This window comes from Megasphaera paucivorans, assembly GCF_900103535.1.
Lineage (GTDB): Bacteria > Bacillota > Negativicutes > Veillonellales > Megasphaeraceae > Megasphaera_A > Megasphaera_A paucivorans.
Genome location: NZ_FNHQ01000018.1, coordinates 1 through 54,583 on the forward strand (window position 1 = coordinate 1; position 54,583 = coordinate 54,583).

General features: G+C 39.6%; 55 protein-coding genes, 6 tRNA genes, 1 other RNA gene and 1 other annotated feature. Of the genes, 48 read left to right on the forward strand and 14 right to left on the reverse strand.

The window, feature by feature from the left end; all coding sequences use genetic code 11:
* The 6 genes from BLR11_RS08850 to BLR11_RS08875 form a co-directional block, all read left to right on the forward strand.
* A partial coding sequence (locus tag BLR11_RS08850) for an IS30 family transposase (protein WP_143006421.1) occupies positions 1–308 on the forward strand: 308 nt, incomplete at its 5' end.
* Positions 309–655: 347 nt separating this feature from the next.
* A complete protein-coding gene (locus BLR11_RS08855) occupies positions 656–1,525 on the forward strand; it encodes a sugar phosphate isomerase/epimerase family protein (RefSeq protein ID WP_091650893.1) in 870 nt (289 codons plus the stop codon).
* Entirely contained in the window at positions 1,446–2,465 is a 1,020-nt protein-coding gene (locus tag BLR11_RS08860) for an ABC transporter substrate-binding protein (protein WP_091650898.1), read from the forward strand. Before BLR11_RS08855 ends, BLR11_RS08860 begins: the two co-directional genes overlap by 80 nt.
* Entirely contained in the window at positions 2,462–4,147 is a 1,686-nt protein-coding gene (locus BLR11_RS08865; RefSeq protein ID WP_091650901.1) for an ABC transporter permease, read from the forward strand. Before BLR11_RS08860 ends, BLR11_RS08865 begins: the two co-directional genes overlap by 4 nt.
* On the forward strand, positions 4,123–5,175 hold the full coding sequence (locus BLR11_RS08870) for an ABC transporter ATP-binding protein (RefSeq protein ID WP_218118758.1): 1,053 nt from the start codon (positions 4,123–4,125) through the stop codon (positions 5,173–5,175). The genes BLR11_RS08865 and BLR11_RS08870 overlap by 25 nt, the downstream gene beginning before the upstream one ends.
* Complete coding sequence (locus tag BLR11_RS08875) at positions 5,166–5,882, forward strand: phosphatase (protein ID WP_091650903.1); 717 nt, start codon at positions 5,166–5,168, stop codon at positions 5,880–5,882. The genes BLR11_RS08870 and BLR11_RS08875 overlap by 10 nt, the downstream gene beginning before the upstream one ends.
* 106 nt (positions 5,883–5,988) lie before the next feature.
* Here the strand turns inward: BLR11_RS08875 and BLR11_RS08880 are convergent, their stop codons facing one another.
* Complete coding sequence (locus BLR11_RS08880; protein WP_091650906.1) at positions 5,989–6,837, reverse strand: AraC family transcriptional regulator; 849 nt, start codon at positions 6,835–6,837, stop codon at positions 5,989–5,991.
* A gap of 130 nt (positions 6,838–6,967) precedes the next feature.
* On the opposite strand from BLR11_RS08880, the gene dapF reads away from it, so the two are divergent.
* On the forward strand, positions 6,968–7,807 hold the full coding sequence (gene dapF / locus BLR11_RS08885; RefSeq protein ID WP_091650908.1) for a diaminopimelate epimerase: 840 nt from the start codon (positions 6,968–6,970) through the stop codon (positions 7,805–7,807).
* A 4-nt stretch (positions 7,808–7,811) separates the two neighbouring features.
* Here the strand turns inward: dapF and BLR11_RS08890 are convergent, their stop codons facing one another.
* Positions 7,812–8,735: a carcinine hydrolase/isopenicillin-N N-acyltransferase family protein gene (locus tag BLR11_RS08890; protein WP_091650911.1), complete on the reverse strand. Its 924-nt coding sequence runs from the start codon at positions 8,733–8,735 to the stop codon at positions 7,812–7,814.
* Between the two features lie 256 nt (positions 8,736–8,991).
* Here BLR11_RS08890 and BLR11_RS08895 point away from each other — a divergent pair, with 256 nt between their 5' ends.
* The 7 genes from BLR11_RS08895 (at position 8,992) to BLR11_RS08925 (ending at position 13,232) form a co-directional block, all read left to right on the forward strand.
* Positions 8,992–9,228 carry a beta/alpha barrel domain-containing protein gene (locus tag BLR11_RS08895; protein ID WP_218118759.1) on the forward strand — a complete coding sequence of 79 codons (237 nt, stop codon included), beginning with the start codon at positions 8,992–8,994 and terminating at the stop codon, positions 9,226–9,228.
* Positions 9,192–9,449, forward strand: a complete 258-nt coding sequence (locus tag BLR11_RS08900; RefSeq protein ID WP_091650915.1) for an FAD-dependent oxidoreductase — start codon at positions 9,192–9,194, stop codon at positions 9,447–9,449. Before BLR11_RS08895 ends, BLR11_RS08900 begins: the two co-directional genes overlap by 37 nt.
* A gap of 52 nt (positions 9,450–9,501) precedes the next feature.
* Positions 9,502–10,401 (forward strand): ROK family protein, encoded by a 900-nt coding sequence (locus tag BLR11_RS08905; RefSeq protein WP_091650920.1) that lies wholly within the window; start codon positions 9,502–9,504, stop codon positions 10,399–10,401.
* Positions 10,398–11,567, forward strand: coding sequence for a DNA/RNA nuclease SfsA (sfsA, locus tag BLR11_RS08910; protein ID WP_091650923.1), 1,170 nt, complete (start codon positions 10,398–10,400; stop codon positions 11,565–11,567). Before BLR11_RS08905 ends, sfsA begins: the two co-directional genes overlap by 4 nt.
* A gap of 67 nt (positions 11,568–11,634) precedes the next feature.
* The gene (locus BLR11_RS08915; RefSeq protein ID WP_091650928.1) at positions 11,635–12,222 is read left to right on the forward strand and encodes a hydrolase; all 588 of its coding nucleotides are present in this window, start codon (positions 11,635–11,637) and stop codon (positions 12,220–12,222) included.
* 47 nt (positions 12,223–12,269) lie between these two features.
* Positions 12,270–12,692 (forward strand): OmpH/Skp family outer membrane protein, encoded by a 423-nt coding sequence (locus tag BLR11_RS08920; protein WP_091650930.1) that lies wholly within the window; start codon positions 12,270–12,272, stop codon positions 12,690–12,692.
* Between the two features lie 36 nt (positions 12,693–12,728).
* Positions 12,729–13,232, forward strand: coding sequence for a cupin domain-containing protein (locus tag BLR11_RS08925; protein ID WP_091650935.1), 504 nt, complete (start codon positions 12,729–12,731; stop codon positions 13,230–13,232).
* Positions 13,233–13,359: 127 nt separating this feature from the next.
* Here the strand turns inward: BLR11_RS08925 and BLR11_RS08930 are convergent, their stop codons facing one another.
* Together BLR11_RS08930 and BLR11_RS08935 are read right to left on the reverse strand one after the other, a co-directional pair.
* Positions 13,360–14,235 (reverse strand): NAD(P)-dependent oxidoreductase, encoded by an 876-nt coding sequence (locus BLR11_RS08930; RefSeq protein WP_091650937.1) that lies wholly within the window; start codon positions 14,233–14,235, stop codon positions 13,360–13,362.
* Between the two features lie 40 nt (positions 14,236–14,275).
* Positions 14,276–14,848: a phosphoribosyltransferase family protein gene (locus BLR11_RS08935; RefSeq protein WP_176762934.1), complete on the reverse strand. Its 573-nt coding sequence runs from the start codon at positions 14,846–14,848 to the stop codon at positions 14,276–14,278.
* A gap of 153 nt (positions 14,849–15,001) precedes the next feature.
* On the opposite strand from BLR11_RS08935, the gene BLR11_RS08940 reads away from it, so the two are divergent.
* The 16 genes from BLR11_RS08940 to pyk all read left to right on the forward strand — a co-directional run bounded on the left by BLR11_RS08940 (position 15,002) and on the right by pyk (position 30,258).
* Positions 15,002–15,451: a GtrA family protein gene (locus tag BLR11_RS08940; protein ID WP_091650942.1), complete on the forward strand. Its 450-nt coding sequence runs from the start codon at positions 15,002–15,004 to the stop codon at positions 15,449–15,451.
* Between the two features lie 17 nt (positions 15,452–15,468).
* Entirely contained in the window at positions 15,469–17,010 is a 1,542-nt protein-coding gene (locus tag BLR11_RS08945) for a M20/M25/M40 family metallo-hydrolase (protein ID WP_245675125.1), read from the forward strand.
* A gap of 149 nt (positions 17,011–17,159) precedes the next feature.
* Positions 17,160–18,512, forward strand: a complete 1,353-nt coding sequence (locus BLR11_RS14480) for a DUF3100 domain-containing protein (RefSeq protein ID WP_091650944.1) — start codon at positions 17,160–17,162, stop codon at positions 18,510–18,512.
* 18 nt (positions 18,513–18,530) lie between these two features.
* Positions 18,531–19,838 carry an amidohydrolase gene (locus tag BLR11_RS08955; protein WP_091650947.1) on the forward strand — a complete coding sequence of 436 codons (1,308 nt, stop codon included), beginning with the start codon at positions 18,531–18,533 and terminating at the stop codon, positions 19,836–19,838.
* Between the two features lie 74 nt (positions 19,839–19,912).
* Positions 19,913–20,131: signal recognition particle sRNA large type (gene ffs / locus BLR11_RS08960), an RNA gene on the forward strand.
* A gap of 41 nt (positions 20,132–20,172) precedes the next feature.
* Positions 20,173–22,029: a DNA polymerase III subunit gamma/tau gene (gene dnaX / locus BLR11_RS08965; protein ID WP_091650950.1), complete on the forward strand. Its 1,857-nt coding sequence runs from the start codon at positions 20,173–20,175 to the stop codon at positions 22,027–22,029.
* 19 nt (positions 22,030–22,048) lie between these two features.
* The gene (locus BLR11_RS08970) at positions 22,049–22,366 is read left to right on the forward strand and encodes a YbaB/EbfC family nucleoid-associated protein (RefSeq protein ID WP_091650952.1); all 318 of its coding nucleotides are present in this window, start codon (positions 22,049–22,051) and stop codon (positions 22,364–22,366) included.
* Positions 22,366–22,956, forward strand: a complete 591-nt coding sequence (recR, locus tag BLR11_RS08975) for a recombination mediator RecR (protein WP_091650955.1) — start codon at positions 22,366–22,368, stop codon at positions 22,954–22,956. The genes BLR11_RS08970 and recR overlap by 1 nt, the downstream gene beginning before the upstream one ends.
* Before the next feature lie 8 nt (positions 22,957–22,964).
* Positions 22,965–23,210: a pro-sigmaK processing inhibitor BofA family protein gene (locus BLR11_RS08980; RefSeq protein WP_091650958.1), complete on the forward strand. Its 246-nt coding sequence runs from the start codon at positions 22,965–22,967 to the stop codon at positions 23,208–23,210.
* 17 nt (positions 23,211–23,227) lie between these two features.
* Positions 23,228–24,361, forward strand: a complete 1,134-nt coding sequence (locus BLR11_RS08985; RefSeq protein WP_091650961.1) for an efflux RND transporter periplasmic adaptor subunit — start codon at positions 23,228–23,230, stop codon at positions 24,359–24,361.
* Positions 24,362–24,412: 51 nt separating this feature from the next.
* Positions 24,413–25,168: an IclR family transcriptional regulator gene (locus BLR11_RS08990; protein ID WP_091651039.1), complete on the forward strand. Its 756-nt coding sequence runs from the start codon at positions 24,413–24,415 to the stop codon at positions 25,166–25,168.
* Positions 25,165–25,773: a DNA-3-methyladenine glycosylase gene (locus tag BLR11_RS08995; protein ID WP_091650964.1), complete on the forward strand. Its 609-nt coding sequence runs from the start codon at positions 25,165–25,167 to the stop codon at positions 25,771–25,773. Before BLR11_RS08990 ends, BLR11_RS08995 begins: the two co-directional genes overlap by 4 nt.
* A gap of 43 nt (positions 25,774–25,816) precedes the next feature.
* Positions 25,817–26,692: a DUF2156 domain-containing protein gene (locus BLR11_RS09000; RefSeq protein WP_091650966.1), complete on the forward strand. Its 876-nt coding sequence runs from the start codon at positions 25,817–25,819 to the stop codon at positions 26,690–26,692.
* A 15-nt stretch (positions 26,693–26,707) separates the two neighbouring features.
* The gene (locus BLR11_RS09005) at positions 26,708–27,874 is read left to right on the forward strand and encodes a GNAT family N-acetyltransferase (protein ID WP_091650968.1); all 1,167 of its coding nucleotides are present in this window, start codon (positions 26,708–26,710) and stop codon (positions 27,872–27,874) included.
* 221 nt (positions 27,875–28,095) lie between these two features.
* Positions 28,096–28,488 carry a methylglyoxal synthase gene (gene mgsA / locus BLR11_RS09010; protein WP_091650971.1) on the forward strand — a complete coding sequence of 131 codons (393 nt, stop codon included), beginning with the start codon at positions 28,096–28,098 and terminating at the stop codon, positions 28,486–28,488.
* Positions 28,489–28,506: 18 nt separating this feature from the next.
* Positions 28,507–30,258 (forward strand): pyruvate kinase, encoded by a 1,752-nt coding sequence (gene pyk / locus BLR11_RS09015; protein ID WP_091650973.1) that lies wholly within the window; start codon positions 28,507–28,509, stop codon positions 30,256–30,258.
* Between the two features lie 121 nt (positions 30,259–30,379).
* Here the strand turns inward: pyk and hcp are convergent, their stop codons facing one another.
* From hcp to BLR11_RS09030, 3 genes are read right to left on the reverse strand one after another with little or no spacing between them, the layout of a single operon-like run.
* Positions 30,380–31,945, reverse strand: coding sequence for a hydroxylamine reductase (gene hcp, locus BLR11_RS09020; RefSeq protein ID WP_091650975.1), 1,566 nt, complete (start codon positions 31,943–31,945; stop codon positions 30,380–30,382).
* 26 nt (positions 31,946–31,971) lie between these two features.
* Positions 31,972–32,313 (reverse strand): cupin domain-containing protein, encoded by a 342-nt coding sequence (locus BLR11_RS09025; protein WP_091650979.1) that lies wholly within the window; start codon positions 32,311–32,313, stop codon positions 31,972–31,974.
* Between the two features lie 15 nt (positions 32,314–32,328).
* Positions 32,329–32,514: a ferredoxin gene (locus BLR11_RS09030; RefSeq protein ID WP_091650982.1), complete on the reverse strand. Its 186-nt coding sequence runs from the start codon at positions 32,512–32,514 to the stop codon at positions 32,329–32,331.
* A gap of 260 nt (positions 32,515–32,774) precedes the next feature.
* On the opposite strand from BLR11_RS09030, the gene BLR11_RS09035 reads away from it, so the two are divergent.
* The 4 genes from BLR11_RS09035 (at position 32,775) to BLR11_RS09050 (ending at position 36,366) form a co-directional block, all read left to right on the forward strand.
* Positions 32,775–33,260 carry a peptidylprolyl isomerase gene (locus BLR11_RS09035; protein ID WP_091650985.1) on the forward strand — a complete coding sequence of 162 codons (486 nt, stop codon included), beginning with the start codon at positions 32,775–32,777 and terminating at the stop codon, positions 33,258–33,260.
* Between the two features lie 18 nt (positions 33,261–33,278).
* Positions 33,279–33,554, forward strand: coding sequence for a GIY-YIG nuclease family protein (locus tag BLR11_RS09040; RefSeq protein WP_091650988.1), 276 nt, complete (start codon positions 33,279–33,281; stop codon positions 33,552–33,554).
* 12 nt (positions 33,555–33,566) lie between these two features.
* A complete protein-coding gene (locus tag BLR11_RS09045; protein ID WP_091650989.1) occupies positions 33,567–34,823 on the forward strand; it encodes a M48 family metallopeptidase in 1,257 nt (418 codons plus the stop codon).
* A 142-nt stretch (positions 34,824–34,965) separates the two neighbouring features.
* A complete protein-coding gene (locus BLR11_RS09050; protein WP_245675126.1) occupies positions 34,966–36,366 on the forward strand; it encodes an SGNH/GDSL hydrolase family protein in 1,401 nt (466 codons plus the stop codon).
* 13 nt (positions 36,367–36,379) lie between these two features.
* Here the strand turns inward: BLR11_RS09050 and cysK are convergent, their stop codons facing one another.
* Both cysK and cysE read right to left on the reverse strand, forming a co-directional pair.
* Complete coding sequence (gene cysK, locus BLR11_RS09055) at positions 36,380–37,324, reverse strand: cysteine synthase A (protein ID WP_091650993.1); 945 nt, start codon at positions 37,322–37,324, stop codon at positions 36,380–36,382.
* 207 nt (positions 37,325–37,531) lie between these two features.
* Entirely contained in the window at positions 37,532–38,224 is a 693-nt protein-coding gene (gene cysE / locus BLR11_RS09060) for a serine O-acetyltransferase (protein ID WP_091650994.1), read from the reverse strand.
* Positions 38,225–38,267: 43 nt separating this feature from the next.
* Positions 38,268–38,489: a binding site (T-box leader), on the reverse strand.
* 551 nt (positions 38,490–39,040) lie between these two features.
* On the opposite strand from cysE, the gene BLR11_RS09065 reads away from it, so the two are divergent.
* From BLR11_RS09065 to BLR11_RS09075, 3 genes are read left to right on the forward strand one after another with little or no spacing between them, the layout of a single operon-like run.
* Positions 39,041–39,745 carry an MBL fold metallo-hydrolase gene (locus BLR11_RS09065; protein ID WP_091650997.1) on the forward strand — a complete coding sequence of 235 codons (705 nt, stop codon included), beginning with the start codon at positions 39,041–39,043 and terminating at the stop codon, positions 39,743–39,745.
* A 57-nt stretch (positions 39,746–39,802) separates the two neighbouring features.
* A complete protein-coding gene (locus tag BLR11_RS09070; RefSeq protein WP_091651002.1) occupies positions 39,803–41,074 on the forward strand; it encodes a DUF445 domain-containing protein in 1,272 nt (423 codons plus the stop codon).
* 1 nt (position 41,075) lies between these two features.
* Complete coding sequence (locus BLR11_RS09075; protein ID WP_091651005.1) at positions 41,076–42,356, forward strand: DUF445 family protein; 1,281 nt, start codon at positions 41,076–41,078, stop codon at positions 42,354–42,356.
* A 112-nt stretch (positions 42,357–42,468) separates the two neighbouring features.
* Here BLR11_RS09075 and BLR11_RS14750 read toward each other — a convergent pair whose 3' ends face one another.
* The 4 genes from BLR11_RS14750 to BLR11_RS09095 all read right to left on the reverse strand — a co-directional run bounded on the left by BLR11_RS14750 (position 42,469) and on the right by BLR11_RS09095 (position 46,725).
* Positions 42,469–42,615, reverse strand: a complete 147-nt coding sequence (locus tag BLR11_RS14750) for an IS3 family transposase (RefSeq protein WP_091651045.1) — start codon at positions 42,613–42,615, stop codon at positions 42,469–42,471.
* Positions 42,590–42,973 (reverse strand): DDE-type integrase/transposase/recombinase, encoded by a 384-nt coding sequence (locus tag BLR11_RS09085; protein WP_176762935.1) that lies wholly within the window; start codon positions 42,971–42,973, stop codon positions 42,590–42,592. The genes BLR11_RS14750 and BLR11_RS09085 overlap by 26 nt, the downstream gene beginning before the upstream one ends.
* 827 nt (positions 42,974–43,800) lie before the next feature.
* Entirely contained in the window at positions 43,801–44,709 is a 909-nt protein-coding gene (locus BLR11_RS09090; protein WP_091651012.1) for a radical SAM protein, read from the reverse strand.
* 126 nt (positions 44,710–44,835) lie between these two features.
* A complete protein-coding gene (locus tag BLR11_RS09095; protein WP_091651015.1) occupies positions 44,836–46,725 on the reverse strand; it encodes a carbon starvation CstA family protein in 1,890 nt (629 codons plus the stop codon).
* A 434-nt stretch (positions 46,726–47,159) separates the two neighbouring features.
* Here BLR11_RS09095 and BLR11_RS09100 point away from each other — a divergent pair, with 434 nt between their 5' ends.
* The 9 genes from BLR11_RS09100 (at position 47,160) to pta (ending at position 50,967) form a co-directional block, all read left to right on the forward strand.
* Positions 47,160–48,161 carry a nicotinate-nucleotide--dimethylbenzimidazole phosphoribosyltransferase gene (locus BLR11_RS09100; RefSeq protein ID WP_091651018.1) on the forward strand — a complete coding sequence of 334 codons (1,002 nt, stop codon included), beginning with the start codon at positions 47,160–47,162 and terminating at the stop codon, positions 48,159–48,161.
* A gap of 37 nt (positions 48,162–48,198) precedes the next feature.
* A complete protein-coding gene (gene larC / locus BLR11_RS09105; RefSeq protein ID WP_091651020.1) occupies positions 48,199–49,020 on the forward strand; it encodes a nickel pincer cofactor biosynthesis protein LarC in 822 nt (273 codons plus the stop codon).
* 150 nt (positions 49,021–49,170) lie between these two features.
* Positions 49,171–49,245, forward strand: a tRNA-Gly gene (locus BLR11_RS09110).
* Positions 49,246–49,282: 37 nt separating this feature from the next.
* A tRNA-Asn gene (locus tag BLR11_RS09115) sits at positions 49,283–49,358 on the forward strand.
* A gap of 3 nt (positions 49,359–49,361) precedes the next feature.
* Positions 49,362–49,435, forward strand: a tRNA-Gln gene (locus BLR11_RS09120).
* Positions 49,436–49,444: 9 nt separating this feature from the next.
* Positions 49,445–49,520, forward strand: a tRNA-Lys gene (locus tag BLR11_RS09125).
* 20 nt (positions 49,521–49,540) lie between these two features.
* Positions 49,541–49,615: transfer RNA gene (locus BLR11_RS09130), tRNA-Glu, on the forward strand.
* Between the two features lie 6 nt (positions 49,616–49,621).
* Positions 49,622–49,697, forward strand: a tRNA-Val gene (locus BLR11_RS09135).
* A gap of 229 nt (positions 49,698–49,926) precedes the next feature.
* A complete protein-coding gene (gene pta, locus BLR11_RS09140; RefSeq protein WP_091651023.1) occupies positions 49,927–50,967 on the forward strand; it encodes a phosphate acetyltransferase in 1,041 nt (346 codons plus the stop codon).
* Between the two features lie 81 nt (positions 50,968–51,048).
* On the opposite strand, the gene BLR11_RS09145 is transcribed toward pta, so the two are convergent.
* A complete protein-coding gene (locus BLR11_RS09145; protein ID WP_091651026.1) occupies positions 51,049–51,489 on the reverse strand; it encodes a hypothetical protein in 441 nt (146 codons plus the stop codon).
* Positions 51,490–51,656: 167 nt separating this feature from the next.
* Here BLR11_RS09145 and BLR11_RS09150 point away from each other — a divergent pair, with 167 nt between their 5' ends.
* A complete protein-coding gene (locus tag BLR11_RS09150; protein ID WP_091651028.1) occupies positions 51,657–53,045 on the forward strand; it encodes an NAD(P)/FAD-dependent oxidoreductase in 1,389 nt (462 codons plus the stop codon).
* 114 nt (positions 53,046–53,159) lie between these two features.
* Positions 53,160–54,452 (forward strand): adenylosuccinate lyase, encoded by a 1,293-nt coding sequence (gene purB / locus BLR11_RS09155; protein ID WP_091651031.1) that lies wholly within the window; start codon positions 53,160–53,162, stop codon positions 54,450–54,452.
* The last annotated feature ends 131 nt before the right edge of the window (positions 54,453–54,583 follow it).

The window sequence follows — 54,583 nt, forward strand, 5'->3', positions numbered from 1 at the left end:
TACCCTTGAACGCTTTTAAAACAGCAACGACAGATAGAGGAAAAGAGTTCTCCTGTTATAAATCAGTAAAAGAAAAACTAGGAATTGACATGTATTTTGCAGACCCCTATTGTTCCTGGCAGCGGGGCAGCAATGAAAATTCCAATGGATTACTCAGAGAATTTTACCCTAAGAAGACCGATCTTTCTCTCGTAGACGAAAAGGAACTCATACACAATGTATTTCTGATTAATTCAAGACCACGAAAATGTTTAGGTTGGAAATCTGCTATTGAAGTCTTTTTACACGAACTGTCGCACTTGACTTGACAATTCGCCATATTAAAAAAAGTATTCATAGTTATACAAATACGGCAGCCTATGATTTATAATACAAGACGGATTCGAGTTGAACTTAATCATGCGGCAACTGCAAATATATTAAGTGGAAAGATAACAGAAAACAAGCATCTATTAAAAGGAGTTCAAATAATAGATAAAATTAATTAGGGAAAAATATGTAATACAATTGCATATGAAAATCCTCTTATTTTAAGATACCTTAAAATAAGAGGATTTTCATATATTATAGGTATTTTACATACTTATATCATTTTTTTTACAAAGGTTGGTTAGTATGTATATAAGTTGAATTATTTTCAAGAAAGGAGGAACGTATGGATACATCTTTATTATTTGTATCATCCACATTGTTTTGGACACTTTCTTCTGAACAATGGTTTCGTCTGGCAAAAACTTATGGGTTGGGGGGAATTGAGATATGGGCGCAGCAACTGGAAAGCAACAAAATTTCCGCAGAAGAAGTTCGTCGTGCTGCCAGATATTATGGATTACATACAACAATACATAATTACAGTTGGGATATTAATTTGCTTTCTTTAAATCGTTCACAGCGATCGGTTGCGGTTCATTTAACTAAAAAAGCGATAGAATTAGCATCCTATCTTAACTCTTTACAAGTAACGATCCATCCGGGGAAAGAGCTTTTTTGTATGCCCGGGGCTGATTATGATTTGTTATTAGCCGAATCTGCGAACAGTTTGGGCAGGTTTGCGCAAGGTCAGGGAACTACAGCATCTTTTGAAATTATGGAAAAAATACCAAAAGAACGTGTTACGTCCGTTGAGGCAATTTATCGCATGGAAGCAGCTGGCAATAAAGCCATTTGCTGGAAATATACAGAAGATATTGCGCATTGTGATAGTACGGAAGAAATACTGCATACAGCAGCGGTGTTAAACGGACGAATCAGTGAATTTCATTTGAGTAATAAAAAAGGAATACAACGGCATATAACGGATATGGCAGCAGGAGATTTCAATCTACCGGAGATAGTCAAGGAATTATCTTCATATAACATTCCTTTTATTTTGGAAGGAATGGATATATCACCTGCATCATCGGTGTTCCATAATGCTTTATCATATTTAGGAGTTGAAAAAAAACATGAAGATAAAATGGAGAAACATGATAGTTCTTTTAACATGCTGTGTTACGGCAACCATTCTTTTAACCGCCTGCGGTAGTGATGAGACGAATAATTCATCAGCAGCTAAGGGGGAGGTTAATTTATATACATCACAGCCAGAGGCAGATGCACAAAAATTAATTGCTTCATTTAATAAAAAATATCCCGATATAAGAATAAAAGTATTCCGCTCAGGCACTGAAGAAATTGTGAGTAAAATTATGGCTGAAAAAAAGATGGGAAAAGTTCAAGCGGATGTAGTACTGGTTTCTGATGCGGCGATATTTGAACAACTAAAAAAACGAGATATTATGGATGCATATGAATCACCGGAAGCTAAAAATATACCGGCAGAACTAGTGGATAAGGATCATACCTATGTAGGTACTAAAGTAATGGCTACGGGTATCATATATAATACGAATATTATAAAACAGCCGCCAGTTTCTTTTAAAGACTTGCTGGCTCCTGCATATAAAAATCAGGAAATTATACCTAGTCCGCTTTATTCTGGCGCAGCAGCGTATAATTTATCGATACTTACACGTACGTCTGGGTTGGGGTGGGATTTTTATCAAGGGTTAAAAGATAATAATGTCATGGTAGATAAAGGAAATGGGAATGTTTTAAATGCTGTAAGTGAAGGAACTAAAGGGATAGGGCTTATTGTAGATTATATGGCAATACGGGCAAAGGCCAAGGGAGCTCCAGTAGATTTTATCTATCCATCCGAAGGAGTACCGGTCATTACAGAACCGATTGGGGTAGTTAAAAATTCAACTAATGAAAATTTAGCCAAAATATTTGAGGATTTTGTTCTTTCTGAAGAGGGACAAAAAATAACGGCAGATATAGGATATACACCGATTCGTAAAGGGATACAAGTGCCTGAAGGATTCAAATCTATTGATGAGATGAAGATTCTAGCTGGAAATATAACGGAAATAGTTAAAAACAGGGATGTAGATAAACAAAAATTTACGGTGTTATTTCAATGAATATAAAAAAATATATAAATTTTTCAATATCGTTAAAAAATTTATTGATAGGAACCATTGCATTGTTTTTGTTTATGTTCCCGGTAATACGGCTTATTTTGCTTTCTATATCGACAGAATCCCAAACTTGGACATTTGCGCAATATAAAATTTTGATTACTGATATAAGAGCAGAAGCAGCTATTTGGAATACGGTATATATTTCATTTGCGGCATCTTTCATTTCTGCGGCTGGAGGTATTATTACAGCATTTTTTGTAGCATATACTAATTTACGGCATAAAAATATCATTGAATTATTGGTGTTTTTACCCTTTGTGATTCCTGCATATGTGATAACCTTGTCATGGACGGAATTAACCGCTTCTAATGGTTTTTTGTCGATGGTATTGGAAAAGATAGGCATATCTCCTATCAATTTATATTCTGCAGGAGGAATTATTGTTGTACTGGGAATTTGCCATATTTCAGTTGTTTATGCGGCAGTTGTACATATGTTACGAAAGGTGCCGCTGGAAACAAGATGGACAGCTCAGGTTTCGGGGTGTCCCGTATGGAAGTCATTGATTAAAATAGATTTACCAATGGTTATGCCAGCTGTTGCCGGGGGTACTGCATTAGCTTTTTTGGCAGATATAGATAATTTTGCGGTTCCTGCTTTTTTGGGAATTTCTTCTAATATTCCTGTATTAAGTACATATATTTATGAGAAAGTAATAAGTTTTGGACCTGATTCATTTGCCTATGGAGCCGTTTTATCTGTCATTTTGTCGGGCATTGCATTAAGCGGAGCTGGTTTAGCGTCTATGATGAGTCATAAAGAAAAAATTATGGAAAATGCACAAGAAGATTATGCTATCCGTATTTCATTTTCTTCTAAGAAGCGGCAGTTGATAGAGGGGGGAATTTTTTTCGTACTGGCATTGTTCAGCATTATTCCTTTTATCTATATGGCAGGTAATGCAATGGTGACAGGGAGTATACTTTCTGCGACTCCATTTAATTTAACATGGGATAATTATTATTTTGTTTTTACAAATAATGGGTTGAGGGAAGCAGTATGTAATAGTTTTTTTATGGCGGGAACGGCGATGGTTCTTTGTCTGGGGATGGGAACATTGATTGCTTATTTTTTGGTACGGGATCATTCCAGGGCAGCTGTGTTTTTAAGTCAATGTGCTTCTATAACGTACTCTGTCCCGGGAATCGTATTGGCGCTGGCACTTATTTTTTATTGGTCTCAACCTGTTCCCGGAATCAATACAGGCCTATATGGATCGTATAGTATTCTTATTTTAGGATATGTGACACGGTATATGATTATTCAAATTAAAAATAGTGCCGCTGCGTTTGCAACCATTTCTGAAGTATCGGAGCAAGCGGCTTTAATATCAGGAAGTTCGTATATTCGGATGTGGGTTGCTGTTATTGTGCCACAATTGGTGGCGCCGGCATTATCAGGCGCATTTTTTATTTTTTTGTCAGCATTTACAGAACTTACCATGTCTTCGGTTATGTCTTCTGCTTCTACTAAAACAATTGGTCTTGCTATATTTAATCTGCAGCAAGGGGGGGATTATAATTTAGCGGCAGCTGTTTCCATTATTCTTATTATTATAATAGCAATTGTATTAGGGATACAGAAGATTTTTGAAGAATGGTATACAAAAAGGGGAATATGATTGCAATGAGTCTTGTTATTGATAGGATTTCTATGAATTATGGACATACAAAAGTACTGGATAACGTATCTGCTATTATTCAGAAGGGGGAATTCCTTTCCATATTAGGCCATTCCGGCTGTGGAAAAACTACTCTCCTTAAAATTTTGGCAGGTTTTATCAAACCGGCAGAAGGCCAAATTTTATTACATGATGTTTTATATTCTAATAACAGAAAAATTGTATCGCCGGGAAAAAGAGACATGGGAATGGTGTTTCAGTCCTTTGCTTTATGGCCTCATATGACCATTAGACAGCATATCGAATTTCCGCTGCAATGTCGAAGCAGCCGGTGGAGATCAAAGAAAGAACAGGAAAAAGCCGTTGAAAATGCGTTGGAAATAACCGGACTTACGGAGTTGCAGCAGCGATATCCGCATCAGCTATCGGGGGGGCAGCGGCAGCGGGTGTCTTTGGCACGAGCCATTGCCGCAAGACCGTCTCTGCTTCTTATGGATGAACCTCTTTCGGCACTAGATATTGACTTACGTGTTTCTATGAGAAAAGAAATTCGGCGTATTCATCAATTGATCGGTACCACTGTGATTTTTGTTACGCATGATCAGGGAGAGGCACTTTCTTTATCTGATCGGATTATGGTACTTCATAAAGGATGTGTAGAACAGATAGGAACACCAGAGGAAATCTATCTTCATCCGCAGACACCCTTTACAGCTGCGTTTATTGGAAGATGTAATTTTATTAAAGGTGAATGGCAAGGGACTTCATTTCATTCTGCCGACGGTAAATTGTTTTATCAAGGAGACATCGCCGATATTTTTCATCAACAGCAGATATGTCCACTTCGACCGGAACAACTTCATATTATTCGAAGTGGCAGCGGATTGGCTGGAATTATTAAGGAAAAGCAATATATAGGCAGGGAAATTCATTATGTCGTATCTTGTAAGGAAAACATGTTTAATGTATATGCGCCGACAGAAGAAAATTATGCCATAGGAGAGGAGCTGTATCTTAATTGCCAGTAAAATCATTATTTGATTTGCATACCCATACCGTTGCCAGTGGACATGCATATAGTACGTTGAAAGAAAATTTGGCAGCGGCTAAAGCAAAGGGGCTCATAGCAATGGGAACATCTGATCATAGCCCTGGAATGCCGGGCAGTGCAGAAAAAACTTTTTTTCAAAACTATCGTATTTTCCCAAAAAGTGTAAACGGTATCCGTCTTTTAAAAGGAATGGAGGTCAATATTACTGATTTTGAAGGAAATTTAGATGGAGGTCAGGTTATGAGAGAAATGGAGTATGTCATTGCAAGTCTTCATTCTCACTCTATTCAGCCGGGATCAGCAGAAGAAAATACACAAGCGGTTATTGGCGCAATGAAAAATCCTTGGGTAAAAATTATAGGACATCTTGATGATGGGCGGTATCCTATGGATTACGAAAAAGTTGTACAAGCCGCATCCAGTTTTGGAGTAGCGTTGGAACTCAATAACAGTTCTCTATTAGATTCTTCAGCCAGGGAAAACGGAAGGCATTGGGGGCGTATTTTGATTCAACAGGCGGCAATACATCATTCATATATAGTTATGGGAAGTGATGCACACATTTGGTGTGATGTAGGGCGAATGGATGAAGCACAAAAAGTAATTGAAGAAATATCTTTTCCTAATGAAAAAATTTTAAATTATACGCAAAGCGGTTTGGAATGGATTCTTCGTAAGCGATAAATACCAGTGAATTTCAAGGTAAACCATATATGGTTATGAACCACATAAAAAATTCAACAGGCTAATCTATTTTTCGTTATTTAGAAAATATGAACGATGTCTGGATTTAATCTACTATTTTGGGTTTTCCTATATCTCCCGTTGTTCCCTGGCGTGGAGAAGTTCGAAAAAGATTTTTCCAAGCGCGATAGAAGGTAGAGTAGTTTCGAAAACCACTGTCATAGCAGACTGTTGTAAGAGGAAATCCTTGTTGAATTAGATTGCGCGCAAGGAGAAGTCGTTTGGTTGTAATATAATTTGCCAAAGAATACCCTGTTTCATTTTTGAACAGATGCATAAGATAGTCGGGACTGATATAAAAAAGAGAGGCAATGTCTGGGATAGAGAGGTCATTTGTCAGATGTGTATTTATATATTCTATGATAGTTTGTATTTTACCATTTTGGTTTCCTGTTTTGACGTAACCGATGTGATGTTCACGGACGTCTCGAGCCAGGAAAAGCATGAACTCCAGAAAAAGAGTTTGCTGTAAAATAGGACTATCTTCTTTTTTTTCATTAAAGGCTTGGCGTATGCGGCATGAAATTCCGTATATATTGCTGACTTCTTGAGGTTGCCGAAGAACATGGGAACGAGCTTCACTAAATATGCAGGATAAATCGCAGCCTTGCTTGCGGTACACTTCAAAAAACATAGGAGACAAGTAGGCTATTATGCGTTCATAGTTGGCCGTGTTGTGGACAATTGGACGATGAAGCTGTCCTGCTTGTACGAGAACAATATCATAAGGCTGGAGCGAATATGTTTTTCCTTCTATTTCATATTGCACATCGCCTTGAAAAAAAAGAGTAATTTTGTCAAAATCATGATAATGATAAGGAAATTTTTGATCTGTACGGTCTGAAATATAAAATAAACGCAATTGTTCAGCAAGATAGCCTATTTTTTGATACATAACAGCCTCCTCGATATGACAGGATTTGCAATAATTATAGCATTATTTTCATATAATTACCAATTTCGGTTATGTATAATAGAAATCGTAAAGAAATTATGTCATAGCTGGTATGGAGGGAAACAAATTAATGAAATTCGTTAAAATGCATGGTTTAGGCAATGATTTTGTTTTTTTTGAAGATAAAAATGGGTCTGGCAAAGATTTTTCTCAGTTGGCAGTGCAGCTTTGTGATCGACATACAGGTATTGGTGCTGATGGTATTATAGTTATTGTACCAAGCGATAAGGCTGATGTGCGTATGCGCATTATTAATGCCGATGGTAGTGAAGCTGAAATGTGTGGCAATGGAATTCGGTGTTTTGCTAAATATGTTTATGACCATCAAATCATTGATAAAAAGCAATTTACCATAGAAACATTAGCCGGTATCATGAAACCGGAGGTCATTATTGGGAATGACGGCAAAGTTAGCCTTGTCACAATCAATATGGGGAAACCATTTACAGACCGTGCGCTCATTCCAATGAACGGACCTGCGGGGCCGGTTGTGGATGAACCGATTAATATTGACGGAACAGTCTATAAAATAACCAGTCTCTTAATGGGAGTCCCGCATACGATGACATATATGCGCGATGTAGATACTGTTGACTTACCTGTATTAGGACCAAAATTTGAAACAAATCCATTATTTCCACGTAAAACTAATATGAATTTTATTCAAGTAGTTGATAATAAAACAATAAAAGTTCGCACGTGGGAACGCGGAGCAGGAGCAACACTGGCGTGTGGTACGGGGTCTTGTGCTTGTGCGGTGGGATCCTATCTCAATGGATTTACAGGTCGCAGTGTTGATGTAAATTTATATTTGGGGACTCTTCATATTGAATATAACGAAGAAGATGGCAACGTATATATGACCGGACCGGCGGCAGTTTCATTTGAAGGGGAATGGATGGATGAATAAATTTTTATCCGAAAATCCGAAATATCCATTGGTTTATAAATTGTAGAATTTTTATTAAGATTGCATCGGGGGAATCCATTTGTTTTTGAGGGAACAGCTCATTGCCGGTAATAGTGTATGATGTTTCCCGGCCCTGTTCATCCGGAGCGGTACGTATTTTTACGTATAGCTCCGGTTTTTTGTCTTTTGGAATATATACAGCGAATGTTGCCAATGTCTGAATTGCACGCGGGGTGCTGCCGGTCCGCCAGATACTATTATCGGGACCGTCATGGCGATCTTGGCTGAAAGCGATAAAATCTGACAATGTATAAGGTGGTTTTCCTGTTTGGAGAAGTTCGTTGATGCGGGAGTATCGGGTGAGACTTGATTTTCCGATAGTTATATTGGATTTCTGTAAATCGGGGTCAAGATAGTGATTGGTATGAGCTAATATATTATTCTGCTGTATGTTTATTTTATAGTTTCCGTTATCGGCAATTTCGATACTTGCTATTTTATCAGCATCTGCCAAAAGAATAAATTTTGGACCTAGAAATAATTCTCTATGAGATAAGGCTTCATCAACATTACTGCATTCTCCCAGCATTACCTTTAAAAGGGATTGCTTGGCATGAAGCATCTGATTTCGTTCTTTCTTTGGGATAGAAGAAGCAGAAGCAGAAAAAACGACAAGTCCTTTTTCATTTATACCACCGCGGAGAGAACGTTTTTTCATATCACCGGCGAAAATACCGTAATAACGATAGGGGCTATCTTCGATAAGTCGCATTTCCTGCCATTGCGGCTGCCAATCTCGATTTTTAACGATGAGCGTGCCACCGCCCTTTACCCATGGAGCACCGGTTGCGGCAAAAAGAGTACAAGCAGAGGCAGATACGGTGTTTGCGATACAGATTATAAGACATATACTTGTTTTCCATATCATCTACATCACTCACTTTACTAGGAGAATATAACAATCCTATTTATACTATAAATCTTATTTTTATAGTATAAAATATAAGTGAAAAATAAAAAAGAAAATATATTATAAATGTTTAACAACAGCAATTGGTGTATACAATATATCAATTGCTGTTGTTGTATAAAAAGAAAAATATATTCGCGATTTTATGATATGTAGTATAATAAACGTATTGAAATAAGAACAACATAAACGGGGGGATAAGGATGTGTGACATATGTTGAAAGATATAAAAAATAAACTTATTGTTTCCTGTCAGGCATTGCCTAACGAACCACTGCATAGTTCTTTCATTATGGGACGTATGGCAATGGCAGCTAAAATGGGAGGTGCTGCTGCTATCAGAGCACAGGGAGTTGAAGACATTAACGAAATCATCAACGTTTTCCTGATGCGGTTGCACGTACTGCGTGGTACATTGATGCGCATGGCGAAAAAGTCGGCGAATATTTGACGTCGGGAGAGTTTTATGAAATTCCCTATCGTACGATGGTGAGATGTATTTCTGTCTGTTTTATTTTGGAAGCTTCCATGCGGATACAGCCGACTTGCATGAGTATAGGTGAAGCGGTAGGCATTGCAGCGGCATGGGCGAAAAAACACAATATACAAGTTAATGCACTTGATTGGAACGACATACCGGCAGCAGAACGCAGTTATGTAAGCAAAATGTAATAGTGAATGGATGTTTATGTCAGATACTTTGACAGGCAAGGAGAAATCGTTTATGTATTATGTATGTGTCGATATTGGTGGAACAACTATTAAATATGGATTAGCGAACGAATCGGGAAAATTTTATGATATACAGAGTATGCCCACAGAAGTTAAAGAAAAAGGTACGGAACAAATGTTAAAAAAACTGATTAATATTGTATTGAAATATCAAGCAGAACATGTTATTTGCGGCATAGCGGTTTCTTCTGCAGGAATAGTACAGCCGGATACGGGAGAAATTATTTATGCGGCAGATCATTTTCCGGGTTATACAGGTACTAAATTAAAGACATTGCTTGAACATACTTTTCATGTTCCCTGCAGTGTAGAAAATGATGTGAATGCTGCAGGATTGGGCGAATATTGGCTGGGTGCAGGACAGAATGCTTCTTCCTTATTTTGCTTAATGGTGGGAACTGGGATAGGAGGCTGCATTATTATAGACGGTAAATTGCTCCATGGTGCATCTAATAGTGCAGGGGAAATTGGATATCTTAAAATAGGCGGTTCGGCAACATTGGAAGCAGCATCATCGGTGACCGCATTGGTAAAGGCGGTGGCAGCTGCCAAAAATATACCGGTATCGTCTATTGATGGTAAAAAAATATTTCGCTTAGCTAAGTCGGGAGATAGTATTGCCAGTACGGCGATAGATCGGATGATAGATCATTTGTCGGCGGGTATTGCTAACATTTGTTATGTTTTAAATCCTGAGAAAATTATTATTGGAGGTGGCATCATGGAACAACGGAGATATATTAAACCGCGTTTAATTGATGCATTGCAGCATAAGGTTTTGCCTCCGTTTTTTTCTCATACATATGTATCTTTTGCAAGATTGCAGAAGGAAGCGGGCATGACAGGAGCATTATACCATTTTTTACAGCAAAGAAAAGAAGGAGTGTTATGAAAAACAATAGTCCCTTGTCTCAAGGTCTTTTTGTCGACAGGCCTAACCGATTTGTTTGCCGTATTAAAATAAATCACGAGATTATATATTGTCATATGCCGAATCCAGGAAGAATGTGGGAACTACTGTATCCGGGAGCTGCTGTATATTTACGCCGGGCAGTACAGAAAGAGCGTAAAACAGCCTATGATGTGATTGGAATTGAACGGGATGGAGTACCGATTTTACTCGATACACAATATAATAATGATGTGGCAGCACATCTTATTACAGAAAAGCGAATTCCTGGATGGGAAAGATGGAATCTATTACAACGAGAGGTGACTGTCGGGTCAAGTCGATTTGATTTATTGCTGGAATGTGGTAATGAGCGTTTTTATTTGGAAGTTAAATCCTGTACGTTATTTGGCAAAACGGCGGCAATGTTTCCTGATGCTGTAACGGAACGAGGAAAACGTCATGTGCTGCATTTGGCACAATTAGCAAAAGCTGGAATTCATGCGGGAATATTATTTATTATTCAATGGGATAGGGCACGATGGTTTTTGCCGGATTACCATACCGATCCGGATTTTGCCAATGCATTTTACGAATCGGCACCATATCTTGATTGGAAAGCAGTATCTTTACGCTGGGACAGAACTTTTATAACACCGCAAGTTGTCGGTAGTTTATCCTATCCAGAACAAATATTAGAGCAAGAAAACCATGATCAAGGCGATTATATGTTGATTTTACAATTAAAGGAAGATATGGATATTGTTATAGGTGCTCAGGGGTGTCACCCATTTCCGAAGGGGTATTACGTGTATGTTGGCTCAGCCCGGCGTAATTTGTCAAAACGCCTGGCTCGGCATATGCATCTTCGCAAACGGATGCATTGGCATATTGATTACCTGCGGCAAAAAGCACTTGTTACAGCAGTTATTCCTGTTCGTACAGCAGATGATTTAGAACACGATATAGCGTACGCTGTAGAAAATATTTCTGATTGGCGAATTGATCGTTTTGGAAGCACCGATTGTTCTTGCCCGTCCCATTTATTTGGATTTGTCGATAATCCGGTGCATCGTCCCGATTTTATGCAGGTCGTTGAAGATTTTCGAATGAACAGATTGGAAAAAAAATCTCTTTTTAGACTTAAGCTTAATAATAGTATTGTATAATTTTTATATAATATAAATTTTAAATATGGTATAATAAAATGTATCATATGCAGGGGGAGTTGGTAATGTGGAAAGATTGGAAGCAGTGACACTACTTCAAAAATATAATAAAGAACCGTTTCATATCATGCATGCATTAACCGTTGAAGGAATAATGCGCTGGTATGCCCAGGAACTTGGATATGGCGATCATGTGGATTTTTGGGGACTTGTCGGATTGCTGCACGATGTGGATTTTGAGCAGTATCCGGAACAGCATTGTAAAAAAGCCCCAGAACTTCTTGCGGAAATCGGAGCTGACGATGAATTTATTCGTGCTGTTTGTTGTCATGGATATGGCATTTGTGTTGACATTGAACCACAACATCAAATGGAAAAAGTATTGTTTGCAGCAGATGAACTGACAGGTCTTATTTGGGCGTCGGCAAAAATGCGGCCATCTAAGAGTACCAAGGATATGGAAGTAAAGAGTTTAAAAAAGAAATTTAAAGATAAAAGTTTTGCGGCGGGTTGTTCCCGAGATGTTATTACACAGGGAGCCAAGCTTCTTGGATGGGAATTGCCGGAATTATTTGAAAAAACGATTCTTGCCATGCGCTCTTGTGAAGATTCTGTGCGTACAGAATGTTTAGCATTAACGGGCCAGAATGAATAACGAAATGGAAATCAACAAATACTTTTTAATATAAGGAGGGACTTCAAATGAATTTGCGAAAAAAAATAGTAACAATGGCCCTAGCTGGAGTAATGACTTTTGGTGTTTTTGCAGGGGCAATGGCGGCGGGTTTAGGTGTTGTTGATATGGGGTATTTGCTGCAAAAGCATCCTGATTTTGCAAAAGCTTCGGCAACATGGCAGTCGGATGTGAAGAAGGCGAATGCGGACTTTGCTTCCCAGGTTAAAGGACAGGCGACGGATAAGGATAAACAGGAATTGGCCCGAAAGTTCAACATACAATTGAACCAGGATCGCATTAATCTGTTTGGTCCATTGGAAAAGGATATTATCACTAAAACACAGGAAGTTAAAGATGAAAAAGGCTTAGATTATGTTGTACTTAAAGGATCGGTCGTATTCGGCACCGCACAAGATATTACTAATGATGTAGAGGCTAAGTTAAAATAGTCTGGATATATATGTGGTCTTGAGAGGGTGGTAGGGATGTTAAAAAAATCGGTAGTGGCGATAACTGCGTTTTCCATTATAGCAGCAGGAACTGCATTTGCGGCGGCAGTTCCGCAAAAAACATCCGTTGCAGCAGATGAGCAATGTTACAAAGCAGAACAGCTGATTACTTTGGATAAACAAAAAGTTGCGGGCGGACAAGGTACTCTGTATGGGAAATTTGCCTTTATTCGTACAGCAGCTGCACCAGAACAAGCTATTAAGGAAATTGGGTGGATGACATTAAAGCCGGGTGCATCCATTGGGTCACACAAACATTATGTTAATGAAGATACCTATATTATTATATCTGGACATGGTGTTTTTACTGATGAAAAAGGTGTGAAAACTGAAGTTTCCAAGGGTGATATTACCATTGCCAGGCCAGGTCAATCTCATGCACTTGCCAATAACAGCAGGGAACCGCTTGTATTCCTAGATGTCATTGCACAAAACGATTCTTATCAGCAGAATCATCCAAATGCCCAACCTAAAAAGTAATGAGTTGCAGTATGTGGATGAATTGACGGAATTACAATAAAAGCTCTGCGTATTTGCGCAGAGCTTTTATTGTAATTCCGTCAGTATGAAATGCATATAGTAAAGAAAGTATCTGATTATTGCTTTATTAGTACGGATCATCATCGTCATAATATTTAACTAAAGCTTGTGTTCCTAAATTTCCTTCACCGTCAGCCATAAGTTTTAAATACATATCAAGAACTTCGTTAAGAACATTTAGGTGCAGACCTCGTGAGGAACTTTCTTCATCAGCAATTCGCATATCTTTAATAAAATGTTTAATATAAAAACCAGGCTGAAAATCTCCCTGTAGAATTCGCGGAGCGAGGGAATCCACCTGAGCGGAACCAGCAGCCCCTTTGCTAACGCCATCAAGTACACGCTGTAAATCTAATCCGGATTTTTGTGCATAGCAAATAGCTTCACACATTCCGGCCACAGTACCGGCAATCATGATTTGATTTACCATTTTAGTATGTTGTCCGGCTCCGGCAGGTCCTTCGTAAACAATATTTTTTCCCATGACTTGAAGAAGGGGCAGACAGTCTTTGAATGCCTTTTCGTCACCGCCGACAAGTATGGAAAGTGTTCCATTTTTAGCACCGGTATCACCACCGGTAACGGGTGCATCAAGTGCAAATACACCGCGTTTAGCGGCTTCTGCGTATATTTTTTCTGATAATTTGGGACTTGTTGTTGTCATGTCGATGAGATAAGAGCCTTTTTTAACGGTTGTAAAGATTCCGTTTGTTTCAAAATATACTTCTGCTACATCTTTAGGGTATCCAACCATTGTAATTACGACATCTTTGTTTTTGGCACATTCTGCTGGAGAATCACACCAAACTGCCCCCTCTTCTGTCAAAGGCAGTGCTTTTGAACGAGTTCGGTTATATACATATACAGCATATCCCTGCTTAATCAGGTTGCGGATCATGCCGCGTCCCATAATGCCTGTGCCGATAAAACCAATTTTTTTCATATTATAGGGCCTCCTTTTACAGCATCTCCCCAAGTGCTTGTTATTTTGTAAATATAGGTAATGTTTTTAAAAAATAATAAGATGGCAGGCTGGCAAAATTGGATTCCTTAACAGAATCTTCGTTGAAAATTGCAAAAAAATCAGCCTTTATTTCGACCTGGCTAAGTAAACTGTGGATTGCAATGAAGGTTTTTCCTGTACTAGCTACATCATCGAGAACTAATACACGTTTATTTTTCATTAGTGCCGCTTTTTCTTCTGTTAAAAATAAATTTGAAGGGTGACTGGATGTCATCGATTTACATTGGACAGACCAATATAAGCCATTTTCTTCGTAGGTTTTCAACGCTTTACGCAACATAACGATTTCACAGCCGTTCATTAATGCTAAAGCGGTAACTAAAGTGATAGATCGGCATTCGGGTGTAACAATAATATCGATATCATTGCCGATATTTTTATTGATATACCGATTTGCTTCCACGGCTACATCCCGCATCATTTGAGGTTGATGTATCAAATCGATAAGAGCAATACCAAAATCATCGTCTAAATTGTGTATTGACAATGGATAATCGTGGTGATTAAATGTTACTGTATAAATTTGATCCATAAAAACGGTCCTCCTGTAAAATACATGTCTATAAATACTAGTATAATGCTTTTTAAAAAAATAGGATAGCATAAATTTTTAAAAATATGGAATTTCTATGGCATATAGCCTATAATAATGTATAGGTATTATTATAGGATCAAGGGAGGAAGCATGGGAAAGAAGGTAATTTTTGGTTTTGATTACACAAATAATGAATATATGAAGTTATCGTTATACCTTGTAGTTGGCGGCTCCGCAGCACTTTTAGAATGGGGACTTTTTTATTTATTCTTTAAGGGACTTTCGAGCATGCTTATTTTTTCGTTACAGACGGAAACTATTTTGGCGGCGACTACAATGGCGTTTGCTTCATCAACATTATACCATTACATTTTGTGTAATATCTTTGTTTTTGAAAGTGGCAGCCGTCATCAACGGGGAGCGGAACTGTCGTTGGTGTTCATTGTTAGTACGATTGGATTGTGCTGGAATTTGCTGCTGATGTATTTTTTTACATCACCCGCTTTTTTTGGATTAAATCCGATGGTGTCTAAAATTATAGCGAGTGCGATTGTTACTGTTTGGAATTATTTATCACGTAAAAGATGGATTTTTAAATAAAATATAGGAGTGAGGGTATGGATAGAGAGAAACGCGTATTGGAATTATTGCACCAAATGATAACTATCGATAGTGAAACTGCGACGGAAAAAGAACAAGCGATGGAGGTATATTTGCTGCATGTTTTGTCGGAGATAAAGGAAAATGTATGGTGTGGCTCTCTGCCAGTCAGTAATGATTCGCTTGGACGTTCCATAGTATATGGTTTTATTGAAGGAAGAAGAGCGGATACCCTTATTTTTATGAATCATCATGATGTGGTCGGGTGCGAAGCATATGGCAAACTTGCACCGTATGCGTTTTCTCCGGAAATATTGGCAGAAAAATTACACCATAGTGAAATTGATTTAGAAACAGAAACAGATTTAGATAGCAATGAATGGCTTTTTGGCCGAGGGGCCTGTGATATGAAAGGGGGAATTGCAGCTCAACTGACGGTTTTTGAAGAATATGCAGCCCATCCTGAAAATATGAGTTTATTGTTTTTATCGGTACCTGATGAAGAATCTTATTCAGCTGGGATGCGATCAGCACTGCCTTTTTTGCAGCAACTGCAAAAAGAACGAAATCTGCAATATCGCCTTTTAGTAAATTGTGAACCTAACCATAAAGAACAAAATAATCTAATTGCGTATACAGGATCTGTAGGAAAAGTATTGCCGGTTGTTCTCGTGCAGGGAAAAGCAGTGCATATCAGCAAATATGCTGAAGGAGTAAATCCATTAGGTATTTTAGCTCGTCTTGTTTCGCGTACGGAGGGAAATTGGAATTTGGCAGATCAATGTGAGGGTGAAAGTACGCCGCCGCCATCTTGGATGTATCTGCGGGATGAAAAAAAACAATATGATTTTTCTTTGCCTTGGCGGGCGTCGGCCTATGCTAGTTTTCTAACTTTTAAAAAAACACCGGAAGAAGTGCTGGGTATTCTAAAAAAAGAAACGCAAGCTAGTATAAAAGCAGCTTTAGCCCAAGCGAGAGTACAATATGAAGTACCTGTATTGTCTTACGAAGAATTATTAAATAAGGCAAAACATATACCTGGTTTTTTTACATTTTATAATACATTGCAGTACATAGAAACAGAAAAATTGAAACAAGGGGGAAACTATCCCGCCGTCACTATTGATTTAATGGCACAGATTTTGGATTTTTTGGAAGAAAGAGAACCAGTCGTTGTTATGGGTTTTGCCCCGCCTTTTTATCCGGCAGTAGATAGCAGAAATATGGGAGATAAGAGTTTCCGTGCTGTATTGCAGGCAGTAACAAATTGCCTGCCCGTTCGTTTTGATCCGTATTTTACCGGAGTTTCTGATTGCAGTTATTGCGGATTGGAGTCCACTTTGGAGGGCACTGCTTGTCAAGATAACATGCCTTTATGGGGATCGGCATATCAATTTGATTGGCAAGCTTTATCAGATATTCGGATTCCGTTTATATTATTAGGCCCTTGGGGGAAAGACTTGCACTGTAGAACGGAACGCGTTCATATTTCTAGTGTATCACGGATATTACCAGACGTATTACGGCAAATTTTAACTTATTTGGGAAAAAATTATTAACATATTTTACAGATATGTAATTAAAATATTTTTATTGTGATGTAAATAACTTGTTGTGATAATAAAAATATAGTAATATATTAACATATAATTTACATATATTAACGTAATTTATTTAAAATTTTTTCTTTTAATAGGGAGGAAAGAAAATGGATTTAATTAGAAATTGGCGGATTCATTTATTTGCTTTATGTATCGTTGTTGTGGCAGATTTTGTAGGTATTCAAAAATTTGGACTTGTTGTTTTCCTGCCGCTGTTTTACGCATTAGTTTTGGGAGGTATTATCAGTTATCCGTCTTTTCATATTATGAGTGATAAAATGATGGAACGTGCTGGCGAATTTATGCCAGTTGCTATGTTATATCTTATTGTAAAAATTGGATTAGGCATTGGCCCTAATCTGCATATGCTGATGAACTCAGGTATGGCACTTATTATGCAGGAATTTGGACATTTTTTTGGAACACTTATTTTTGGTCTGCCTATGGCTTTATTTTTGAAAATGGGACGTGAAGCAATAGGAGCGTGCTATTCAATTGACCGAGAAGCAAATGTAGCAATCATTGCAGAAAAATATGGAATCTTTTCTCCAGAAGGCCGCGGCGTTATGGGAATGTATATTTGCGGGACTTTGTTTGGTGCATTATGGATTTCTGTACTGGCAGGAATTATTGCACGTACGGGTCTTTTCCATCCATATGCGCTGGCTATGGGAGGCGGCATTGGTAGTGCCAGTATGATGGCAGCCTCCGTAGGTTCGATTGTTGCTGTTTTTCCTGAAGAAGCCCAGAAAATTACTGCTTATGCAGGGGCGGCTAATTTGATGACTTCTGTTTTGGGAATTTATTTTGCTTTATTTGTTTCTTTGCCTGTTACCGTTAAAGTGTACGATTTTGTAACTGGCCGCAAGCGGCAGGAAGAAGTAGCGGAAATAACTGATACAAATGAATTAAACCGGCAGGAAACATTGGAAAATCAAATTGTTGATGAAAATGCTGCGAGTGTAACTGAATTAATAGAAGATACGAAAGATAAAGAAAATAAAGTTAAAGAAACATTATTGGATTGCTTATTTATTCTTTGTATTACAGGTGTTCTTGGTATTGTTGCCAATAGTGTCGGGTATAAGGGAAATCCGATTGCCGATTTTACAGGATCAGCGTTGTTAGTTGTCATTGCTTTTATTGGCATTTGCATTGCACATTTGCCGGGTTTGAAGAAACTTCCGATTGTTTTCTGGGTATCTATTTTAGCGGTTATCTGTTCTGTTCCGGAAATCCCGGGTACTGCCTGGATTGTGGATCAGACCAATCATATTAATTTCTTGGCTACGACGACGCCTATATTAGCATATGGCGGCTTGTCTTTGGGAAAAGATATTCCTGCTTTCAAGAGATTGTCATGGCGTATTGTTCCCGTTGCTTTAATGGTTGCTTCAGGTTCTTTTATTTGTGCAACAATTATGGCAGAAATCATGCTTCACTTGGAAGGTATTTTTTAATTAAAAGAGGTTGATAGTATGACAAAAGAAGAATTAAAGCAACGTATATGTGATGCGGTGGAAAAACGGGCTGATGATATTATGAATTTTGGTCAGTCCGTTTTTACGGAACCTGAATTGGGGTATAAGGAAGTAAAAACCTCAGCTAAGGTACAATCTGCATTTGAAAAACTTAATATTCCATATACGACAGGATGGGGAATTACGGGTGTAAAAGCACGTTTGAAAGGCAATACTTCTAAGAAAACGATTGCGGTATTGGGAGAAATGGATTCGATTATTTGCCGGAGTCATCCATCTGCTGACGAAAATACAGGAGCGGCGCATTGTTGTGGCCATTATGTTCAAATTTCTGACATGCTAGGTGTTGCAATGGCTTTCCGTGATACAGGGGCAATGGCTCATTTAGGCGGCGATGTTGTATTTTTTGCAGTACCGGCAGAAGAATGTATAGAAATTGAATATCGCAATACATTGCGTGAACATGGTAAAATAAAATATTTAGGTGGTAAGGAAGAGATTATTCAGCAGGGCGGGTTTGATGACATTGATGCAGCAATGCAGATGCATGTTACTACCACTGCCGATTCGTCAGGGTCTATTCAAATCGGCGGTTCCAGCAGCGGTTTTATTAGTAAACTTATAGATTATCATGGCAAGGCAGCGCATGCTGCGGCAGCACCTCATTTAGGGATTAATGCGCTGAACGCTGCGATGCTGGGCATTATGGGAGTCAATGCATTACGAGAAACCTTTCGTGAACAGGATTATGTGCGTTTTCATCCTATTATTAACAGTGGTGGAGATTTAGTTAATGTTGTACCGGATTATGTACGGATGGAAAGTTATGTTAGGGCTGCGTCAGCCGAAGCTTTGGTACATTATAATGTGCGTATTGATCGGGCATTGAAAGCCGGTGCCGATGCGGTAGGTGCAACGTGCGATATTCATAATTTGCCGGGATATCTGCCATTATTCCAGAATAAAGAAATGACAACGCTGTTGGAAAAAAATTGTCATACTATTTTCGGTATGAATCATATTGAATATCCACCGCATGACGCAGCCAGTACTGATATGGGAGATGTTTCTCAACTTATGCCGGTTATACATCCATGGGTGGGATGTATTCACGGGGCACTGCACAGTGCCGAATACGAATTGGTGGATCCGCGTACGGCTTATATCAAAGCGACACAGGTAATGGCAATGACACTAATCGATTTGTTATATGATGATGCGCAAGGTGTAGAAGATATTCTTGCTGAATATAAACCTCGCATGACAAAAGCCGAGTATATACAATTTATGGATTCGATTCATTAAAATAACTATCTAGTAAGGATATCTTTGTTTTTTTGTGTGCCAGTCTTATATAAGGTTAAGGCTGGCATTGCTGTTTTCATATGGTAAAAAGCTTGATATTTTTTTGTTTTTGGGCTATAATTACATAGCTAACTTAACAAGAGTATTGGTGTGTGGTAATCCGCCGGGGCTCGTGCAATAGGAAACTATGAACCTCGTCAGGTCCGAAAGGAAGCAGCGATAAGTAGAAATTCTTATGTGCCACGAGGGTACCTGGCGGGTTATCATACACGAGTACTTTTTAGTTGGTGGAAAAGCAGCGGTTAGCTGCTTTTTTTGCTATGGAGGAAGAAATATGGCATATATTGCGTTGTATCGTAAATGGCGCCCTGCGCTGTTTGAAGATGTAGTAGGACAACAACATATTACGGAAACTTTACAAAAAGCTATTGATACAGATAAAGTAGCACATGCCTATCTGTTTTCCGGACCTCGTGGTACAGGTAAGACCAGTACTGCAAAAATTTTTGCTAAAGCGATGAATTGCGTTGAAGGACCTACTTCACATCCTTGCAATACATGTGAAGTTTGCCGCCATATTACAAATGGAGAGTCATTGGATGTGGTGGAAATTGATGCAGCTTCAAACCGCAGTATTGAAGATATTAGGACACTTCGGGAAACGATTAAGTTTATGCCGGCTGAAGGTCATAAAAAAATATACATTATTGACGAAGTGCATATGTTGACAACAGAAGCCTTTAATGCTCTTTTAAAAACTTTAGAAGAACCGCCGGGACATGTTATTTTTATTTTGGCAACAACAGAACCGGAAAAAATTCCCATGACGATCCTTTCACGATGTCAGAGATATGAATTTCGACGTATTACCAGTCATGACATTGCTGAGCGCCTCATGTACATAGCTGAACAGGAGCATGTAATGCTTACAAAAGGGGCGGCACATATTTTAGCAGTTCAGGCAGATGGAGGTATGCGGGATGCGTTGAGTATGTTGGATCAATGCATTAGCAATACAACAGAGTCCATTAATGAAGCATTAGTACGCAACTTACTGGGATTAATTGGAAAAGAGTGGCTGTTTACATTAAGTGAGGCAGTGTTTAAGGGAAAAGGAGACATTATTATCAAAAGTGTTGATGATATCGTCCGTCTCGGTAAAGAGCCAAGGGTTATTTTGACAGAATTAGTGGCTCACTTGCGGGCGCTTATGCTGTATCAGGCAGCACCAAAGTCAGATACATTGTCAGCGTATGCAGATTCCATGACAGAATTGGCGGATCAGGCTACGCAAGTTTCTCCCCGCAAAGTATTTGCCGTGTTGTCGGTACTGCAGCAAGCAATGCTTACGGCACGGACATCTCCCACACCTCGTGTAGCGGTAGAAATGGGACTGCTTATGGCCGCACAGGCCGAACAGTCTGGCTGGCAAAGCGATTTAACGGAGAGAGTGGAAACCTTAGAAAAACATGCTTTTCGTGTACCTCAGACTGTATTAGATCGTATTTCAAAATTAGAAAATGCAGTTATAGGAAATCATATATCGGGTGCAGATATGCCGATAAGCTCTTACGATAAGATACCTCTGCTGCCGGACGAAAATAATATAACAGATATGCAAGGGGCAGAATCTGTTATAAATATTTCATCTGACAATAGCATGCCACAGGAAAAGCCGCCAATATCAGACCACTTGGCATCGGCGTCCCATAAGGCAGAAACATCACCTGCAATCGGGGTATCGCATAGTTCAACGGAATATGATACAATTTGGAAAGGCGTTTGTGAAGAGCTGGAAAAAAATAAGAAACGGGCAGTTCTATCCTGTATGCGGCCAGGGCAAGTTGTGTATATAGGAGAAGGCCATGTTATTGTGGTTTTTAAGACCGCATTTATGGCTAAACGCGCCAACAAAAAAGATTATTGTCAATGTGTAGACGAAGCATTAAAATTTGTTACCGGCGATACCCTCCATATGCAGGGTTTTTTGGAAGGCGATAGTGAATTGGCTGTTTTTGAGAAAAAAAAAACAACATTCTTGAAAACGAAAACAAGTATTGAAAAAAAAGCGGATTCTTCAATGCTGCAGCCCGTTGAATTGGCAGATGTTCCTGAAGAAGCACGAACAGTGCTGGATCCATTGTTAAAAACAATGGGCGACTGTAATATATATATAGAAAATAAATCATAATAACACAGGAGGAATTACTATGTTTGGTGGAAATATGCAGGGAATGATGAAAAAAGTACAGAAAATGCAGAAAGAAATGCAAAAAATGCAGGAAGATTTAAAAACGCGGACAGTAGAAGCTACTGTTGGCGGAGGCGTACTTACTATTGTCATGAATGGGGAAAAAAAGGTTGAAAGTGTTCATATTGATCCCAGTATCATTGACCCGGAAGATGTGGATATGCTGGAAGATTTAGTAGTGGCGGCTGTTAATGAGGCTAATCAAAAAGTTGATGATATGATGGCGCAGGAAATGGGAAAAATTACAGGCGGGATGAAACTGCCGGGGATGTTTTGATGGATACGCCTTTGGATAGACTGGCGGAACAATTTCGCCGCTTGCCTGGCATAGGCATAAAAACTGCTCGTAAGCTAGCCTATTATATGGTTCAGCAGCCGCCGGAAAAGATAGAAGAATTTATTGCTGCTATACGGGATGCAAAGCAAAAGATGTGTTTTTGTTCTATTTGTTTTAATTTGTCATCCCAAGATCCTTGTCCTATATGCAGTGATGACCGCCGGGATCATGGGGTGATATGCGTAGTAGAAACTCCGCAGGATGTGTCAGCGATTGAACGCAGTGGTGATTATCATGGATTATATCATGTTTTGCAGGGAGCGTTATCACCGTTGGATGGCATCGGAGTGGAAGATTTACGTATAAAAGAACTATTGCAGCGACTTCAAAATACGGAAGTTCAGGAAATAATACTGGCTACGGATCCTGATGTCGAAGGAGAGGCTACGGCTTTATATTTAGCTCGTCTTCTTAAGGCTACGGGCATTCGTGTGACCCGTATTGCACGAGGGCTCCCTATGGGAGGAGACATTGAATATGCTGATGAAGCAACACTGGCAGGAGCGGTGGCAAATCGGCAGGAAATGTGAGGTGCCTGATGGATTATATTTGGATAGGTGTAGGTATTGCCGCTCTTTGGATTTTAAATAAATTTGTGCTGGCTCCGGTTCGGCATTTGGTTTTCAATGTTATTATTGGGCTCATTGCCTTATACTTTATTAATCAATTCGGTGGTGCTATGGGTTTGCATTATGTACCGATTACTTGGATAACAGGTATTATCATTGGTATTTTTGGCTTACCCGGAGTAGCTGTCTTGACGTTATATTTTACTTTTTTTTGACGTAGAGAAGGGATATTGTGAAAGTTAAAAAATGGACGGTACTTGTTGTAACTGCTTTAATTGCAGTGTCAGCTCTTTCTGGCTGTGGAAATGATGTGAAAACTAAGGTAGAGACAGTTACAAAATCAGATCATCCAGTCGCGCTGACGTTGGATGCTAATGTGACGGCTCTTCATATGACAAATATTGTTCCTAAGCTATCAGGTAAATTGATATCTGTTCCATTGACAGTAGGGCAGGATGTTAAGGCGGGACAGATATTGGTTCAAGTCGATCAAATTCCCTATCAGCAAAGTGTAGCAGCTGCTGAATCAGCATTGGTGACAGCATCTATGGGAACAACCCCTTCGCGGGATATGTCGGGAGAGACTGACAGTAGTGACCGCCGGGCAAAACTTGATGTCTGGTACCGCATGGGGGCTATTTCTAAAGTTGAATATAATCAAATGATGTCTAAAGAAAATGAGGCGGCTGCCGGCACTTCTGGCACAGCGGGATCATCTGCAGCTCCGGCTATAGACAGGGAACGGATTGCTCAGCTGCAAGCCTCTATTCAGGCAGCACGGGATATGTTAGGAAACACAACGATTTATTCTCCCATAGATGGAAGAATAACCGCAGTTTCTGATAATCCTTCAGTAGCCGTAGCGGGAATGGTTTTGGCTACAGTACAGCAGATGACTCCGTTAGTGGCGACCTTTGCTATTCCTGAGACATATATTCAGGCCTTAAATAAGGCAAAGCAGAATGGATCTATTAGCGTAGCTGTATTAGCTCCTTCGGGAGAATCGCAAACAGGGGAACTGACCTATCTGGCAACGGGTAAAGATCCAGCAACAGGCAGTTATATGGCGAAGATTACTTTTAATAATGATAAAAATTTGTTTGTCCCGGGTGAATTTTATCATGTGCGCATATCTACGCCGCAGGAAGTATCACAGATTACTATTCCGAAAACGGCGGTTAGAACAAAGGATTCCGGCGATTTTGTTTATATTGTAAATGATAGCGGATTGGCGGATGTTCGATCTATTCTTACTGGCGATGAAGAAGCGGGTCGTGTTGTTGTACTTGATGGTCTTAAGGATGGAGAACGTGTTGTTGCAGATCCGCCGCAATCGTTAGAAATTGGTATGAAAGTGACGACGTAACGTTTTAAAATGGCATAGCTTTTAGCAAAGCAGGTGAATACATTGAAGACGATGGAACCAGGGCAATTAGATCGGCAGAACAGTTTATTGAAGTCATTGGAAAAAAGTCTAGACGTTTTGGATATATTTGTGGAATGCAATACCGGAATGACATTAAAGGAAATCGCGGCCCATACGCACCTAAATACATCTACAGCTTTTCGTATTGTTAATACGCTGGAGCGGCGGCAGTATTTAACTCGTAATGAAACCTCCAAGCAGTACCGTTTAGGACCTAAAGCGCTGGCACTTGGATATTCTTCTCATTGGACAGAGAATGTTGTTACCTTAGCTAAACCCTATTTGCGGCGGCTGCAGCAGCTTTTTAATGAAACAGCCAGTATTTATATTGCAGAAGGGGATAATCGTATTTGTTTAGATCATGTGGAAAGTACACACTCGCTTCGGAGAGTTATTCCGATTGGAGAATCGCTGCCTATTTATAAAGGTGCGGCAGGCAAAGTATTATTGGCATGGTGCAATAAAGAAGAACGAAATCGGGTTATTTTGCAATATGGAAATTTATCAGAATCAGAATTTTCACAAATTCGGCATAACGGATATGCTGTTACACAAGATGAAAGTGAACATGGCTTATTTGCTCTGGCCGTACCGGTTTTTAATTTTGAAAGTCAAGTTATAGCCTCGTTGACAGTTGCCGGACCGTCTATGAGATTTTATGATTCTATACGGCAAAAAATGTTATTTACCATGGGACAGTATGCTTATGAAATTTCATATTCGCTGGGCTACCGTAAAAAATCATGATAGAAGATAAATGGCCGCAGCACGCATATACTGCGGCGGCGCGTGATATAGCACCGGCCTTGCTGGGACGGTATCTTGTCCATAAGATAGGAGAAAAAATACTGGCAGGGCGTATTGTGGAAACTGAAGCATATGGAGGAATGTATCGTCGGCAGCCGGATGATGGTTCACATGCTTTTCGTGGTCTTACCTCTCGAACAGAACCTATGTTTTGGGCAGGAGGATGGAGTTACGTTTACTTGATTTATGGCAGGTACTGCTGCATGAATATTGTTACGGGATCAAAAGGAGATGCACAGGCGGTACTGATTCGTGCAGTTGAGCCGGTTTCCGGGTTGGATGAAATGTTGAAAAATCGAGGGGTATCGTCACTATGTAAAAATTTAACAAATGGGCCTGGTAAATTGTGTCAAGCTTTGAATATTGATTTGAGGCAGAATAAACTGGATCTCTGCGGAGATGAATTGTATGTTATAGAACCAAATAATGCAAGGCGAATTTGTACGTGCCGTTCAACACGCATCAATATTGATTATGCTGTGAAGGGAAAATATTTTCCTTGGCGGTTTTATATAAAAGGAAATCCGTATGTTTCGCGATTTTGAATTTTAAGGGGGAGTCCTTATCATAGAATTTAGAGAATTAAGATTGGAAGATAAACCCGTTATCGAGGATTATTTTCATCAAAAACGGTATGAACAGGCTGATTCAACCTTTATGACGTTGTTCGCTTGGCAGAAACCGTATGAAATACAATGGACTGAAGAAGATAATGTAATGTATATTCGTTCTGGACGCGGGAAAAAACAGTTTTGGCTGCCACCTTTTGCTCGTAAGGACGGGAGTTTTGTCAAAGGGCTAGACCGTATGAAGGAATGGTTTTCTGAACATGGATATCCTTTTCTTATGAAAGGCGTTGTTCCTGAAGTAGTGCAGCGTATACAGGAGCTTTGCCCGGACTGTTATCATATTGAGCCAGATCGAGATAATTATGAATATGTGTATTTGACGCAGGATCTCATTAATTTGTCTGGGAAGAAGTTTAGGCAGAAGAAAAATAATTTGAATCATTTTCGTAATCAATATATGGGATATGAGTATGTTCCCATTACTGAAAATTTATTTGATGCCTGTTTAGATGCTGAGCGCACCTGGTACGATGAACATGATGAAGGTGATTCGGAGCTTGATGCTGAAAGGCATGCTATTCAGACAGTATTTGAAAATTGGAGCATGCTGCAGCCGACAGGCGGAGCTATTTGTGTGTTTAATAAGGTCGTTGCATTTTCTATCGGAGAAATGCTTAACGATGATACTGCGATTATTCATTTTGAAAAAAGTGATCCGGCTATGCGCGGACTATACCAAGCAATTAATTATGAATTTGTCCGACATGCTTGGAGTCACACGAAATATATTAACCGAGAAGAAGATATGGGCATCCCTGGTTTACGAAAATCAAAAGAATCGTATAATCCTGTGCGATTTATCGAAAAATATGATGTTACATTAGCTGACGTATAGCAGAAAGGTATAGTTATGGAATTCCGTTTAGCTAGTCTTGAAGATCGGGAAATTGTAGAAAATCTATGGGCATATTGCTTTGAACCAAAAAATGATCCTTTTTTTCAATGGTATTTTTCTCGCTGTTATAAACCGAATAATGTATTAATGGGTTTTATAAAGGAACAGATGGCTTGTCTGACACACTTAAATCCGTATACAATACGTTTGCGGGGACAGAATATCGCTACATCGTATATAGTAGGTTTGGCAACGCACCCGGCAGCAAGGCGCGGCGGAGTAGGCGGGAAATTATTGTCGGCAGCACTCGAGGAAATGAGGCGGCGCGGTCATTATGTGAATATTTTGATGCCTTCTAAAGCGGGATTTTACCAACCATATGGCTATGAATTATATTGTCATCAATGGCGGGAGACAATGTCATTAGATATGCTGCGGCCTCTTTCAGATCGTACGGTTCATTATGGCATGATTACTACTCCTGACCAGTGGGAACTGTTGGCTGCTGTTTATGATGTATATACCAGTAAATTATCTGGATATGCGGTACGGGATGAATTGTCTTGGCGATGCCATATTGAAGGACAATTGGCTGAAGGTAATATTGCTGTAGTATTTGAGGGTGCACGTCCTATAGGCTATTTGTTTTACCAGTTAGGGGATCCAACTATTCACTGTGGAGAATTTGTATATACCTCCTATAAAGGTAAAAAAGGATTATTAGGATACATGTATAACCATCGCTCTCAAGGTAAAGAAGTCCAGTGGAATGAAGGCATACAGGACCAGTCATACCGATTGTATCCGGATGGACGTACAGGGCATGAAACGATGCCATTTATGGCGGGACGTATTGTTGACGTCTGCGGTATTTTGTCGTCTATATCATATCCAGTTGATGTTCAGACTGAAGTTCAGTTTTCCATAGAGGATACTCTCGCATCATGGAATAACGGCATGTTTTCTTTACGAGTAGTAAACGGAAAAGGAAAGGTGGTTCCCATAGCAAATGCGGAGGTTTCTATGAAAATGGGAATTGGAGCATTAGCTTTGCTCGTTTTTGGTGCGATGTCAGCAGCGGAACTTGTATATTATGATAAATTATCTGGCAGTGATGCATCAATACGGCAGTTGGATAAAATCTTTCCTGCTTGTTCTTGCTACATTAATGAATGGTATTGAAATTTTTTATATTGTAGCATAAAAATCAACGATAGGGTTTTGCCTTTATTTGGTATCCATACCATTGCATAAAAAAGTTAGATACGATACAATCACTATAGACTAAAAATAGTCTATGGTGATTGTATATGTTGTTTTTTAAACTGGGACAAAAAACGAACCTACCGGAACGGATTATTGCTATGACTATGTTGTGCATGTTTTAAATAAGGAGGCAGATTATGGAAAAATATGTTGCTCTTATTGCTCATGATGCCAAAAAGGATGATATTGTGCGATTAGCAAAAGAGTATTCTCAGGTATTGTCCAAGTATCCACTTGTAGGAACAGGTACTACGGGAAAACGTATTTGTGACGTCACGGGACTTTCTGTGAAACGTATGCAGTCCGGTCCTATTGGCGGTGATCAGCAAATAGGAGCGATGATTGCTTCTGATTTGGTTTTAGCCGTTATATTTTTACGAGATCCATTAACGGCACAGCCGCATGAACCGGACGTTTCGGCATTTCTGCGTCTTTGTGATGTTCATTCAGTTCCGGTTGCTACTAATGTGACAAGTGCTCGGATATTGCTTACTGCGTTGGTGGATAAGCCGGAATTATTTAATAAATGAGAAGTGAGGAGATATGCTATGTTGAAAAAGACAAAAATTGTATGTACACTAGGACCAAGTTCTGACAGCCCGGAAATTTTGGATGATATGCTTCGATCCGGCATGAATGTGGCTCGATTCAATTTTTCTCATGGTTCACATGAAGAACATAAAGCAAGAATAGATGGAGTTCGTGCGGCTTCGAAACGTACAGGAGTTCCGGTGGCACTTATGCTGGATACAAAGGGACCAGAAATTCGCTTGGGACTTTTTGAAAATGGATCTATTCAGATGGAAGCAGGTAAAGAATTTATACTTACAGCCAGAGATGTAAAAGGGACAGAAACAATTGCATCCATGTCTTATAAAAATCTTCCCAAAGAAGTAAAAGTGGGAGATCATATCTTGTTGTCTGATGGATTGGTTAATTTAGAAGTCATCCGTGTTGAAGGCGACGATATCCATACAAAGATTTTGAATAAAGGAAAGATGAGTGATCGCAAGCGTGTTGCTGTTCCAGGTGTAGCAATCAATCTCCCCGCGGTATCAGATACAGATATCAAGGACATAGAATTTGGTATTTCCAAGGATATGGATTTTATAGCGGCTTCTTTTATTCAACGAGGAGAAGATGTCGTCTCTATCCGTAAAATATTGGAAAAACATGGCAATCACATGCAGATCATATCTAAGATTGAATGTCAGGCGGCCGTACAAAACATAGATGAAATAATTAAAATGTCTGATGGATTAATGGTAGCTCGCGGAGACTTGGGTGTAGAAGTACCAGCTGAAGAAGTGCCTATGCTGCAAAAAATGCTTATCAACAAATGCCATGCAGCAGGAAAACCAGTAATAACAGCGACACAGATGCTTGAATCTATGTGCACCAATCCGCGTCCGACTCGTGCGGAAACCAGTGATGTAGCAAATGCTATTATAGATGGAACGGATGCCATTATGTTAAGTGGAGAAACTGCAGGGGGATCCTATCCAGCAGCTGCTGTTCAAACGATGGAACGAGTGGCATTGTTTACGGAAAGTCATTTTGTGCCACAGGAAACACGACTTGCAGCTTCCGCAGGAGGCACCTCTACGACGGATTCTATTGGCAGAGCAACGGTTACTATTGCAGATAATCTTCACGCAGCCGCAATTATTGCTTCAACCGAAAAAGGTGGCACAGCGCAGATTATATCTAAGTATCGTCCGGCATGCCCTATTATTGCTGTATCACCACACAAGCATATTGTTCGACGCTTACTGTTGAATTGGGGAATTCAGCCAGTTTTAGGAGAAAAAGCGGCTGATTCAGATGAATTGGTAGATAAAGCGATATATGCAGCGTTAAATAATGATTTAATAAAAACAGGGGACCTTGTAGTGTTGACGGCAGGAGTTCCAGTGGGTATCGAAGGAACCACTAATATGGTTCGTGTCCAAATTGTAGGCGATGTTGTATTACGCGGAACAGGGTTGGGTAAAAAAACATCAGTAGGAAAGGTTTGTGTAGCGTCTGATGAAACAGAGCTGGCAGATACCTTTGAGGATGGTTGTATTTTGGTGATTAAATCAGCTGAAACGGGATATATGAAATATATAAGCCGTGCAGGTGCACTCATTTCGGAGGAAGAAGGCCTTACCAGTCCGTCAGCGGTAGCTGCATTGACGTTAGGTGTTCCTTGTGTTGTGGGGGCTAAAGATGCTGTATCGAAGTTGAAAAATGGTGAAGTTGTTACTGTTGATGGTACTCGTGGTACGATTTACCGCGGAGTTACCAATGCTAGATAATCTCAGGAAAATGGATGCCCTTTGAAAATGATTGATTTGAAACCAAACAACCGGCGGCTAATAAAAATACTAGCTGCCGGTTGTTTGGTTTTTTAATATTTGATGTATATTTCGTTATTATTTATCCTAGAATTTTTTTCAAATCTTCTTCCGGAGTAGTAATAGGTGTAAGATGGAAATTTTCTACAAGATAACTCAATACATTAGGTGATACAAATGCTGGTAATGTGGGACCAAGGTATATATTTTGGATACCTAGATACAGCAGTGTCAAAAGGATACAAACTGCTTTTTGTTCATACCAGGAAAGAACGAGAGAAAGCGGCAAGTCGTTGACACTGCAGTTAAATGCTTTGGCAAGTGCAATTGCGACTTTAATTGCACTGTAAGCGTCGTTGCATTGCCCCATATCCATAATACGCGGTAAACCACCGATAGTGCCAAGATCGAGATCATTAAAACGATATTTGCCGCAGGCCAATGTAAGAATTACTGTATCGGCAGGCGCTTTTTTGACAAAATCTGTGTAATAGTTGCGTCCGGGGCGAGCTCCGTCGCAGCCGCCTACAAGGAAGAAGTGGCGGATAGCACCCGCTTTCACTGCATCAACAACCGTATCGGCAACAGCAAGAACAGTGCCATGGCCAAATCCTGTCATGACGGTGGCGCCTCCATTGATGCCTGTAAAATGTTGTGCTTCTGCATAACCACCAAGTTCTAATGCTTTTTCAATAACAGGTGTATAATCTTTAGTATCATCAATGTGAACTATTTCAGGGTAAGATACCACCTCGGTTGTAAATACACGGTCAGCATAACTACTGCGAACCGGCATAAGACAATTAGTAGTAAAGAGAATAGGGCCAGGAATATTATCAAATTCTTTTTGTTGATTTTGCCAAGCTGTACCAAAGTTACCTTTTAGATGAGGATATTTCTTAAGCAGTGGATATGCATGAGCCGGCAGCATTTCACCATGAGTATAAATATTAATGCCCTTGCCGTTTGTTTGATCCAAAAGAAGTTTTAAGTCATGAAGATCATGACCGCTGATGACAATAAAGGGGCCTTTTTCAATAGTCAGGGGAACAGAGGTAGGTTGCGGGGTACCATAAGTTTCGGTGTTGGCTTTGTCAAGTAATTCCATGCAGGCAAGATTTGCTTTTCCCGTTTCCATGACAATAGGAAGCAGTTCATTCATGCCCCAGTTTTCTCCCAAAGCAGTTAATGCTTTTAAGAAAAATGCATCGACTTCTTTATCGGTATAGTCCAGCATAAGGGCATGGTAAGCATATGCAGCAATGCCGCGAATGCCAAATAAAATAAGAGACTTCAGAGAACGGACGTCTTCATTGTCGTTCCAAATTTGTTCAACATCATAATTGACGTCACTATTTGGAGAAATAGTATCTTTTTCTGCATTTACTTTATCGATCATCAACTGGATGGTAGCGACATCAAAATTTACATTTGTAATAGTGGTAAATAAACCTTCTAAAATAATGCGATTTGTTTTGCTTGTAGGGGCATTTGCTGCGGCGGTACGTGCTAATCCTATGAGTGCACCTGTTAATTCATCTTGCAATTTAGCCGCGGGAGCAGACTTTCCGCACATACCGGCACGTCCAGTGCATCCAGTACCTCCCATTGTTTGTTCACATTGAAAACAAAACATTTGTTTTTCCATTTAGAATACCTCCTATAAATTTCACCTTAAAATGGGAACACTACAATTAATATCATTTTAAAATCATCCACCGCATAAACGGCATGAGGAATTTTAGCCGGCATAACCAGGGTTTCTCCGGTATGTACAATATGTTCTTTTTCTCCAACGATAAAACGACCGGTTCCACTTAGCACAGTAATCATAGCATCACCTGTAGATTCATGCGTACTGATTTCTTCACCTTGTGCAAAGGCAAACAAGGTCATACTGACGGCTTTATTTTGTGCTAATGTTCGGCTGACAATCTGGCCGGGAGATACGGTAACCTGATCAGCTAGAGAGAGAACCATTTCATGAGAAAGATTTTTGATATAATTTGTTTCCATTGTTTAGCTCCTTTGTTACATTTCTTCAATTGCTCCGGCAGGACAGCTTGTTAAAGCATCTTGGGCGGAGTTTTCCACTGAAGCTGCAACGTCTTCCGCAACAGCAACAGCGATACCTTCTTCGGTCATAGAAAAAACGTCAGGACAGGTATTGGCGCAAAGGCCGCAGCCAATGCAATTTTCATTAACTTTAAATTTCATAATAAAGACTCCTTTCTTAAAAACAATAGCATATGCGTTGCGGGAATTAATACCCCGCCGATCCTTTTATGAACTTATTATAGAATGAATTTTTTATTAGGTATGTTGTATATGTAACAAAAAGAAAAAAATTTAAAAACAGTAAAAGAGTTTAAAAAAAATAAAATATTTAGTATACTGGTATTATGAAGTATATATATAGTTTATTATCAACAAAACACAGGATATATATATGTATACAATAAAAGGAGGAAATATATATGGCAGAACAAAAGAATGCATTATATGCTGTTTTTCATACGAATAACGGCGATTTTTCAGTAGAGTTATTTCCAGAAGCAGCACCGGCAACGGTAGAGAATTTTAAAAAATTAGCAGAATCAGGATTTTATAATGGTACAATATTTCATCGCATTATTTCAGAATTTATGATCCAAGGCGGTGATCCGGAAGGAACTGGACGTGGCGGCCCCGGGTATGTCATTGAAGATGAATTTGGGCCAGGATTAACTTTTAATGAACCGGGGGTGCTGGCGATGGCTAATGCAGGTCCCAATACTGGCGGTTCACAATTTTTTATTACCGTCGTTTCGACTCCTTGGCTTCAAAATCATCATGCTATATTTGGTCAGGTTATTGATAATTATGATGTAGTGCAGGCATTAAGCAATGTTCCCACGGATCAATTTGACCGTCCCATAAATAAGGTAGTCATTGAATCATTGGAAATAAAGGATACATTATAAACAGAGGAAGATGTGCATATGATGTACTATACATATATGGTGCTCTGTGCCGATAATACCCTTTACACTGGCTGGACACTGGATGTAAAAAAACGCGTGACTGTACATAACAACGGGATGGGGGCCAAATATACCAGATCTCGGCGGCCGGTGCAGCTTGTCTGGTGTGCAGCTTTTTCTACTAGACATGATGCAATGCATTGGGAACGACTGATTAAACAATGGCCGCGAAAGAAGAAAGAGCAATTGTATAAAAATTGTATATGCCGGGTTGAGGAACAAGAACGGGTTTAAGGAGATGGCAACATGAAACGATGCAAAAAGTGGATTGGGACCCTTCTTGTCAGTGTCTCATTGATAACCGTTCCTGTGGGAGCAGCGATGGCGGCTAATTCTTGGCAGATACTGGCATACGGTACAATGGCTATGGTTATTGTAAAACAACAGCTGGTTCAATTGGATGCCGGCAGGCAAAATCAAATGCTGGCAGAAACGCAGAAAAAAACAGGTGTGTCTCATGATGAGGCAGCCAATCAGCGATTAGATAATATCCATGCAAATTTGATGAAAACGGGTATGATCAAAAGAGACTATAAAATGTATGTTAACCCTTCACAGGATATGAATGCATTTGAAACTATCGGCGGAGTTATTTCTATTAATCAGGGTATGATGAATGCTCTTACTGATTCTGAATTGGCGTTTACTTTATGCCATGAAATGGGACATGGTGAACATCGTCATGCTGTTAACGGCATCCTTAAAGGAATAGCCGTATCGACGGCGGTAGATTTGGCTTTTGGCGGTAATGGAGACTTGCTGGATATTTTATTTGGCGGTCTTGCAGTAAATTACATTGACAATGAAGTAATTACCATGGATCAGGAAAAAGAAGCGGATGCAACGGGATTTAATATTTTGAAAAATACACAATACAATGTAGGTGGAGCACCGGCATCCATGGTACTGATTTATGAAAAATACGGGAATCTATATACGGAAGGATGGAAACGTGTTATCAGTCCCAATAATCATCCTAAAATGTCGAATCGTATTGAACGATTAGGAAATCGGATGACACGGTGGTCGGGAAATCGCGTTCAAGTTGGTGGAGCGACAGTATATGTTAATGCGCTTCCTGTTGTGACTCCTATTTCTTTTGGAGAATATTCCTCCTGCCGTCGTGCATATCTTGTTGCGGGAAATTTGGCGCGGCTGACACATGAAGTTTATGGTGAAGCGGTGCAAAAGGATGTACCTCAAGTGCGTTCAACTTCTAAAGCAGCGGACTGGCAATGGAATATATTACGGGATGGCAGTGATATTGTTGTTAATGGGACAACCATTATGACTTGTGCAGCAGGAGATGACCAAGCATCTATTATAAAGAATTTAAAATTGGCTTTATATGCCAAGGCAGATATGCTGAATGAAAATAAAATTTCTTCATTACAAGAAGAATGGCTTAAAACGCATGGTTATAAGGAAAAGAAAAAAGAAACGTTAAAAAATAAGAATACGTCAATACCGGCAGCAGAAAGATCCGAACATGTTGCGGGATGAGTAATAAGCCGTTGCATAAATGATTTATAGCATCATTTATGTAACGGCTTGTTTAAAAACACTTGACATTAACTTATCTTTACGCTATACAATATATAAGTGATTTTACCTAAGTGAAATTTTCTGCAAGGAGGCGGTAAATATGAGAAGAGTCGCATATATTACGATGTTTTTATTTTGTTTCACCGTAAGTTTTGCTTTTCTTTCTTTGGCTCGGCCGGGAACGGTGCAGCACCATATTATATCACCGCCTATGGAAAAAGTGCGCAAGACCTATGAAGTCAGCAATAAATTAGTGTCATCGGATTTACAGCAGGTAAAACCGCAAGTTATGGCACAAACTCCGGAGAAAAGTTCTTTGATGCCGCTTTTACAATGGTCTCGCATTGATACGGCTGTAGCATATGAAGTTGATATTTTGAAAAAAAACGAAGATGAACAGGATTCATATGAACCCATTATGCCAACAAAACGAGTGTATGTAACCGGATACATGTTTCACCTTCCGAAAGAGTTTGATGGAGATGTATTTTATTGGCGTGTTCGGGGAATTGATTTAGATGGCAACGGGGTAAGCGATTATTCTGATGTTGAACCAGTATATGTGGATCGGACATTGCCAATAGTTGAAAAGCCGGCGACTTTATCTTATTATAATCAAGGGAATGGAACGGTTCTCTTGTATCCTGTCTATGACTGGATACCTATTCCTGACACGGAGAAATATGAGATAGAAATTTTGGATGCAGCACCAGAAAATCCTAACGGTACGGAACCCTCCGTTCATCGGATAGACTCGCTTACATGTGAAAGTTCAGAAAAATATGACCCTAAATCCCGAGTATCAGATGCGGTTTTATATTGGCGTGTCCGCGGTATAGATAATGTAGGGCATACTGTAGGCGTGTATTCTGATGCAGTTCCCTTTAAGACGAGTCCGGAAGATAATTATGATGTAGCAACACTGGGAGATAGTATTAGTCATGGCGGCGGCAGTATTTCTTATTCGCCAAGTGACTGGGCGTTCAGTTATCAGTACTATCTTGATTTTCCTACTATCAATTTAGCGCAAAGCGGCGATACTAGCAATATGACAGCGGAGCGTTTTGAACGGGATGTATTACCTTTTCATCCGAAATATTTGATTATTCTTATGGGTTCTAATAGCTTGCGAGCGGGAGAATCGCCTTATTCGGTGATTTACGACATGAAGAAAGTCAAGGAGGCGTGCCTGGATCATGATATAAAACCCGTGTTTTTAACAATACCGCCAATCAATCCTGCCAATATCAAGAAAGCGTTTGATCAAGATACGGCAGAAGATTGGCAGCAGCGGGTGGCAATAGTAAATGCTTGGATCCGCACGCAGATTCATATTGACATTACACCGGGAATGGCAGACACAGATGGGAATTTATTTACCTACTTAGCGTTGGATGGATTACATCTTGATCCGCAGGGAAAGCAGATGATGGCAGGAGCCATTAATGCGGAATGGAAATATATTTTATCTTTGCCAGATGATGTATGGGAAAAGAAGTAGTGGTCAATTCCCCTTACTTCTTTTCGGGTACCAGGAATCCAGGTGTTGTGAGATAGCGATCTCCCGTATCAGGAAGAAGTGCAACTATTGTTTTACCCGCGTTCTCCGGTTTTTTGGCAAGTTCTGTTGCGGCATAGAGCGCTGCACCAGAAGAAATACCAATGAGAATACCTTCGTGTTTGGCAAAAATATTAGCCGTTGCATACGCCTGTTCTGTGGTAATTGTGAAAATGTCATCGTAAATAGAGGTGTTTAAGGTTTTGGGAATGAAATTGGCGCCAATCCCTTGAATTTTATGAGGTCCCGCATGCCCTTCGGATAAAAGCGGAGAATCTGCTGGTTCAACTGCAATGATTTGTACAGAAGGCTTTTTATCTTTTAAATATTCGCCAATACCCGATAACGTACCACCCGTTCCGACACCGGCTAAAAAGATATCGACTTCACCATTTGTGTCTTCATATATTTCAGGTCCCGTAGTTTCTCTGTGGGCAGCAGGATTGACCGGATTGGTAAATTGTCCTGGAATAAAACTGTTGGGGATGGTATTTGCTAATTCTTCTGCTTTATCAACCGCACCCTGCATTCCTTTTGGGCCTTCAGTAAGAACGATTTCGGCACCATAGGCAGACATTAAATTGCGGCGTTCAATGCTCATGGTTTCCGGCATGGTAAAGATTGCTCGATAGCCTTTTGCGGCGGCGACAGATGCAAGACCGATACCCGTATTGCCGCTGGTTGGTTCAATAATTACTGCGTTTTTTCCTAAAATACCTTTTTGTTCGGCATCTTCAATCATGGCTTTGGCAATTCGATCTTTGACAGAGCCTGCGGGATTTAAGTATTCTAGTTTGACTACTATTTTTGCGGTTATTCCGGATTCTGCATTATATCGAACCGGTTCTAACAAGGGGGTGTGACCAATTAATTCTACTACATTTTTATAAATTTTTCCCATAATATTCAGATCCTTTCTGGAATTTATCCATTAAAAATAAAGTGTTGTTTTATAAGAGTATCTACTACATCGAAATACCCATAAATATGTAAATACAGGTAACATATAAGCCTCCTTGTTATAACTAAAAAGAATACAAAAACAGTATAGTTTATGCTTATATCGACTTACCATGGATTTCCTTTCGTATAAGAAAAACATAGTAAATTATGCTTGTTTATGTAATGTAAGATGCATATCAGAAGTATCGTCTATGGCATCAAGGCGGTTTTGGAGCAGGGCAACTTGTTGTTTTAGCGCTGTAATTTGATCTTCTATAGGATCGGGAAGGCGATTATGATTTAAATCAATATCTTGTTCTGTATGATGTGCTTGTAGACGTTTTCCTTTTTGAACAACAATGTGTCCGGGGATACCGACCACTGTTGAATAGGGAGGAACTTCATGAAGAACCACAGAGCCCGCTCCAATTTTAGCTCCTTCACCAACGGTAAAAGAGCCAAGTACTTTGGCACCGCAGGCAATGACTGCATAATTACCAATCGTAGGATGTCTTTTCCCTTTTTCCTTACCGGTACCGCCTAGCGTTACTCCTTGATAAAGAGAAACATTTTTGCCGATGATCGTTGTTTCACCGATAACGGTACCCATACCGTGGTCAATAAATAAGCCTTCACCGATTTGTGCTCCCGGATGAATTTCTATACCCGTTAGAAAACGACTAATAGTAGAAATGACGCGAGCGATAACAAACCAATGATGTGTATAGAAAAAATGAGCAATACGGTGATTCCAAATAGCATGCAGGCCGGAATAGCATAAAATTATTTCTAAATTATTTTTAGCAGCTGGATCTCGGTTTTTGATGACGCGTATATCGTTACGTACTTGTCTTAACATAGATACAACCTCCATTTATATAACAAAAAATCCATCATCTCTAAACAGAGACGATGGATCGCGGTTCCACTCTGATTGCAACATATAAATACGCTGCCCCTCAAATCCAATAACGGCGGTAACCGGAAGCAGCCTACTTATATTTCAGCTGTTCTGCTCTCAAAGGCATTCCACGGACTTCGTCTGGGTGTAAGCTCTCAGCCGGTGGCTTACATTTTCTGTCAAACGGGGGCATGCGTGTACTTGTTTTGATCATTGCATTTTTATATTGATTGATATCATACACTTTAATTTTTTTTTTGTCAATAGGGATTGAAATATTTTTATATAAATTTCAATGATTTTGTTCGGTATAGTGTGTGTGTAATATGATAATCAACATGAAGGTGAGTAATTGAAATAAGCCAGGGACTACGGTATAATATAAGAGAATATGAAAAAATAAAATTTATAGATATGTAATGAAGTTCGTAGTTGGAATGTGAATTGGGACAAAACATACAGCATGGTGGAAATATCTTACGAATTGTTTTTTATCAGTTAGACAACTTTCGAGATGGGTAACAACGATTGGAATCGTGCTGCTCGATGAGAAATAAAAGAAAGAATACACGTGCGCCGTTACCTTTGTGCGGAAGAGGCTATGGAAACAGCTCTTCTGATTGATGAGGAAACGGCTTCTTATTATGATAAAACAGTATTGTTTTTAGTTTTAAGAAAAATATAATAAAATGGAATACATAATGATTAAAATGTATTTTTATTTTAAAAAGTCGTTTAATAGAAAGTTTAAACTAAATAAGGAGGAGATGGCAAATGGCGGCAGCGTTGAAGTTGAGCTATTTAAATCATAGTGGATTTACAGTAGAAACAGAAAGCAAGGTGCTTGTATTTGATTATTATCAAGATCCGGCAGGAATTGTTTCGTCCTATGCAGTCGGTACAAAACCGCTGTGGTTTTTTGTAAGTCATTGGCATGGAGATCATTTTAATAAGCATATTGCTGATTTTGAACAGCAAACAGCACAATATATTGTAAACAAGGATGTGAAATTGAAACAAGTTGCAGCAGATAAACTGCATCCTTTGGATATATATGATACAATATCTATTGACGGAGTTAACATTACACAATACGGTTCAACAGACGAAGGTGGGTCCTTCATGGTGGAGACAGACGGCAGCCGTATCTTTCATGCCGGTGATTTGAATTGGTGGCATTGGATGGGAGATACAGATAGCAATAACGCGGCGGCCAAGGAAATGTATGATAAAGAAATGTCCCATTTGGAAGGACAAGTTATAGATGTAGCTTTTTTTCCGGTAGATGCACGATTGGAAGCGGCACGTGAATGGGGAATTTTGGGGTTTCTTGATAAAGTAAAGATTACAAAATGTTTGGTTCCTATGCATTATTTTGGAACGCCGTGGCAGCCGTCTATTGATTTTCAAGCTAAACACGATGATGTGCCGCTTTGGATTCCGCGGGAAGGCGGCAATTCTATCACTATTTTACTTTAACCATATCGCGTTGATAGATATTAATGTCTGGCGTATAGCCGGAGGAGGAATACATAAATGGATCAATTGGAGATCACAAAACAAAGCCGCAGCCATGTAGCCAATTATATATTGATAATTGCTGCTATTGTGTTGCTTTTGTCATATCCGTTCCGAGACCTATTTGCGGGCGGGTTACTAACACATTTAGCAGGAGCGGCTTTAATTGGCGGACTTGCGGACTGGTACGCGGTAACTGCTTTATTTAAGAAACCGTTGGGAATTTCTTTTAAGACAGCGCTTATTCCGCGAAGTAAGGAAAGAATAGCGGAAACAGCAAGGCATATGATTGAATGTGAAATATTGACAGTTCCTAATATGTATAATGTGTTAAAAAGTCATCCTGTTCTCGATGCGGTGTTAGATTACCTTCATAGTGAAAAGGGGTTCAGATCCGCTGAACAAATTTTGGGACAAATGCTTAATACTTTTCTTTATACCATTGACATGCAGGCAGTGGCCCGGAATGCAGCCGGTATGGGGCGTCAGACTATTGAAAAAATTGAGATAGCACCGATGTTAAGCGAATCGTTAAAAGTTAGTTTCGCCGGAGCTGCAGGTAAGGACTTTTTGGACTTTTTGCTTATGACACTGGAAACGACGACAAAAAGTGATACAGCAAAAGTTTATTTAGGTGAAATTTATCGTGAATCACTGCGTCAGTATGAAAAACGAAATTTTGTTTATGCGCTTGTCATCAAAGCGGCGTTATCCAGTGAACTTTTTAGTCCGGAACATGTTGCCGGAGTATTACAGGGAAAATTTATTGAGGTATTGGAAGAAACAAAACGTCCTGACTCTGCCTATCGGCGCAAAGCCATGCAATTTCTGTGGCAGCAGGCGGAACGGCTGGAAATGAATAAAGAGTGGCAAAGTCGAGTAGAAAGTTATAAGATGATGTTGTTTGATTATATAGTATCCCGCCCAGATTTAAGTGAATCTTGGTTGCGTTATATTAAAAATCCATCGCGTCAGTATCGTTTGTGTCATATAGCGGCGGATTATACAGTTGAGCGATTGGAAAAATGGCGTCAAATGGATACTTCCGTTGAACAAATGAACCGGGCTGTTCTCGCTATGGCAGTTAAATCGCTGAAGCGGCTTCAAACTTGGTTTGGGGCTACAGCAGAGCAGGAAATTATGAAATATGACAGCCAAGTTTTGGCAATACAGCTGCAAGATAAAGTTTGGTATGACTTGCAGATGATTCGCGTGAACGGATCTCTTGTTGGAGCGCTCCTAGGTGCGTGCATATTCCTAGCAATGTATGCTTTGAAAGGAGGCTGGTAATATGAGCTATCGTCAACGTGCCAACAGTATCCTGGCGTTATCTTTTTTTTGTTTTGGTCTTGTGTTTTTTTGGTGGTATACACATGAAACCGGATTTTGGGAAGAACTAGTGTTTTTTGTTGTGCAGTCAGCGCTTATTGGCAGTATTGCGGATTGGTTTGCCGTTACCGCGTTATTTGATAAACCTCTTGGCGTTCCTTACCACACGGAATTAATCTATAATCATCGGGAACAATTGATCAATGCAATGACTAAAGTTGTATCAGAAAAATTATTAAAACCGCACATGTGGGAAGAAAAGCTTGATAAATTTTCCTTAACATCTAGAATTTCAATATGGCTGTCGAGTGAACAGGGTCACAAGAAATTTCGTTCTTTTTTATATGAAATTGCAGAGCGCATTTATGGTTATGCACGAAAAGGAGAAACGCAAAAAGCAATTGCAGAAAATATACGCAGCTATTTAAAAAAGCAGCCAATTATGATGTTTATGCAAGATCGAATTATAACTATGCTGGAAGCACCCGATGGAAAAATACTGAATGAATTGATTGCGGTGTTTTCTGAGTGTGTTCGCAGTAAAGATTTTGAAGATTTTTTGGTGAAAATTTTAGATAGTTGGATGGAAGATACCAAGAGGGGAAATATACTAAATACGGTAACGAAATTCACCGGATTGATGGATAACCGTAAGATAGCAAAAGATATTCAACAAAGTATTGTGACATGGCTGGAACGTTGGCAACATGCAGATGCTAACGAGAGAGAATGGCTCTGCAGCCGTTTGGAAATTCAGATGTATGCTATGAGTGGGCAATTGACATATACGATTCAAAATGGACAAAATCGCTTTATTGATACACTGCCTATTGAGGCATGGCTGAATGGAATGCTTCGATCTGGTACGTATTATTTTACGACAGGAATAGAAGGAAAAGAGAAGTTGACAAACTTCATGGAAAATGAGGTTATGCGGTATGTGAGGTACTGTGGACAATATCCAGAAGTTAAGGATTGGCTTGACGAACAAATTCGTAAGACGTGTACGGTTATTCTGGAAAATGAACATGCATTAATTGGTGTTGCTGTTCGGCAGGTACTTTCGGGATTTGATAAAAAAAGATTTAATGATTTTTTAGAAAGCAAAGTAGGAGAAGATTTAGCTTGGATTCGGATTAACGGGGCTCTTGTCGGTGCTTCGATCGGATTTTTGGCATTTCTTTTTCTTAATCTTTTTTATGAACCGTATATGGTACCTCTTATGCGGGGAATATTATCGTAATTATATTGTACGAAAAAATGTATTTATAATAAGTAAAAAAGACACTGACTTTATGTAGTGCCCTATAAAGTTAAACCGAAACGAAGTAGCATGTACTTGCTGCTTCGTTTTTTTATGCTGCGGTATGATATAACCGGTAATTAATCGGACTCAGCCAACCAAGTTTTGCCTTAATTCTGTGGTGATTGTAATATTCTATATAATTTTTAATGGCTTGCTCTAACTTTTCAAAACTATGATATGTGTGACCGTAATAAATTTTCCATTACATTATTGTCTAAGCAAGTTCCTTTCCGAGACATACTTTGAAATATCCGTTTATCTTTCAGTCTGGTTGCATAGTCTCTCATCGGATAGACCCATCCTTGATCGAAGAGAAAAGTCCGACGATAAGAGCAATCACTGGTTACGTCAATATCTTTTTCTAAAGCAGATAGAAGCCCTTGTGCCAAAGGTTGTTTTGTGAAACTGTAACTAATAATTTCACGGTTGAAAAAATCCAAGAATGAATCGAGATAGGTCTTGTGCGTAATGACAGTACCCTTTTCAGCAATCTCATAGTGCTTGAATTCTGTTGTATCTGTTGTAATTTTTTGATGAGGAATACAAGGTGTCAAAACGACAATTTAATCGGTTAGGGGCAATTTGTCCAACAGGAATTGTATTTACGACTTTTGTGTATAAAAGATTTTGACCTGTAGGCCAAGCTTCTGGACTAATCTTTGAACTTTTTTGCGGTTAACTATAATGCTATTTGTACAGAGTTTCCCCTAGATACGACGATAGCCAAAATCTTTATGTATTTTGCGTATGGCTTGTATTTTCTTATCCAAGGTAGCTTCCGGTGAAGTTACATCAAATCGTTTCCGCCAATACATATACATTGCCTTGGGAAAAATGGCAACAGCAAAAATATCTTTTAGTTTGAATGATCATCGGAGACGGATGACGATTCTTGCTTTCGTTGTTGATTCTGACTATCTACTGATTCTATTGGCATTGCTAATTTATCGGACACCTTAGGAGCCTGTCTTTCCGTTGTGAGACTAACCTACGCCGACAGTACGATACCTCAGAACCCATTGTGCCAAAAGGGACGGGTTATTTATGCCGAGAGCCAATGTGCGAATTCTTGATAGGAAATCTCGGAACTTAGATATAAATCCACTGCAGGGAATCTAAATTGAAAAGAGTAAGTTTTCTTTTGACGAAAACGAGCATATTGTCTTTGCTGATGGAGTTGTAAGCAGTAGTCCAATGCAGGATAGTTGTGTGACTAGAATGTTGTATCTTTTTGCAAAGCCATGATAATGTAGTTTCCTTTATAGATACGCTGAAGCTACTTTTTGTTTAAATTCAGTACTATATTTTGCCATAAAGATACCCCCATAAGGTAGATTGTAGGTCTAACTTATGGAGGTCAGTACATTAATCAGTGTCTTTTTTATACACCGGTTCCATCAAAAGACGGAATAAACATCTTACTGGCAGACGCTTTTTCTTGAACAAACCCATCTTCAATGCCGCTATCAAAAAGATATTGCTCGGCTTTATTATATTCTCTATCCGTTAAAGACCGGTTGATTTTTGGATATTTATAAGCATTTCCACAAGGTGTGTATTGCCGCATAAGACTGAATAATACTTGACCTTTTTTAAAATGAGAAGCTACCCAATCAATAATACGCTTCGTATTATCCAGACAATTTGGCAAGATCAAGTGACGGATGATAAGTCCTTTTTTTAATATACCTTGTGCATCAAGTTCATAAGGACCGACTTGTTCATACATTTGCAAAATTGCCTTTTCTGCTATTTCTGGATAGTTACTGGCCATACTATAAGTCGAACTGAGGGATGCATCTATATACTTAAAATCAGGAAGATATATTTGTATTTTACCTTGGAGAGCAGTAATGGTTTCCACTGTTTCATATCCGCCGCAATTGTAAACAACGGGAATTGGAATGGGGCTATCAAGGCTTTCTATAATTGCTCGTATATAAGGTGTCGGTGTTACTAAATTAATATTATGGGCCCCTTGGGCGATCAGTTCTTTATAAATCTGCCGTAAACGTTGTATCGTAATTTGTTTTCCTTGTTTGTCGGAGCGACTGATGTCTGCATTTTGACAAAAACAACAGCGTAAATTGCAGCCTGTAAAAAAAATAGTACCCGAACCTTTCGTGCCGCTGATACAAGGTTCTTCCCAGTAATGTAAAGCAGCTCGAGCAACAATGGGTTGTAAAGGACTATGACAGTAACCTGAAATAGCTTTTCCCGGTGCATTAGTTTCAGGACGGATGATATTGCAATGACGGGGACAGTCATTACAAGGGGATTGTGTATTCATGATTTTCTCCTTTTTATAATACAACGTTTATTTACAATTATTATAGCACGGCGGAGAAGAACAGAAAATAACATAAAAAAAGAGAATGGAGTTGACCATTCTCTTTTTTCTTATGGGTATAAAAAATTATTTTGTTACTAATGTATCTGCTTCAAATTCTTTTACCGTAGCAGCATAATCTCCGCCAGCAGATTCTTGTTCTTTTAAATGCTGCAATTCTTCAGCTTCATATTCCGCCTGCGTCTTATAATCAGGAGGAACTGTTTTGGAGAGTTCCATACATTTTTTGAGAGAGCCAATGCTGACAATGATGACTAAAATTGCCATAATAGCACTTACTGTAAACAGGAGCCATTCTCCTTTTGGCAAATAAATATTAAACATATTAAGAAAATCTGCCCAGAAGATAACCACTGTCAGGAAGGCCCATGGAATCGCCGTTACCCAAACATAGCGGGCTTTACCTATGCTGCAGATAACAACAGAGGAAATGGCTAATGTGATAATTGCAAGTAATTGGTTGGAGACACCGAATATCGGCCAAATTGTAGATAAATTACCTTGCAGTACAATATACCCCCATGCACCGGAGATAAGAGCAGAAGCAATGACGGCACCCGGCATCCAGTGAGCATCACCGAATTTCGGCCATACGCGGCCAATTAATTCCTGCAGCATATAACGACCGACACGAGTACCAGCATCAATGATTGTCATAATAAATAATGCTTCAAACATGATGCAGAAATGATACCAGTAATTCATCAACTGGTCTAGACCAGGGAGATTAGAGAAGATGAATGCCATGCCAACAGCCAAGGAAACCGCACCGCCGGGACGATGTGCAACATTTTCGCCAATCATTGCATTTAATTGAGGTAAATCCACTACAGACATATTTAATGCTTTAAACGCTGCTTCAGAACTATTGATTGCGAAATAATCGGCAGGTACTAAGCTGGTGGCTGCAATTAAAGCCATCATGGCTACGAAAGATTCTGTTACCATTGCGCCATAACCGACAGGAAGTATAGAGCGTTCGTTCATAAGCATTTTAGGAGTTGTCCCGGTACTGATCATAGCATGGAAACCAGAAACAGCACCACAGGCGATTGTAATGAAAACGTAAGGAAGCACCGGACCGGTAATAACAGGACCGCCGCCGGATACAAATTGAGTAAGGGCGGGCATCTGAATCATAGGCCCAACTATAATAATACCAATAGCCAGAGCGCCGATAGTCCCGATCTTCATATAGGTAGATAAATAATCACGGGGTGCGAGGAGCAACCATACAGGAAGAGCTGCGGCTACAAAGCCATAGATAATAAGTGCGATACCGATACCCGTAGGTCCGATTGTGAAAAGAGGAGCGATTGTAGGAGACGCTTGAACCGCTGGACCAACAACAACTGCCAGCAATGTCAAGACAACACCTATAATTGTGCCTTCTTTAATTTTTCCCGGGCGCAGGTATTGCATATAAACACCTATAAAAAGAGCAATAGGAATTGTCATTGCAATGGTAAATGTACCCCAAGCACTATCGTGAAGGGCATTAACGATAACAACAGCCATACCAGCCATAGCAAGAATGTTCAGGAATAGTACGGCAAAGCTTGTTGCGAGGCCTACTTTATCACCAATCTGAGACTTAGCAATTTCGGCGATAGATTTGCCGTCATAACGCATCGAGCAGAACAGGATAACCATATCATGGACGGCACCAGCTAATACACCGCCGATGAGAATCCATAAAGCACCCGGTAAATACCCGAACTGGGCAGCGATAACTGGCCCTACGAGAGGACCTGCGCCGGCGATGGCAGCAAAATGATGGCCAAATACTACATACTTGTTTGTAGGTACATAGTCGTGGCCGTCTTCAAAACGGAACGCCGGTGTCACCTTGTATTGGTTGACGGTTAGAACTTTGGCGGCAATGAATGCGCCATAGAAACGGTACGCCAATACGAATACTAATGCACTAATAATAACTAAAAACAGACCGTTCATACAAAAACCTCCTTTTCAAAATTTGAAGCATACTAAACTAGAAATAAGTCCTTTAAATATACCCTGTATAAGCATATAGTATTACATAAAATCAAAAAATTCAAGAAAATAAAAGTAAAATAACATTAGAAACGCATTAAAAATGACAGCTAATAGTAATTCTATGCTTAAAATACATAAGTATTACGTTTTACTATATAGATAATTGCGCATTAAGAAATAAAAAAAATATAAAATATTGCCAAAAAAATATAGTATATAGATTATTTTTACTACTTAATAAAATAAAATATATTAAAAATATTTATTATTGTAAAGCAAACAACAGTGCAGCTGAAAATTATTTTTTCATAAATATGAAAGGATGAAATAGGCGCAGTTGATGATTGATGATATAATAATATCAAATGTAAAATAATGGGGAGGAACGTATTATGCATACGGTGCTGGAAGAACTCGTCAATCAGATTGAGCCGCTGCAGACATCTGTTATGGCTCAATGTCATAAAAAGTTAGAGGCACTGCCGGATAAAACGGATCCGGCGTTGTGTTTTTTAGCAGAGCGGATTGTGGGGATTCAAGGAACAATTCATCCAAAAAAATTAAAGAAGGCTGTAGTTGTTTTTGCGGCAGATCATGCGGTAGACGGCGGCGAGAACATAACTAAAGGAAAAAACAGTGAAGCAGAAGCACGGCAGGTAGCTAAAGGAACAGGCGCTGTTAATAAAATAGCGCATCGGATTGGTGCAGGTGTTTTATTGGTGGATATGGGATTACAGCAGGATATTCCCGAAACAGAAGGAGTACAAATCTGTAAAGTCAGACATGGAAGCCGTTTTTTTGGCATCGGAGCAGCTATGACCAAGGAGGAAATGACGGATGCCTTGCTTTGCGGGGTGGCATTAGCGCAGCAATTAGCTGATGAAGGATATACGGCAATCGGTCTTGGAAATATAGGAGAACGAGGACTGCTTACTGCCCTTGTTATAACGGCTGCATTTTTTCGGGATAAGATGAATGAACTGCCTGAAACCGTAGACGCACAGGATAAGATAACTCAATTAGGTGCCATGCTGGATAAACATGGTTTAAATCGGAAGAACCCAATCCAGTTGCTGCGCTGTGCCGGCAGTCCGGATATTGCTGCGATGGTTGGCTTTATTTTATCGGCGGCCCAGCGGCGGCTGATTATTGTATTTGATAATGCGATTACCGGTACGGCAGTTTTATTAGCACATACCTTATGTTCCGGTGTGGATGCGTATGTATATCCATCCGCTCGGTATGCAGAACCGGTACACCAGATGCAAATGAAAAAGTTAGGACTTACTCCGTTTTTACAGTATGATGTCATGGGCGACCAAGGGACTGGTTCTGCATTGGGGTTATCCGTGCTGGATGCAGTAATTGAAATGATGGAAGAGAAGATATCGTAATTTAGTATTTAATTACATAATAAGAATGGAGCAGCATATGAAAACATTATATTTAGATTGTTTTTCGGGAATTAGCGGCAACATGTTTATTGGCATGTTATTACATGCGGGAGTTTCTTTTGAAGAAATGCGTTCAATGATGGAAGGACTGCATTTAGACGGATATTCGCTTATTTGTAAAACTGTATCTAAATTAGGAATCCAAGCAGTATATTATAATGTATTATTGACGAATGAACAGACGCATGAAGAAACAGAACATGATGCACATGAACATCATCACCATCATAAAAATAACCATCTGGTAATAGATGCTGGCGGACATCACCATCATCACGCGCACAGAGGATTGGCTGAAATTACAAAAATCATTCAGGATTCAGCGCTTACGGATACGATTAAAGAAAAAAGCTTAGCAGTATTTGCGGTGTTAGCTGCTGCGGAGGCTAAGGTACATGGTGTACCTGTGGAAGAAATACATTTTCATGAAGTCGGAGCTGTTGATTGTATTCTTGATATTGTGGGGACTGTTTGGGCATTGGATTATTTAGGTATTGAACAAATAGGCGTTTCGCCGCTTCATGTAGGCAGCGGTTTTGTTCAGTGTGCGCATGGAATTATGCCGATTCCGGCACCAGCCTCTGCAGAACTTTTGACGGGTATTCCGTACTATTCTACAGATGTTTGCGGTGAGTTAGTTACGCCTACGGGAGCAGCATTGGTTAAAACATTAGCGGCATATATAGGACCTCGGCCAAAATCTTTTGTTCATTCCTGTATTGCATATGGTGCAGGAACTAAAAATTTGTCAATACCAAATGTTGTTCGAGGGTTTATTGGGCAAGCGGAAAAATTTTAAAAAGTGGGTTGGACGGAATTTTCTGCCCGGTTCAAGTTATAGGGTTGACATAATATGTGAAATTTGATATTATATTAAAGCATTCAATTGAGAAGTTGAATTTATGGTATTGACATCGCCATCTATTGATGATAAAATAGCTTTTGTCATGCGGAAGTAGCTCAGTGGTAGAGCACCACCTTGCCAAGGTGGGGGTCGCGAGTTCGAGCCTCGTTTTCCGCTCCATATTTTCTTGAAAATATCGGATAACATATTTTCACATTCCTCGATAGCTCAGTTGGTAGAGCAATCGGCTGTTAACCGATTTGTCGTAGGTTCGAGTCCTACTCGGGGAGCCATGTAGGGGTATCGCCAAGCGGTAAGGCAACGGACTCTGACTCCGTCATCGTTGGTTCGAATCCAGCTACCCCTGCCATTTTTTTATGATCCACTAGCTCAGTCGGTAGAGCACCTGACTTTTAATCAGGGTGTCCCGAGTTCGAATCTCGGGTGGATCACCATGTATTTCCATATTTATTATGGCCCCTTGGTCAAGTGGTTAAGACACCGCCCTTTCACGGCGTGAACGTGGGTTCAAATCCCGCAGGGGTCACCATTATATGGGCGATTAGCTCAGCTGGGAGAGCGCCTGCCTTACAAGCAGGATGTCAGCGGTTCAAGCCCGTTATCGCCCACCAAAAAAGAATCTGCACAAGCAGGTTCTTTTTATTTTGAACAAGTATATTTAAATGGGACACTTGATTATTCTGAATGTTCTGAAATTGACCCTATGCCATACTGGCATACTTGCTATAAAAGTTTTATTTCAAAATATTGTTTTATTCATAAGAAAAATGTATTATAATAAAAGTTAGCTTAAATGGAAATATTTCTAAGTTTCCTAATATATTTAAGGAGTGGTAATGAATGGGTAGATTTACTGATGATTTGAAAAGTCGTGTTGCTAAAGCCCAGAAGAAAATCGTTCTTCCGGAAACCAACAGCCGTCGTGTCCTGAAAGCCGCAGAACGTGTTTTGGCAGAAGGCTTTGCTAAAATTATTCTTGTAGGAAATTTAGAACAGATAAAAAAAGATGCTGCTAAATTCCAAATCGATTTAACTGGGGTTGAAGTTATCGATCCAGCTACATACCCTCGTCTTGATCAATTTGCCGCATATCTTGCGGAACGCCGTAAGAAAAAAGGAATGACAATTGAACAGGCAAAGGATATTTTGCTTCACAATAATACTTTTTTTGGCGCTGCTTTGGTAGCGTTTGATGTAGCTGATGGTATGGTTTCCGGTGCTGCTACAACTTCTGCTGAAGTTATTCGTGCAGGGTTGCAGGTCATTGGTCCCCGTCCGGGAAATAAAACGGTATCCAGTGCATTTATTTTAATTACAAATACTCCGCAATATGGTGATAATGGTATTTTGGTTTTGGGCGATTGCGGTGTTATTCCTGAACCAACGGCGGAACAACTTGCCGATATTGCTTGTATTTGTGTAGAACGTGCACGCACAACGGTTCAGATTCTTGATCCTAAGGTTGCTTTCTTGTCCTATTCTACAAAGGGCAGCGGTTCTGGAGATTCTGTTGAAAAAGTACGTAAAGCTGTAGAAATCTTGAAAGAACGTAATGTTGATTTTGATTTTGACGGCGAAATGCAAGCGGACGCTGCATTAGTTCCAGATGTTGGTGAAGGGAAGGCTCCGGGTTCTAAAGTTGCCGGACATGCGAATGTTCTTATTTTCCCAAGTCTTGATGCAGCTAACATTGGATATAAGATGGTTCAGCGGTTTGCTAATGCTACGGCTCTGGGGCCATTGGTACAAGGCTTGGCCAAACCGATCCTTGATTTATCCCGCGGTTGCTCTTCTGATGATGTTGCTGATGTTGTAGCAGTATGCTGCAGTGATGCGATTTCAACAGAAATTTTTTACAAGACGCATCAAGAAGATAAATAATATAACTGAATAATAAAAACAGTCATCTGGTTAACAGATGACTGTTTTTTACGTTGCGTTATGTAATTGAAAAATAAAGACTTACCGAAAACGCTGACGTTTATTTCCTACGACCATGTAGCGGCTGGCACTTTTGTATACCATATACGTAAAAAAGAAAAAGCCAAAAAGAAATACAAGGGCATATTCTTGTGTAAGCGGTTCATCTTGTACGTAATAATAAGCACAGACAAGTGTTAGTATAAGACTGGCATACATAGAAATAGTGATACAAGCAGTACGCTGTCCACGATCACGCATACGATAAAAATTCCTGAACTTTATATACAATCCAATGGTAGATAAAATAAGGATTGTTGTGATTCCCGCAATAAAGACCATATCCATTTGCAAATAAAAAGAAATCAAGAGGATGACCATAAGCATCATGGTCCAAAGAAAAATAAATTTTTGACGCGTTAAGTCAATCTTTTCTTCTTCAGCAAAAGGGTTATGCCGTTTACGATTCCGTTCTTTTACCATTATGACTCTCCTTTCCTTTAAGCAGATAATGCTATATTATTATAGCATATTTTTTGATTTGACAAGTCAACTTATTTTATGATATCCTAAATTAGGATAATTAAATAAGTTAAATCAGCCCAATCGGTATCCCGTTTGGGCTTTTGTCATGGAAGGAGCGGTTCGTTATGAAAGCAATAAAAAATTATGATGTCATTATTATTGGAGCGGGTCCTGCTGGTATTTTTACGGCGTTAGAGCTGGCTGATAAAGGACTGGATATTCTTATTGTGGAAAAAGGACAAGATATCCGAGAACGAATCGCTACAAGCCTTAATAAAAATGCTTTGACGAAAGACAAGGTTCGCAATGTTGTTTGTGGATGGGGCGGTGCTGGCGCTTTTAGTGATGGCAAACTTACATTGACAACTGAATATGGTGGAAATTTAGATGACTATATGTCTAAGGCCGAATTAATGGAAAAAATTAATTATGTAGATACGATATATGGAAAATTCGGTGGAGCAGATCGCAAGGTATATGGCAATGACAATCTGGAACGTATCCATCAAATACAGCGTAAGGCAGCGGCTGCTGATTTGCGGTTTATTCCCGCACGTATTCGTCATCTGGGGACAGATGTCAATGCTCAAATACTTACCAATATGCGGGATTATCTAACGGGAAAAGTTGATATTATGGCGGATACAGATGTGCAGCATATTCTTGTCGAGATGGGAAAAGTACAAGGCGTTCAAATTAAAGAACAGTTTTATGCTTGTAAATATTTAGTTTGTGCACCGGGGCGTGAAGGTTCGGAATGGTTTGTGGATGAAGCTGAAAAATTAGGTCTTTCATTTACTTCGAATGCTGTCGATATTGGAGTGCGGGTGGAAATGCCGGCAGAGGTTATGGAACATATTACAGAGGTTGTATATGAATCAAAATTAGTTTATTTCAGTCGTTCTTTTGATGACCGAGTCCGTACATTTTGTATGAATCCATATGGGTTTGTCGTTACGGAAAACAACGATGGATTACTTACTGTAAATGGACATAGTTATGCTCATAAACGCAGTGAAAATACTAATTTTGCTGTTCTTGTTTCAAAGTGTTTTACGGAACCATTTCATGAACCAATCCAATATGGTAAATATATTGCACGTCTGGCCAATATATTAGGCGGCGGGGTTATTGTACAGCGTCTTGGCGATCTTCTTGACGGCCGTCGATCTACACCGGAACGCATACGCCGTGGTCTGGTGCGGCCAACGATGACTAGCGCAACACCGGGGGATTTGTCCTTGGTTTTGCCCTATCGCCATTTGCAAGATATTAAAGAAATGATGGAAGCATTGGATGTTATCGCGCCGGGGGCTAATTCACGCCATACATTATTATATGGTGTAGAAGTTAAATTTTATTCAAGCCGCATGCAGCTTAATAATAAACTGGAAACGAAGATTCCCAATTTCTTTGCTATTGGTGATGGAGCTGGCATAACACGTGGTCTTGTACAAGCTTCGGCAGCGGGAGTAACTGTGGGGCGCGAAATTCTTGTGCGAGAAGGAAAATAAGATTACTATCTACCGGATACGGAGTTGATAGTGTATAATAATATAGTTAATATAAAATAAATGCTGTCAAGTGAATACGGCAGAGGGTAACTTTTTTAAAAAGGGGAGATTATAGTGATAGAACGCTATACGAAAGAAGAAATGGGCAAGATCTGGGCAGAATTCAATGAATGGGATACACTGAAACAGGTTGAAATACTGTCCAGTGAAGCACAGTCGAAGTTAGGGCTTGTCCCTGAGGAAGCAGCCAAAGACATTCGTGAAAAGGCAAAGTTTTCTGTAGATCGTATCCATGAAATTGAAGCGGAAACGCATCATGATATTGCTGCTTTCGTATCGAATCTCTCAGAAAATGTTGGAGAATCAGGGAAATATATTCATTTGGGTCTGACCTCTACAGATGTAAAGGATACCGCTATGGGATATATGCTCAAGCAGGCTTCGGATATTCTCATTAAAGATTTAGAGGCGTTTCGTGAAGTGCTGCGCCGGCGGGCTGTTGAATTTAAATATACTCCTATGATCGGCCGTACGCATGGTATTCATGCTGAAGCTACGACGTTTGGACTCAAACTTTGTGTATGGCTTGCTGAAACAGATAGAAATATCGAACGCATGAAGCATGCCAAAAAAGCAATTGCTGTGGGTAAAATTTCGGGTGCTGTTGGAACCTATGCTGATATTGATCCTTTTGTTGAACAATATGTTTGTGAAAAGCTGGGCATTGAACCGGCTCCGATTTCTACACAGACCTTGCAGCGTGATCGTCATGCGGAGTTTGTATCGACACTTGCTGTTATTGCTAGTTCTATTGATAAATTTGCAACAGAAATCCGCCATCTCCAACGGACAGAAGTTCGTGAAGCAGAAGAATATTTTAGTCCAAAGCAAAAAGGATCATCTATTATGCCGCATAAACGAAATCCTATTACGTGTGAACGCATGTGTGGTCTTGCGCGTGTAATCCGCGGCAATTCTCAAGCAGCATTGGAAGATGTGGCACTTTGGCATGAACGGGATATTTCTCACTCCTCCGTAGAACGTGTTATTCTTCCGGATAGTACGATTGCGCTGGATTATATGCTCCAGACTTTTACAAACGTTATGGATCGTCTTATTGTATATCCAGATAAGATGCTCAAGGATTTAAATCTTACAGGCGGACTTATTTACAGTCCGATCCTGCTTAACACGCTGGTAGAAAAAGGAGCTGTCCGCGAACAGGCATATCGCTGGGTACAGCGTAATGCAATGAAACGCTGGCTTGAAGGGGAAGATTTTTTGGAAAATTTGAAAAAAGACGAGGATGTCGCTAATTTCATGACAACAGAAGAAATTGAAAGTTGTTTTGATGTCAATAAGATGCTGCGTCATGTAGATACTATCTTTGCTCGATTTGGTTTATAAAAAATTCAATTAAAAGACTTCGAAAGAATGTACTGACCCCCATAAGTTAGACCTAGAAATCTAGCTTATGGGGGTCAGCTTTTTATGGCAAAATATAGTTATGAATTTAAGATGAAAGTTGTTAACGAGTA

Excerpts from the sequence above, each read along its gene's own strand:
- cysE (WP_091650994.1), bottom strand. The coding sequence starts at position 38,224 with ATGTTAAGACAAGTACGTAACGATATACGCGTCATCAAAAACCGAGAT.
- BLR11_RS09030 (WP_091650982.1), bottom strand. The coding sequence starts at position 32,514 with ATGAAATTTAAAGTTAATGAAAATTGCATTGGCTGCGGCCTTTGCGCC.
- BLR11_RS08920 (WP_091650930.1), top strand. The coding sequence starts at position 12,270 with ATGAATTTGCGAAAAAAAATAGTAACAATGGCCCTAGCTGGAGTAATG.
- BLR11_RS09145 (WP_091651026.1), bottom strand. The coding sequence starts at position 51,489 with ATGGTAAAAGAACGGAATCGTAAACGGCATAACCCTTTTGCTGAAGAA.
- BLR11_RS08865 (WP_091650901.1), top strand. The coding sequence starts at position 2,462 with ATGAATATAAAAAAATATATAAATTTTTCAATATCGTTAAAAAATTTA.
- larC (WP_091651020.1), top strand. The coding sequence starts at position 48,199 with ATGAAAACATTATATTTAGATTGTTTTTCGGGAATTAGCGGCAACATG.
- recR (WP_091650955.1), top strand. The coding sequence starts at position 22,366 with ATGGATACGCCTTTGGATAGACTGGCGGAACAATTTCGCCGCTTGCCT.
- BLR11_RS08855 (WP_091650893.1), top strand. The coding sequence starts at position 656 with ATGGATACATCTTTATTATTTGTATCATCCACATTGTTTTGGACACTT.
- BLR11_RS09095 (WP_091651015.1), bottom strand. The coding sequence starts at position 46,725 with ATGAACGGTCTGTTTTTAGTTATTATTAGTGCATTAGTATTCGTATTG.
- BLR11_RS09090 (WP_091651012.1), bottom strand. The coding sequence starts at position 44,709 with ATGAATACACAATCCCCTTGTAATGACTGTCCCCGTCATTGCAATATC.
- BLR11_RS09050 (WP_245675126.1), top strand. The coding sequence starts at position 34,966 with ATGAGAAGAGTCGCATATATTACGATGTTTTTATTTTGTTTCACCGTA.
- BLR11_RS08860 (WP_091650898.1), top strand. The coding sequence starts at position 1,446 with ATGAAGATAAAATGGAGAAACATGATAGTTCTTTTAACATGCTGTGTT.
- BLR11_RS08930 (WP_091650937.1), bottom strand. The coding sequence starts at position 14,235 with ATGAAAAAAATTGGTTTTATCGGCACAGGCATTATGGGACGCGGCATG.
- BLR11_RS09035 (WP_091650985.1), top strand. The coding sequence starts at position 32,775 with ATGGCAGAACAAAAGAATGCATTATATGCTGTTTTTCATACGAATAAC.
- BLR11_RS08945 (WP_245675125.1), top strand. The coding sequence starts at position 15,469 with ATGGATAGAGAGAAACGCGTATTGGAATTATTGCACCAAATGATAACT.
- BLR11_RS08995 (WP_091650964.1), top strand. The coding sequence starts at position 25,165 with ATGATAGAAGATAAATGGCCGCAGCACGCATATACTGCGGCGGCGCGT.
- BLR11_RS08955 (WP_091650947.1), top strand. The coding sequence starts at position 18,531 with ATGACAAAAGAAGAATTAAAGCAACGTATATGTGATGCGGTGGAAAAA.
- cysK (WP_091650993.1), bottom strand. The coding sequence starts at position 37,324 with ATGGGAAAAATTTATAAAAATGTAGTAGAATTAATTGGTCACACCCCC.
- BLR11_RS08970 (WP_091650952.1), top strand. The coding sequence starts at position 22,049 with ATGTTTGGTGGAAATATGCAGGGAATGATGAAAAAAGTACAGAAAATG.
- BLR11_RS09070 (WP_091651002.1), top strand. The coding sequence starts at position 39,803 with ATGGATCAATTGGAGATCACAAAACAAAGCCGCAGCCATGTAGCCAAT.
- BLR11_RS08880 (WP_091650906.1), bottom strand. The coding sequence starts at position 6,837 with ATGTATCAAAAAATAGGCTATCTTGCTGAACAATTGCGTTTATTTTAT.
- BLR11_RS08990 (WP_091651039.1), top strand. The coding sequence starts at position 24,413 with ATGGAACCAGGGCAATTAGATCGGCAGAACAGTTTATTGAAGTCATTG.
- BLR11_RS08940 (WP_091650942.1), top strand. The coding sequence starts at position 15,002 with ATGGGAAAGAAGGTAATTTTTGGTTTTGATTACACAAATAATGAATAT.
- BLR11_RS09025 (WP_091650979.1), bottom strand. The coding sequence starts at position 32,313 with ATGGAAACAAATTATATCAAAAATCTTTCTCATGAAATGGTTCTCTCT.
- BLR11_RS08935 (WP_176762934.1), bottom strand. The coding sequence starts at position 14,848 with ATGGATCAAATTTATACAGTAACATTTAATCACCACGATTATCCATTG.
- mgsA (WP_091650971.1), top strand. The coding sequence starts at position 28,096 with ATGGAAAAATATGTTGCTCTTATTGCTCATGATGCCAAAAAGGATGAT.
- BLR11_RS08980 (WP_091650958.1), top strand. The coding sequence starts at position 22,965 with ATGGATTATATTTGGATAGGTGTAGGTATTGCCGCTCTTTGGATTTTA.
- dapF (WP_091650908.1), top strand. The coding sequence starts at position 6,968 with ATGAAATTCGTTAAAATGCATGGTTTAGGCAATGATTTTGTTTTTTTT.
- BLR11_RS09100 (WP_091651018.1), top strand. The coding sequence starts at position 47,160 with ATGCATACGGTGCTGGAAGAACTCGTCAATCAGATTGAGCCGCTGCAG.
- pta (WP_091651023.1), top strand. The coding sequence starts at position 49,927 with ATGGGTAGATTTACTGATGATTTGAAAAGTCGTGTTGCTAAAGCCCAG.
- BLR11_RS09040 (WP_091650988.1), top strand. The coding sequence starts at position 33,279 with ATGATGTACTATACATATATGGTGCTCTGTGCCGATAATACCCTTTAC.
- BLR11_RS09005 (WP_091650968.1), top strand. The coding sequence starts at position 26,708 with ATGGAATTCCGTTTAGCTAGTCTTGAAGATCGGGAAATTGTAGAAAAT.
- BLR11_RS09075 (WP_091651005.1), top strand. The coding sequence starts at position 41,076 with ATGAGCTATCGTCAACGTGCCAACAGTATCCTGGCGTTATCTTTTTTT.
- BLR11_RS09045 (WP_091650989.1), top strand. The coding sequence starts at position 33,567 with ATGAAACGATGCAAAAAGTGGATTGGGACCCTTCTTGTCAGTGTCTCA.
- BLR11_RS08890 (WP_091650911.1), bottom strand. The coding sequence starts at position 8,735 with ATGATATGGAAAACAAGTATATGTCTTATAATCTGTATCGCAAACACC.
- pyk (WP_091650973.1), top strand. The coding sequence starts at position 28,507 with ATGTTGAAAAAGACAAAAATTGTATGTACACTAGGACCAAGTTCTGAC.
- BLR11_RS09065 (WP_091650997.1), top strand. The coding sequence starts at position 39,041 with ATGGCGGCAGCGTTGAAGTTGAGCTATTTAAATCATAGTGGATTTACA.
- BLR11_RS08925 (WP_091650935.1), top strand. The coding sequence starts at position 12,729 with ATGTTAAAAAAATCGGTAGTGGCGATAACTGCGTTTTCCATTATAGCA.
- BLR11_RS08870 (WP_218118758.1), top strand. The coding sequence starts at position 4,123 with ATGGTATACAAAAAGGGGAATATGATTGCAATGAGTCTTGTTATTGAT.
- dnaX (WP_091650950.1), top strand. The coding sequence starts at position 20,173 with ATGGCATATATTGCGTTGTATCGTAAATGGCGCCCTGCGCTGTTTGAA.
- hcp (WP_091650975.1), bottom strand. The coding sequence starts at position 31,945 with ATGGAAAAACAAATGTTTTGTTTTCAATGTGAACAAACAATGGGAGGT.
- BLR11_RS09150 (WP_091651028.1), top strand. The coding sequence starts at position 51,657 with ATGAAAGCAATAAAAAATTATGATGTCATTATTATTGGAGCGGGTCCT.
- sfsA (WP_091650923.1), top strand. The coding sequence starts at position 10,398 with ATGAAAAACAATAGTCCCTTGTCTCAAGGTCTTTTTGTCGACAGGCCT.
- BLR11_RS08895 (WP_218118759.1), top strand. The coding sequence starts at position 8,992 with ATGTTGAAAGATATAAAAAATAAACTTATTGTTTCCTGTCAGGCATTG.
- BLR11_RS14480 (WP_091650944.1), top strand. The coding sequence starts at position 17,160 with ATGGATTTAATTAGAAATTGGCGGATTCATTTATTTGCTTTATGTATC.
- BLR11_RS08905 (WP_091650920.1), top strand. The coding sequence starts at position 9,502 with ATGTATTATGTATGTGTCGATATTGGTGGAACAACTATTAAATATGGA.